General features: G+C 39.3%; 46 protein-coding genes, 1 tRNA gene, 1 pseudogene and 1 riboswitch (1 of these 49 running past the window's edge). Of the genes and pseudogenes, 27 read left to right on the top strand and 21 right to left on the bottom strand.

Translation table 11 applies throughout. The features are described from left to right. Together BN1609_RS06120 and BN1609_RS06115 are read left to right on the top strand one after the other, a co-directional pair. Positions 1–621, top strand: a 621-nt coding sequence (locus BN1609_RS06120; RefSeq protein WP_369821885.1) for an HNH endonuclease, incomplete at its 5' end; no start/stop codon positions are given. A 23-nt stretch (positions 622–644) separates the two neighbouring features. After that, positions 645–1,118 (top strand): SMI1/KNR4 family protein, encoded by a 474-nt coding sequence (locus BN1609_RS06115; protein ID WP_088816076.1) that lies wholly within the window; start codon positions 645–647, stop codon positions 1,116–1,118. Between the two features lie 256 nt (positions 1,119–1,374). Here the strand turns inward: BN1609_RS06115 and BN1609_RS14090 are convergent, their stop codons facing one another. Together BN1609_RS14090 and BN1609_RS14175 are read right to left on the bottom strand one after the other, a co-directional pair. Continuing rightward, the gene (locus tag BN1609_RS14090) at positions 1,375–1,590 is read right to left on the bottom strand and encodes a hypothetical protein (protein ID WP_240310373.1); all 216 of its coding nucleotides are present in this window, start codon (positions 1,588–1,590) and stop codon (positions 1,375–1,377) included. A gap of 21 nt (positions 1,591–1,611) precedes the next feature. Next, positions 1,612–1,728: pseudogene (locus tag BN1609_RS14175) on the bottom strand (helix-turn-helix transcriptional regulator); the annotation flags it as partial. 98 nt (positions 1,729–1,826) lie between these two features. Here BN1609_RS14175 and BN1609_RS14005 point away from each other — a divergent pair. The 4 genes from BN1609_RS14005 to BN1609_RS06095 all read left to right on the top strand — a co-directional run bounded on the left by BN1609_RS14005 (position 1,827) and on the right by BN1609_RS06095 (position 4,355). Then, positions 1,827–2,582: a polymorphic toxin type 28 domain-containing protein gene (locus tag BN1609_RS14005; RefSeq protein ID WP_220387159.1), complete on the top strand. Its 756-nt coding sequence runs from the start codon at positions 1,827–1,829 to the stop codon at positions 2,580–2,582. Further along, the gene (locus BN1609_RS06100; RefSeq protein WP_088816073.1) at positions 2,567–2,974 is read left to right on the top strand and encodes a contact-dependent growth inhibition system immunity protein; all 408 of its coding nucleotides are present in this window, start codon (positions 2,567–2,569) and stop codon (positions 2,972–2,974) included. The genes BN1609_RS14005 and BN1609_RS06100 overlap by 16 nt, the downstream gene beginning before the upstream one ends. 536 nt (positions 2,975–3,510) lie before the next feature. Next, the gene (locus BN1609_RS13930) at positions 3,511–3,672 is read left to right on the top strand and encodes a hypothetical protein (RefSeq protein ID WP_159458328.1); all 162 of its coding nucleotides are present in this window, start codon (positions 3,511–3,513) and stop codon (positions 3,670–3,672) included. Between the two features lie 383 nt (positions 3,673–4,055). Next, positions 4,056–4,355 carry a hypothetical protein gene (locus tag BN1609_RS06095; protein ID WP_255377325.1) on the top strand — a complete coding sequence of 100 codons (300 nt, stop codon included), beginning with the start codon at positions 4,056–4,058 and terminating at the stop codon, positions 4,353–4,355. A 216-nt stretch (positions 4,356–4,571) separates the two neighbouring features. Here the strand turns inward: BN1609_RS06095 and BN1609_RS06090 are convergent, their stop codons facing one another. Further along, positions 4,572–5,147, bottom strand: coding sequence for a PadR family transcriptional regulator (locus BN1609_RS06090; RefSeq protein ID WP_159458327.1), 576 nt, complete (start codon positions 5,145–5,147; stop codon positions 4,572–4,574). Between the two features lie 108 nt (positions 5,148–5,255). Here BN1609_RS06090 and BN1609_RS06085 point away from each other — a divergent pair, with 108 nt between their 5' ends. Beyond that, entirely contained in the window at positions 5,256–6,224 is a 969-nt protein-coding gene (locus BN1609_RS06085) for a Gfo/Idh/MocA family protein (RefSeq protein ID WP_088816070.1), read from the top strand. 59 nt (positions 6,225–6,283) lie between these two features. On the opposite strand, the gene BN1609_RS06080 is transcribed toward BN1609_RS06085, so the two are convergent. After that, entirely contained in the window at positions 6,284–7,384 is a 1,101-nt protein-coding gene (locus BN1609_RS06080; RefSeq protein WP_088810460.1) for an ABC transporter ATP-binding protein, read from the bottom strand. Positions 7,385–7,741: 357 nt separating this feature from the next. Between BN1609_RS06080 and nrdD the strand changes: the two genes are divergently transcribed. Together nrdD and nrdG are read left to right on the top strand one after the other, a co-directional pair. Beyond that, positions 7,742–9,892 carry an anaerobic ribonucleoside-triphosphate reductase gene (gene nrdD / locus BN1609_RS06075; RefSeq protein WP_088810459.1) on the top strand — a complete coding sequence of 717 codons (2,151 nt, stop codon included), beginning with the start codon at positions 7,742–7,744 and terminating at the stop codon, positions 9,890–9,892. Beyond that, on the top strand, positions 9,885–10,433 hold the full coding sequence (nrdG, locus tag BN1609_RS06070; protein WP_088810458.1) for an anaerobic ribonucleoside-triphosphate reductase activating protein: 549 nt from the start codon (positions 9,885–9,887) through the stop codon (positions 10,431–10,433). Before nrdD ends, nrdG begins: the two co-directional genes overlap by 8 nt. Positions 10,434–10,467: 34 nt before the next feature. On the opposite strand, the gene BN1609_RS06065 is transcribed toward nrdG, so the two are convergent. Further along, positions 10,468–10,941 (bottom strand): Crp/Fnr family transcriptional regulator, encoded by a 474-nt coding sequence (locus BN1609_RS06065; protein ID WP_244169960.1) that lies wholly within the window; start codon positions 10,939–10,941, stop codon positions 10,468–10,470. A 257-nt stretch (positions 10,942–11,198) separates the two neighbouring features. Further along, positions 11,199–11,828, bottom strand: a complete 630-nt coding sequence (locus tag BN1609_RS06060; RefSeq protein ID WP_088810457.1) for a Crp/Fnr family transcriptional regulator — start codon at positions 11,826–11,828, stop codon at positions 11,199–11,201. Positions 11,829–12,007: 179 nt separating this feature from the next. Between BN1609_RS06060 and BN1609_RS14085 the strand changes: the two genes are divergently transcribed. The 3 genes from BN1609_RS14085 to BN1609_RS06045 all read left to right on the top strand — a co-directional run bounded on the left by BN1609_RS14085 (position 12,008) and on the right by BN1609_RS06045 (position 15,610). Beyond that, positions 12,008–12,517: a hypothetical protein gene (locus BN1609_RS14085; protein ID WP_088810456.1), complete on the top strand. Its 510-nt coding sequence runs from the start codon at positions 12,008–12,010 to the stop codon at positions 12,515–12,517. Further along, on the top strand, positions 12,514–13,821 hold the full coding sequence (locus BN1609_RS06050; RefSeq protein ID WP_088810455.1) for a glycosyltransferase: 1,308 nt from the start codon (positions 12,514–12,516) through the stop codon (positions 13,819–13,821). The genes BN1609_RS14085 and BN1609_RS06050 overlap by 4 nt, the downstream gene beginning before the upstream one ends. A 379-nt stretch (positions 13,822–14,200) precedes the next feature. Beyond that, positions 14,201–15,610, top strand: coding sequence for a MucBP domain-containing protein (locus BN1609_RS06045; protein ID WP_088840643.1), 1,410 nt, complete (start codon positions 14,201–14,203; stop codon positions 15,608–15,610). Between the two features lie 51 nt (positions 15,611–15,661). Here the strand turns inward: BN1609_RS06045 and BN1609_RS06040 are convergent, their stop codons facing one another. The 9 genes from BN1609_RS06040 to BN1609_RS06000 form a co-directional block, all read right to left on the bottom strand. Beyond that, the gene (locus BN1609_RS06040; protein ID WP_088810454.1) at positions 15,662–16,156 is read right to left on the bottom strand and encodes a hypothetical protein; all 495 of its coding nucleotides are present in this window, start codon (positions 16,154–16,156) and stop codon (positions 15,662–15,664) included. After that, positions 16,146–16,946: a DUF3100 domain-containing protein gene (locus BN1609_RS06035; protein ID WP_088810453.1), complete on the bottom strand. Its 801-nt coding sequence runs from the start codon at positions 16,944–16,946 to the stop codon at positions 16,146–16,148. The genes BN1609_RS06040 and BN1609_RS06035 overlap by 11 nt, the downstream gene beginning before the upstream one ends. 10 nt (positions 16,947–16,956) lie before the next feature. Continuing rightward, entirely contained in the window at positions 16,957–18,216 is a 1,260-nt protein-coding gene (locus tag BN1609_RS06030; RefSeq protein WP_088840642.1) for a M20/M25/M40 family metallo-hydrolase, read from the bottom strand. A 178-nt stretch (positions 18,217–18,394) separates the two neighbouring features. Beyond that, positions 18,395–19,417, bottom strand: coding sequence for a DUF389 domain-containing protein (locus BN1609_RS06025; protein WP_088810451.1), 1,023 nt, complete (start codon positions 19,415–19,417; stop codon positions 18,395–18,397). A 70-nt stretch (positions 19,418–19,487) separates the two neighbouring features. Further along, positions 19,488–20,186, bottom strand: coding sequence for a hypothetical protein (locus BN1609_RS06020; protein WP_088840641.1), 699 nt, complete (start codon positions 20,184–20,186; stop codon positions 19,488–19,490). A 117-nt stretch (positions 20,187–20,303) separates the two neighbouring features. Continuing rightward, the gene (locus tag BN1609_RS06015; protein ID WP_088840640.1) at positions 20,304–21,491 is read right to left on the bottom strand and encodes a M20 family metallopeptidase; all 1,188 of its coding nucleotides are present in this window, start codon (positions 21,489–21,491) and stop codon (positions 20,304–20,306) included. Between the two features lie 12 nt (positions 21,492–21,503). Then, positions 21,504–22,904: an MFS transporter gene (locus BN1609_RS06010; RefSeq protein ID WP_088810448.1), complete on the bottom strand. Its 1,401-nt coding sequence runs from the start codon at positions 22,902–22,904 to the stop codon at positions 21,504–21,506. After that, positions 22,904–24,106, bottom strand: coding sequence for a M20 family metallopeptidase (locus BN1609_RS06005; RefSeq protein ID WP_088825801.1), 1,203 nt, complete (start codon positions 24,104–24,106; stop codon positions 22,904–22,906). The genes BN1609_RS06010 and BN1609_RS06005 overlap by 1 nt, the downstream gene beginning before the upstream one ends. Positions 24,107–24,297: 191 nt before the next feature. After that, positions 24,298–26,631, bottom strand: coding sequence for a helix-turn-helix domain-containing protein (locus tag BN1609_RS06000; protein WP_088810446.1), 2,334 nt, complete (start codon positions 26,629–26,631; stop codon positions 24,298–24,300). Positions 26,632–27,221: 590 nt separating this feature from the next. Here BN1609_RS06000 and BN1609_RS05995 point away from each other — a divergent pair. After that, positions 27,222–29,321: a glycosyl hydrolase family 28-related protein gene (locus BN1609_RS05995; protein WP_088840639.1), complete on the top strand. Its 2,100-nt coding sequence runs from the start codon at positions 27,222–27,224 to the stop codon at positions 29,319–29,321. A 44-nt stretch (positions 29,322–29,365) separates the two neighbouring features. Here the strand turns inward: BN1609_RS05995 and BN1609_RS05990 are convergent, their stop codons facing one another. Further along, positions 29,366–29,785 (bottom strand): effector binding domain-containing protein, encoded by a 420-nt coding sequence (locus BN1609_RS05990; RefSeq protein ID WP_088840638.1) that lies wholly within the window; start codon positions 29,783–29,785, stop codon positions 29,366–29,368. 100 nt (positions 29,786–29,885) lie between these two features. Here BN1609_RS05990 and BN1609_RS05985 point away from each other — a divergent pair, with 100 nt between their 5' ends. Next, the gene (locus BN1609_RS05985; RefSeq protein ID WP_088816067.1) at positions 29,886–30,806 is read left to right on the top strand and encodes a YafY family protein; all 921 of its coding nucleotides are present in this window, start codon (positions 29,886–29,888) and stop codon (positions 30,804–30,806) included. 262 nt (positions 30,807–31,068) lie between these two features. Here BN1609_RS05985 and BN1609_RS05980 read toward each other — a convergent pair whose 3' ends face one another. Genes BN1609_RS05980 through BN1609_RS05965 form a run of 4 tightly spaced genes read right to left on the bottom strand, consistent with a single transcriptional unit; the run spans position 31,069 to position 34,375 of the window. After that, positions 31,069–31,851 (bottom strand): carbon-nitrogen family hydrolase, encoded by a 783-nt coding sequence (locus BN1609_RS05980; protein WP_088810442.1) that lies wholly within the window; start codon positions 31,849–31,851, stop codon positions 31,069–31,071. 18 nt (positions 31,852–31,869) lie between these two features. Beyond that, complete coding sequence (locus BN1609_RS05975; RefSeq protein ID WP_088810441.1) at positions 31,870–32,532, bottom strand: methionine ABC transporter permease; 663 nt, start codon at positions 32,530–32,532, stop codon at positions 31,870–31,872. Then, the gene (locus BN1609_RS05970) at positions 32,525–33,544 is read right to left on the bottom strand and encodes a methionine ABC transporter ATP-binding protein (RefSeq protein ID WP_088810440.1); all 1,020 of its coding nucleotides are present in this window, start codon (positions 33,542–33,544) and stop codon (positions 32,525–32,527) included. Before BN1609_RS05970 ends, BN1609_RS05975 begins: the two co-directional genes overlap by 8 nt. A gap of 12 nt (positions 33,545–33,556) precedes the next feature. Continuing rightward, on the bottom strand, positions 33,557–34,375 hold the full coding sequence (locus BN1609_RS05965) for a MetQ/NlpA family ABC transporter substrate-binding protein (protein WP_088810439.1): 819 nt from the start codon (positions 34,373–34,375) through the stop codon (positions 33,557–33,559). Positions 34,376–34,546: 171 nt separating this feature from the next. Beyond that, a riboswitch (SAM riboswitch) is annotated at positions 34,547–34,657 on the bottom strand. A gap of 152 nt (positions 34,658–34,809) precedes the next feature. Between BN1609_RS05965 and BN1609_RS05960 the strand changes: the two genes are divergently transcribed. The 13 genes from BN1609_RS05960 to BN1609_RS05895 all read left to right on the top strand — a co-directional run bounded on the left by BN1609_RS05960 (position 34,810) and on the right by BN1609_RS05895 (position 47,708). Then, a complete protein-coding gene (locus tag BN1609_RS05960) occupies positions 34,810–35,991 on the top strand; it encodes a pyridoxal phosphate-dependent aminotransferase (protein WP_088810438.1) in 1,182 nt (393 codons plus the stop codon). Positions 35,992–36,057: 66 nt separating this feature from the next. Next, positions 36,058–36,130, top strand: a tRNA-Asp gene (locus BN1609_RS05955). A 112-nt stretch (positions 36,131–36,242) separates the two neighbouring features. Continuing rightward, positions 36,243–36,677, top strand: coding sequence for a GyrI-like domain-containing protein (locus BN1609_RS05950; protein WP_088810437.1), 435 nt, complete (start codon positions 36,243–36,245; stop codon positions 36,675–36,677). Positions 36,678–36,711: 34 nt separating this feature from the next. After that, positions 36,712–37,650 carry a YafY family protein gene (locus BN1609_RS05945; RefSeq protein ID WP_088839293.1) on the top strand — a complete coding sequence of 313 codons (939 nt, stop codon included), beginning with the start codon at positions 36,712–36,714 and terminating at the stop codon, positions 37,648–37,650. Then, positions 37,631–38,161 carry a ClbS/DfsB family four-helix bundle protein gene (locus BN1609_RS05940; protein ID WP_088840637.1) on the top strand — a complete coding sequence of 177 codons (531 nt, stop codon included), beginning with the start codon at positions 37,631–37,633 and terminating at the stop codon, positions 38,159–38,161. The genes BN1609_RS05945 and BN1609_RS05940 overlap by 20 nt, the downstream gene beginning before the upstream one ends. Before the next feature lie 265 nt (positions 38,162–38,426). Further along, positions 38,427–39,140 (top strand): response regulator YycF, encoded by a 714-nt coding sequence (gene yycF / locus BN1609_RS05930; RefSeq protein WP_088810433.1) that lies wholly within the window; start codon positions 38,427–38,429, stop codon positions 39,138–39,140. Between the two features lie 277 nt (positions 39,141–39,417). Further along, entirely contained in the window at positions 39,418–41,244 is a 1,827-nt protein-coding gene (gene walK, locus BN1609_RS05925; RefSeq protein ID WP_088810432.1) for a cell wall metabolism sensor histidine kinase WalK, read from the top strand. After that, positions 41,241–42,551, top strand: a complete 1,311-nt coding sequence (locus tag BN1609_RS05920; protein WP_088810431.1) for a YycH family regulatory protein — start codon at positions 41,241–41,243, stop codon at positions 42,549–42,551. The genes walK and BN1609_RS05920 overlap by 4 nt, the downstream gene beginning before the upstream one ends. A 2-nt stretch (positions 42,552–42,553) precedes the next feature. Next, positions 42,554–43,414 (top strand): two-component system regulatory protein YycI, encoded by an 861-nt coding sequence (locus BN1609_RS05915; RefSeq protein ID WP_088810430.1) that lies wholly within the window; start codon positions 42,554–42,556, stop codon positions 43,412–43,414. Positions 43,415–43,510: 96 nt separating this feature from the next. Next, positions 43,511–44,341 carry an MBL fold metallo-hydrolase gene (locus tag BN1609_RS05910; RefSeq protein ID WP_088810429.1) on the top strand — a complete coding sequence of 277 codons (831 nt, stop codon included), beginning with the start codon at positions 43,511–43,513 and terminating at the stop codon, positions 44,339–44,341. A 135-nt stretch (positions 44,342–44,476) separates the two neighbouring features. After that, positions 44,477–45,973, top strand: a complete 1,497-nt coding sequence (locus BN1609_RS05905) for a S1C family serine protease (protein ID WP_179946386.1) — start codon at positions 44,477–44,479, stop codon at positions 45,971–45,973. 619 nt (positions 45,974–46,592) lie between these two features. Continuing rightward, positions 46,593–47,072 (top strand): 23S rRNA (pseudouridine(1915)-N(3))-methyltransferase RlmH, encoded by a 480-nt coding sequence (gene rlmH, locus BN1609_RS05900; RefSeq protein ID WP_088810427.1) that lies wholly within the window; start codon positions 46,593–46,595, stop codon positions 47,070–47,072. An 18-nt stretch (positions 47,073–47,090) separates the two neighbouring features. Then, positions 47,091–47,708 carry a hypothetical protein gene (locus BN1609_RS05895; protein WP_088810426.1) on the top strand — a complete coding sequence of 206 codons (618 nt, stop codon included), beginning with the start codon at positions 47,091–47,093 and terminating at the stop codon, positions 47,706–47,708. A gap of 35 nt (positions 47,709–47,743) precedes the next feature. Here the strand turns inward: BN1609_RS05895 and BN1609_RS05890 are convergent, their stop codons facing one another. Beyond that, positions 47,744–48,291, bottom strand: partial view of a BCCT family transporter gene (locus tag BN1609_RS05890; protein WP_088810425.1) — the 3' portion only. 976 nt of this gene lie beyond the right edge of the window; the window shows 548 of its 1,524 coding nt (coding positions 977–1,524); its start codon lies beyond the right edge, outside the window; it ends in the stop codon at positions 47,744–47,746.

The raw sequence follows: 48,291 nt of genomic DNA, 5'->3' as shown, positions 1-48,291 counted from the left end.
GGCATCCCGAACCAAGCGCCTTCCAAAATCGCTCAAGGGACGGAGAATTTGAAAGATGTGCTGCAGAAGTTTGATGTGAATTTGGGTGGCGGAAGCAAACGAGCTGATGGTATAATAGAGAAAGCCAATGGGGCTAATGCTAATCTAATTGACGATTTTGTTAATGGAAAAGCATCGTTTGATGATGCTCTGCAAAGTTACTCTCAGAAATATGCTGAAATAGTATCTAAAAATGAAAAATGGTCATGGAATAAATCTATTTCTGGAGGAGAAAATTTATCAATTAAGCAGAAAAAATTGATAAAAGAAATGGCTGTAAATGAAGGGTTAATACCTGATGTAAAAGTGACTCCTGTAGAAAACATGAAATATGGATTTGCGGATTTTGAAGGCGCAGGAGTAGTTGAAGAAACTATTGACTTACCTAAAGATTTATGGCTTAAATCAGATAAGGAACAATTCAATTGGTTAAATGAACAAGTTGGTGGTGCTCGTCCTGGTAAAACATGGCACCATACTGAAATTCCTGGTAAAATGGAGCTTGTAGATTTTGGCATACACAACATTACAAGTCATAATGGTGGTAGAACTGCAGGAATGTGGGCAGATAGCGCAAGATAATAAAATAGTTTGGAGATGATTTTATGAAAATTGAAGAAACATCTATAATTTTACCTTTACCCACTCAAAAAGATATAGAAAAAGAAGAAAGTTATTGGAAAGTGACGTTGCCAATTGAATATGCGACATTTATTTCCAAATATAATGGTGCAGTGCCAATTACAAATGTTTTTACTGTTTCTTCACATGAGTATGTGATTGAAAGATTTTTATGCATTTTAAAGGATAGTGAGAACAATAAGCTTGGTATGTACGATATAGATGTTGTACTGTCCCAGATTGAAGATAGATTAACTGATAATGAGGATTTAGTCGGAGTTGAATTATTGCCTATTGCAAGCTTGTTTGGAGGAGATTTTCTTTGTTTAAGTTTTAAAGATAGAGAACATCCACCTACTGTTGGAGTATGGAAGCACGAAGAATCTTCTGAATTAGAGCCAGTATTTTTAAAAGGATTTTCTAGTTTTAAAGAGTTTTTGGCGAATTTAACTGAGTAGTGAAAATATAAAAAGAAATTTAAGTAGACATGCTATTTTGCTAGATTCTAAGAATGAAACAAGAGAATTTTTAAAGAACAAATTCAACTGCTAAAGCAAATGATGGGCATGTTATGCTAAAAACGCTCGAGGAGCAAGTCAAGGTGCTAGCTATTTTGTGAGTTCCTCGGGCACTGATAAACAGACATGCCCAATAAAGAAAGTCAATAGCGACGTTAGGAGAGTCTAGCGGTCTATTGACTTTCTTTATAGTGTCTCACGGATTAGAAGCGTCATTTTTCTCTTTTTCTTCTGCTTCTTTTAGAAATTGTTTTATGACAAGTACCTTCATAACTTCCATTTCATCATCAGTCATATCAAATTTCTTTTTTCCAATTTCTGTGATTGCTAGAAAATTCTTCAACAAGACATCTGTTAGCTTTTTTGCTTCTTCTTCAGATAAATTTTTAATACCATTTTCAGTGATATCCAAATGGTTAGTGTCTGAAGTTCCTAGTAAATAATCTAGCGTGCTATTTAGTTCTGCCGCAAGCTCTACAACTTTATCTAGTTCAGGTTCTCTTTTCCCATTTTCCCAATTAGTATAGGTTACTCTAGTTACTCCGACTAAATCAGCTAGTACTTGTTATGTCATTTTTTTCTCGGTTCGGAGTTGTTTAAAGCGTTCTGAAAACTTAGACATAATCACCTTTCATAAATTTAGCAAACGTGAGTGATGCCCTCTTACAAGGCGTGAAAAATGTCCCCACACAAGTGGGGGATATTGCCAAACTTGGTCAAACACAAATGAGAACGCGGATGGTCAGCCTAAAAACCGCCACTCAAGACGCATTACAGGTCGCCACACAAAAAGGCATCAAAGGATTGGACAAGGTCGGACAAACGGCAACCGCCATGAAAGGCTCTTTAAACTTGCCGCCACGAGCACATCTAGCTTTAGCCGGCATGGGAGGCATCCCGAACCAAGCGCCTTCCAAAATCGCCCAAGGGACCGCGAATCTGAAAGATGTGCTGCAGAAGTTTGATGTGAATCTGGGTGGCGGAGGCAAACGGGCTGATGGTATAATAGAGAAAGCCAATGGGACTGTGGATGATATTCCAAAAAATATTGAGGATATGCTAACCCCTGCTCAGAAAAAAAGTGTGAAGAAGATAAATAATAATATTAATGATCATTTAACTGACGGTGATTTTAGTGGAACAAGAAGAGATTTGGAAGGGAATCCAGTTCCTAAGAAAGGGGATTTTGGAAAATATTGGGATCATTTGGATGAAATGCTCAACACCCATAAATCTCTTATGGGTTCAAGGAGAAGTATTGAAAACTCACTAAAAAATCCTAATCTACCTAAAGATGTTAGAAATTTTCTTCAGAATGAATTACAAAAAGCAAATGATAGTCTTAAAAAGATCGATGACTTATTTAATGAATTTGGAGGTACAGATAAATGGCTGAAAAAATAAAGGATATTTATCATGAAAGTGATGATTTTCCTATTACGACTGAAAAATATGATATTTGGTTAAAAGAATTGTTAAATAAAACAGAAGATGAAATAGACGAAAATGATGTTTATACAATGTTTTCTCAGCATGTATTAGAAGATTTGGCAATAAAAAAAGCTATAGAATTTATTTTGGAAGATCCATTGGCTGGCGAAATGTGGGAGGGCCAATTTTTAGAGCAGTTAGCAAAAGAGCCTATTGAGAAATTGGAAATATATAGAAAGGAATTAAAAGAGTTACCTTCTCATATAGATCAAAATATAGATGATTCCTTGTGGGATTTTGATTTTGAAAGAGACGAGTTTATGGAAAAATATGAAGAATTTAAAAAAGTACTTTCTAAATTGTGAGCTGTAAAAAATGAGGCAAAAAAAGACACTTCATCAACTAACAAAAGCAAGCAATATGTATTGTACAAAAATTCAAAGGACTTAGGTGTACAATAATTTTAGTTAGAAAATAGTAAAGTTATTGAAACGGTATTAGTGAGGCACCAACTACTGATACCTTTTTTTGGTTTTGGCTCAACTGGTTTAGCCTTAGAGATCCTTACGGAAGTCTCGAAACGTGCCCAGCGCGGCGCTTTTGCCGTACTGGACGTTCATTGAAGACGTGAATAAGTATCATCGTTATCAAGTAACTGGCGATTTTAATGATATAAAGAGTTATGTAGATAATTGTACTAATAGTAACCTGAAAAATAAAAATTTATAATGATGTACAAATATATTATGGAAATAATTGGAGTAAAGTAAAAACTGGAGTTGGAGAAATTGCTCTTGGATTTGGTTCGGACGGTGGGGGAACTAAGTGGCAATTCCCTTTCTCTGTAGATATCTTAGAAAAAATAGGATTAGTAGAAGAAATATTATAGGAGGGTGTAGTAATGAAGGAACAAAAGAAGTTGCTAAATATTATTAGTTCTGAAAAATTACCTGTAAATCTATATAATGATTATGCTTTGCAACCATTTGAGGTGGTGTTACAAAAAGAAAATGGGTATACCATGTTTTTTCTACAAATGAGCGAGCGAGACTACAGGGAATAATAGTGAATTTTGATAAAGAGGAAGAAGCGCTTGAGGATTTGATTATGAAAGCCAGACTAATGAAGAAAAATTACCACTAAGATTTATTTTTAAATTGCTTATTAATAAACTTTTAAACTGATCTGAAAGTTATAAATGAAAAAGCAACAATCTAAAGCTTTTTCATAAGTAGAGTCAGTCATGAAGGACTCCTATAATGGGATTATGGACAAGTTGTTCGATATAAGTCAAGGTGCTAGCTATTTTGTGAGTCCCTTTTTCTTCCTTCCGACGGATATAAAATGACAGAGATATTTAAACGAGAAAGGTGATGTTTTGATGGAAGAGATAATACCAGGAAACGGTTTTGCAATAATCAAGAATGATGATAAGTATAAGATTGAATGGCCACAAGGTCTGTTCGATTAAGTAGTATAACTAAAGAACTTGCAGAAAAAGCATTCAAATCATCTGAAGAAGCTTATCAAGTAATGATATATGCAGAAACAGGAAAATGGCCATCTAGAAACATGGAAGAAAAAGTTAGAGAATTTATAAAAAAGTTTCCAAAGTTGCTAATTAAAGTACCTGACAACAGAGCGTTGTTTTCAGAAGAGGAATTGAAAGAATTGCTTCCTTTAGGGAAAAAGAATTTGTCTGAAGAAGCATCTGACTATCTGATTGGCGACAGGTCATTAAGTTAGCCTAGTCCTCTTGAATGTTTATTAAATGTAATAGTTTTTCTAGAAAATATGAGTTTATTGAAGTGGTATTTGTGAAGAAATAATCACTGATGCTATTTTCTGATTTTTCCTTCAACTACTTTACCCAAGAAATGTTACAGGTACCCACACAAAAAGGTTGCACTTTTCTCCAATTGAAAAGTGCAACCTTTATAGTCTATCTCTAAAAGTAGGTTTTTACCCAAAAAATTCAGCCATTTCCTCGCGAATATTCCCATTAAAAGTCCCGGTTTCTATGCGCGCTATCCAATTATCAAGCAAATCCACATCCGCTTTTAAATGTTGAATCGCGTTTTTAATAATTAGCGCAGTGGCAGCGTTTTCTGGATTGGCCGTTTTGTCCGCTGCCCGCTCGTGGCTCAATTCAAGCTCGCGGGACACCGCGTTTTTTCGTTCATTTAAATAGAACAAAAGCTTGTATTTATCGGCATAGTCGGAGAAAAGTAACGCCGGGTAAAGCGTTTTATACGACAAAATATCTTTTTTAAATAGTTTATAAAGCTCTTTTTCAATTTGGGCGCGCCCTTTTTCTGTAATCGCATACACCGTTTTTGTCGGCGTCTTTTCATTTTCAACCACTTTAGCGACTGAAATGTAGTCATTTTTTAAAAGTGAATCAAAAGCATAATAAATTTTAGCATCATTAATTTGGAATAAGTAATTCCAATCGTAGTGCTTTAAAAAGCGCTTTACGTCATAAGGATGCACATTTTGATAGTCAAGAACGCCTAGAATGACTAATTTTAAAGACATTTTCATTCCCCCCATTTTAAAATATTATACCAAAGTATAGACTTTTGACAAAGAAAAGCGAGCATGCCTATAATAAATTAGAATATGAATAGGGAAAGGATGATGGAAATGACCGAGCTAAACTGGGCAATCATTGGCCCAGGCGAAATCGCGCATCAATTTGCTGACGCGATGCAAAAGATGGGGCGCACTATTTATGCAGTTGGAGCGCGCAAAAAGGAAAAAGGCGAAGCGTTTGCTGCAGAATACGGGATTCAAACGGTTTATGACGACTTTGATGTGCTTTTTGCCGATGAAAATATTGATGTTGTGTACATTGCAACGCCAAATTCGCATCATTTTGAATTTATGATGCAAGCTGTGCAAGCCGGAAAACATATATTAGTCGAAAAGGCGATAACGATAAATACGGCGGAACTAGCTGCCGTTCAAACGGTTGCGGCGGAGAAAAATTTGATTGTTGCCGAGGCGATGACGATTTTTCACATGCCGCTTTATAAAAAACTAAGAGAAATTGCGAACTCGGGGAAACTTGGGGAGCTTAAAATGATTCAGGCATCGTTTGGTAGTGCGAAGCCGAATGATCCTACTAATCGCTTTTTTAATTTAGACCTTGGCGGCGGGGCGCTGCTTGACATTGGTACTTATGCTTTGTCGTTTGCGCGCTTTTTTATGAACGAAACGCCAACCGAAATTTTGACGACAGTGAAAAAATATGAGACGGGCGTAGACGAGCAATCAGGCATTATTTTACGTAATGAAAAAATGGAAATGGCGGTTGTAAGTTTAACATTCCGTTCCAAAATGCCAAAACGAGGCATCGTCGCCTACGAAAAAGGCTTTATCACAATTGATGAGTATCCGCGATCGAGCCAAGCAAGCATTACCTATTCAAATGGCAATCAGGAAATTGTGACTGCCGGCGATTCAAACAGAGCGCTCTCCTATGAAATCCTCGATATGGAAGAAAGCATTGCGAACGGGGCAAGCCAAACGATGGCACTCACTGAAGATGTGATTCAAATTATGACGAATGTGAGGGAGCAATGGGGAATTAAATTTCCTTTTGAGAAATAGAATAAGCGGTCGTCTATAATTAGACGACCGCTTATTTTTATTGAAGTGGGAGGATTAGCTTAGTCAATTAATGCAATTTCAGATTCTTTGTCGAAGAAGTGTGCTTTGGACATTTCGAAAGCAAGTGTTAGTGTTTCGCCGTTTACGTGATCTGTACGGGAATCAACACGTGCTACGAATTCGTGTGAGCCAACTTGATTGTGGAGCATGAATTCAGCACCAGTAAGTTCAGCCACAATTGTTTTCGCTTCAAAGGCATAATCAGGATTAGCTTCAATCATTAGAGGTTCATCGTGAATATCTTCAGGACGAATGCCGAAAACGATTTCTTTATTGTCATAGCCTTTTTCTTTTAAGACTTTCAATTGGCCTTCTGGAATCGAGATGGTGAAGTCATCACCAATGAAATGGCCATTTTCTATCCGACCGCTAAAGAAGTTCATCGCAGGGCTACCAATAAAGCCAGCTACGAACATGTTAACAGGGTGATCATACACTTCTTTTGGCGAACCAACTTGTTGGATAACACCATCTTTCATAATAACGATACGAGTCGCCATAGTCATCGCTTCGGTTTGGTCATGGGTAACGTAAATCATCGTTGTATCAAGTTTTTGATGTAGTTTTGTAATTTCCGCACGCATTTGCACACGAAGTTTAGCATCTAAGTTTGATAGCGGTTCATCCATTAGGAAGACTTTTGCATCACGTACAATCGCACGACCTAAGGCAACACGTTGTCTTTGTCCACCAGAAAGCGCGCTTGGCTTACGTTTTAAATACTCGGTTAGGCCTAAAATTTTGGCCGCATCTTCAACACGAGTTTGAATTTCGGCTTTTGGCATTTTACGAAGCTTAAGACCAAACGCCATGTTATCGTAAACGGTCATATGTGGATATAAAGCGTAGTTTTGGAAAACCATTGCGATGTCGCGGTCTTTTGGTGCCACGTTATTCATCATTTTTCCATCAATATAAAAGTCACCTTTTGAAATTTCTTCAAGACCAGCAATCATTCGAAGTGTTGTGGATTTACCGCAACCAGACGGACCAACGAAAACGATAAATTCTTTGTCCGCAATTTCCAAATTGAAGTCTGATACAGCCGTTACTTTATTATCATAAATTTTATACACATGTTGTAAAGATAATTGAGCCATTCTATTCGCCTCTTTCTTTTTAACTTACTTGTATTGTAAATGAAAACGCTTTACAAAAACTATGGCAACATGCACAAAAGCCGAATGAATTTTTTGGGCATGTTGACAAAAGTTAGCTGAGCAGAAAAGGGTGTTTTTGAAAAGGGACGAATGTCTTGTTTTAGAAAAGCATGGTGCCATGCACTTATATTTGTGAAATTAAGAACTAAAGGCCTATTTTTTTCGAATATCTAGGAAATCACTTTAAATGATACTTTATATTGTGTTATGATTATTTTGCTGATACAAGATATAGTTTTTATAACGGTGGGGAAATACTGTTTAAAAACAGACTGAAGATAATCGGGGGAATGAGTTATGTACATGGAGCAAGCTGTAGAACAAGTTGTTATCAAACGAGATGGACGAAAATCGAGTTTCGATTTGATAAAAATTAGGAGTGCAGTGCTGGCATCAATGAAAAGTATTCATGTGGAGGATGAAGCTTTTTTAGATGATATTGTGGTTGAAATTGTGAATTCTTTACCAAGTGAAGGGGAATTAACGATTGATGAAATTCAGCATACGGTTGAAAATGCGCTGATGAAATCCGCTTATCCAGATGTTGCACGAAGCTACATAGAATACCGCCATGACCGCGATGCTGTACGTGAAAATGTGACCGACATGACGAAAAGTGTTCAAAAATTACTTGAAAAAGACAAGACGGTTGTCAATGAAAATGCGAATAAAGACGCGACTGTATTTAATACGCAACGCGATTTAACGGCTGGAGCGGTTGCTAAAAGCTATGCGCTGAAATATATGCTGCCTAAACACGTATCAAACGCGCATTTAAAAGGAGATATTCATTTTCACGATTTGGATTACAGCCCGTACCACGCGATGACGAACTGCTGTTTAATTGACATTAAAGGAATGCTTGAAAAAGGGTTTACAATTGGGAATGCGAATGTGGAAAGTCCGAAGTCGATTCAAACTGCGACCGCGCAGATCGCGCAAATTATCGCGAATGTGGCGAGCTCACAATACGGCGGTTGCTCCGTCGACCGCATCGATGAAATTTTAGCGGGTTATGCTAAGCGCAACTATGCGAAACATGAAAAGGAAGCGGGCGAGTGGGTTGTTGCTTCCAAGCAAAAGGAATATGTTGAAGAAAAAACGCGCAAGGACATTTATGATGCCATGCAAAGTTTGGAATATGAAATCAACACGTTATATACAAGCAATGGTCAAACGCCATTTGTCACGCTCGGTTTTGGTCTTGGGGAAGATTGGTTCGCACGCGAAATCCAAAAAGCGATCCTCACTGTTCGCCTTGGCGGAGTCGGCAAAGATAAGCACACGGCGATTTTTCCAAAACTTGTCTTTTCGTTAAAAAGAGGAACGAATTTGGAGGAAAACGACCCTAATTATGATATTAAACAACTGGCGTTACAATGTTCTGCCAAGCGTATGTATCCCGACGTTTTAAGTTTCGACACGCTAACGAAATTGACGGGGGACTTCAAAGTTCCGATGGGCTGTCGCTCGTTTTTGCCAGCGTGGAAGAACGAAAACGGCGAGTTTGTGAATGCCGGCCGAAATAATCTTGGCGTTGTCACGCTTAATGTTCCGCGAATCGCGATTCAAAGCGGCGGCGACCAGACGAAGTTTTGGGATATTTTCCATGCGCGCATGCAAACTGTAAAAGATGCCCTTTTATTCCGTTTAAATCGCGTCAGAGAGGCACGCCCAGAAAACGCGCCGATTTTATATAAATACGGGGCTTTCGGGAAGCGACTACAAGACGGCGATGCAGTTGACGAACTCTTTAACAAAGAGCGTTCCACCATTTCAATCGGCTACATTGGTCTTTATGAGGCGGCGACCGTTTTTTATGGTGGCGAGTGGGAAACGAATTCCGAAGCGAAAAACTTTACGCTCGACATCGTGAAAAGTTTGAAAGAATACGCGGACGAGTGGAAAGCAGAATACGGTTACTGGTTTAGCGTCTACTCTACACCAAGTGAAAGCTTGACCGACCGTTTCAATCGCCTAGACCGCGAAAAATATGGCGTTATTAAAGACATAACCGATAAGGAATACTATCAAAATTCATTCCATTTCGACGTGCGCAAAAAAATTACGCCGTTTGAAAAAATTGATTTCGAAAAAGAATATCCAGAGTTTTGTTCAGGTGGCTTCATTCATTACTGTGAGTATCCAAAAATTGTACACAACACCAAAGCGTTAGAGGCTGTTTGGGACTATGCCTACGACCGAGTCGCTTATCTCGGAACAAATACGCCAATTGATAAATGTTATGAATGCGAATTTGAAGGTGAGTTTTCCCCAACAGAAGAAGGATTTAAGTGCCCAGAGTGCGGAAACACAGATCCTGAAAAGGCGGACGTTGTGAAGCGAACTTGTGGCTATTTGGGCAATCCGATGAAGCGTCCGATGGTTCACGGGCGTCACGTGGAAATTTCGAAGCGTGTGAAACATATGGAGCTACGTGATGAATAATCCAGCGCCAAAAGAATGGCAATCTGAAAAACTAAGTCGCGGTTTTATCGCGGACTATAAAGCGTTTAATTTTGTGGACGGGGAGGGCGTCAGATGCAGTCTTTATGTATCTGGTTGCCCTTTTCATTGTGAAGGTTGCTATAATAAAGCCGCGCAGTCGTTTCAATACGGCGTGCCGTTTACAGAGGAACTTTTAGAAAAAATTGTCCGCGACGTTCGGCATGAGTCCGTGCAAGGCTTAACACTTCTCGGCGGAGAACCATTTCTAAACACGGAAACTTGTTTAACGGTTTGTAAAAAAATTCGCGAGGAGTTCGGCGACTCAAAAGATATTTGGTCATGGACCGGCTACACGTGGGAAGAAATGATGCAGGAATCAGAAGATAAACTCGAGCTACTTTCTTATGTCGATGTGCTCGTTGATGGCCGTTTCGAGCAAAAGCTTTTTGACCCCAATTTAGCTTTCCGCGGTTCGAGCAATCAACGAATTATCAATGTAAAAAAATCAATGGCAAGTGGTAAAGTTGTTTTATATAAGTAAAAGCTTGGTCGCTATGACCAAGCTTTTTTCATGGTTAAAGATGACTTTTTACAAAAGTATTGCCATCTTCTCTTTTTAATAAATTCTGATTGACTAAGTTTATAAGAATTTTGTCCAAAGTTTTGCGCGAAACGCCACCATATTTGGACAACATTGTTTTTGTAATAAAACTAGGGATTTCAAAATAACCGTTTATTTCGGGAGCTTCCACTTTTTGACAGAAAGTTTGTAACGTATAAATGATGCGCTTATCAGTGGGAAGATCAAATTTCATGAGTTCAAAACAAAATGCCGAAGAATTTTCCGTAACTGCATTTAGCAGCCATTCCATATATTCGATTTTATTTGAAGCAAAGTTTAGAAAGAATTCTCGGTTTACAAAAGCAACTTGTGTTTCGCTATCACTAATAAGACGTAATTGATCATGCACGCCCATTTTATAGGGAGATTGGTGGATAACATTACCTGGAACAAAAAATTGTAAAATTTGAAAGGTCTTATTTTCCAAATGGAAACAACCCTCCAAAATAATGACTATATGTGTATCCATTTTTTGAATCTCAAGCGTCTGATTTCTCTGTATTGTCTCGAATGCTACATGTGAAGGATACACCTTGCTTTGATTCAAATCCTCAACCATACTGAGCAGCTCGCTATGATTCATAATATCGTCATCTCCCAACAATTTATACTATCATAATAGCAGAAAAAAGTGAAGAATGACTGTTTATTGCATTATAATTAATAAAATTTTAAATGAAATCTTTATGAAGGGACTTTTACAAAAAACCTTTTATTTTCGATTCGTACAAGCTCTTTTTGCATTAACGACTCTAAAATTTTATCAAGTTGTTTACGTGAAATATTCCCATATTTCGCGAGTTTAACCTTATTTATAAAAGAAGGTACAGCGAAATAGTCATTTTTTCGAGTCGTGTTTAACTTTTCACATAAATATTGTAATGTATAAACAACCCTACCTTCTGTAGAAAAGTCATATTTAATAAGCTCATTGTACAAGTTCATATTGTTAAGTAAAGTCATCTCAAGTAGCCATTCCATATAAGAAGGTTTATTCGTTGCGAAGTTTAGAAAATATTCCCGGTTAACAAAAGTAATCTCAACATCTGTATCGCAGACTAAAAATAGATTTTTTTCTAAATTTAAACCTGCCACTTGTTGGTTAATGACGTCACCTTTTGAGAAAAAATGAAGAATCTGTGCATTTTTATTTTCCATATGCACAGTCCCTTCATGAACCACAATGAATTCATTTAAAAAGCGTTTCCCATCAATGATTGAGTTTTTAACTAATTTTTCAAAATTTATCCATGAGTTATCAAGTTTATTAGAGTTTAAGTCTTCTAAAATCTCTTTAGTTCTGTCGGTAAACAATTCAATCAGCTCCTTTTTTTTATTATCATAACAAGAATGAAACGAATGAATATGTGGAATTTACACATTTTTTTGCTGTTTTTTGTTTAAATTTAGTCAAATGTTTTATGAAATCATGCTTACAAAATAATGATTAAGGGAATGGAGAGAAGAATAACTTTTTAGAGGAGTTGACACATATGAAAGAGAACGCGACAAGAGAAGAAATGAACGAGCAGTTTATCGAAGATCAATTTTTTGAATCGGGGCACACGGGCTTAAAAGTTCGCCAAATACTCATCACGATTTTAGCATGGCTAGTCTTTTTTCTGCCATTCGGCTTAGTGTTGTTTCCCATTTTATTTTTAAAGGAACGCGTCATTATTTTTGCCGCTTTTGAAACAGCCATTCGGATTTTTCGAATACTTGACATCTTTTTATTAGTAGCCATTATTTTTATTGTCATTTATTTCTTATTTCTCACACACAAAACGAATAAAAATTTCGAAGAACGCTTGCAAAAAGAAATTACATACGATGAATTTGAATCAAATACACGAGAAGCTACATTAGAAGCATTTTTTACAGAGCGATTTGGGGATAAAGCAGAACGGGAGGCCGCAAAATTTGTGTCCATACCTGAAGAAAAAAATATCGATGAAACTACAATCCGTGATTTATACAAAGAAAAAGGGGTAGAACTCAAATGAATTTAAGTCTTTTTCATACAGGAAATACCGTTTTAGATATGACAATGACCATCTTTTTTGTTATTTTGCTTACTTATCCTATTTTAGGAGGACTTGCTTGGTTTTTCGGAGCGTTTTGTTATTCTTATTTGTTCAAATATAGGCAAGAAACCTGGACAAATATTCCGCCAGAAGTAGAACCATTTATAACCATTATGGTTCCAGCACATAATGAAGAAATCGTTATCGAGGATACAATCGAATATTTAATGAACAAAATAAACTACGAAAATTATGAAGTGCTTGTAACAGACGACGGTTCCACAGACACAACGCCAGAAATTTTAGCACGGCTAATGGCTAAGTACCCCAACTTACGCGTCGTCAGAATCGAAAAAAACAAAGGGAAGGCACACGCATTTAACATTGGCACAAGCTTTGCGAAAGGCGAACTCATTTTAAGCAATGACGCTGACACAGTTCCTGAACCGGATGCTTTATGGAAATACGTCAATTATTTTATCCGTGAAGACGGAAGAAACATCGCCGCCGTGACCTCCAATATGGACGTACAAAATCGTTCAACACTCGTTGGGAAGTCTCAAACCGTCGAATTTTCAAGCATCGTCGGCATTATTAAACGGACCCAAAGCAGCGTTTTTGGTGTTATCTATGCCTATAGCGGGGCAAACACAATGTACCGAAAAGCCGCTCTAATGGACGTTGGCATGTTTCGCCAAGACCGCGCTACAGAAGACATTAGCATCGCTTGGGATCACCAAATGAATGGCTGGCTATCGATTTTCGCCGCCGATATTATCTTTTTCATGGAAGTGCCCGAAACCTTAAACATGCTTTACAAACAACGCAAACGCTGGGCAAAAGGTGGGACAGAAGTGTGGCTGACAAACTTCAAAAAGGTAGTGTCCCACCCGTTTCAAAATCTCGGCCGAACATCCCTATTCATTGACCAAACGCTAAGCATCTTGTGGACCTTCTTCTTTTGGATTTCGAGTATCATTTTTGTCGCTCGCTTCATCTATTTACTGTACATCTGGGACATCCCGCAAATCTGGCTCATGCTCGCTGTCGCTTTCGTCTTTGTTTGCTTCGAAATGATAGCCGGCGCCCTCCAATTGTTCGCCGCCCTACTAATTGATGACCGCGGGAAGAAAATGAAATACTTTATGTTTGCACCGCTTTATCTACTGTTCTACTGGATTATGAACGCTGTGACCATTTTAATGACATTCGTTCCAGCAGTGAAGACTATTTTAGGATTTGGCACAGGCGTCTGGACTAGCCCGGAAAGACGTCAAAAATAATAAAAAAGCAATAGCTCTTCATTGGGCTATTGTTTTTTTGTGTGAACATATACAGTTCACTAAAATTCCATATTTTTAAATTGGAAGTGTGTAGATTACACAACGCCATATGAAAAAACGGTGTTATACTTTTTGAGTAAGAAAAAGCACATGGTATCCAATTCAAGAATTACCTTCATTAATTTAGGATAATGACTATGAGTGATAGTTGTATAAATTCAGTTCGGAAAATTGTTGAAATTCAAAATGTTTTCTGTGGACTTTACACATCATCATTCATTCATGTGTTGTTATACTATTTTAGAAAATCATGTAAAGAAAATTTTTGGAAAAAGGCATACTATGATTTTTCAATTAAAAAGTAGAAGGAGTTTGAAAAATGAAATTAGGTAAACTCGGTATTTTAACATTAGCAACAGCTTTAGTTGTACAAGTACCTTTACAGGTGCATGCAGCAGGTGTAAGCAAAAGTGAAGCAAAAGTAGCTGCAAGCAGTCAAGTAGGAGCAACTGCTGAAACAGCGGCACCAATTACAGTGAACCACGTATATAACGGCACCGTTTTCAAAACAGAAACATTAACAGGGAACGTAGGAGATACGTATACAGCGCAAGACTTAATGACTCAAGGTATTGGGCGAAGCCAATGGAAGTTAATAAATACAACAGGTAGTGAAACAGGAACATTTTCTACGGAAGCACAAACTGTCACATATGAGTATCAACCTCGCCTTAATAGTATGAGTATTCAGGTTCTTTTCAAAGACATTGATACAGACGAAGGAATCTATGTACACAACCCATTTGATCCTACTCAAACACAACAAGGTAAAAAAGCATTTGAAGTCATTACTGGAACTCCGGGCGATACGATTGATTTTACCTATCAACAAACATACGTAGGAATGGATGAAGGTTATGAGTATGCTGACGGTACTGTAGGAACTGGCGGTTCTTATGAATTCGTAAAAGAAAGCCCAGCTATTCCAGATGTGATACCTGTTATCTATCCAGGTGATCCAATGCCAACGTTTACACTTTACTACAAAAAAGTAAGTGATACGAACCCAGTTGTAGCAGGTCAAGATGTAACGGTTAACTATGTGGATACAGACGGCAACCAAATTGCTGATCCTGCAACATTAAGTGGGAATGTGGGTGATGATTATACATCTGAAGAAAAAACTATTGCGGGCTACACATTAACTGAAACACCAGCTAATGCAACAGGTACTTTTAGTGACACAGCTCAAACAGTCACTTATGTGTATGAAAAAGACGCTGTAGCAGGTCAAGACGTGACAGTTAAATTTGTAGATGTAGATGGTAATGAATTAGCAACAGCTGATGTATTAAAAGGAAATATTGGTGAAGCATTTACAGCAGTAGCGAAAACAATTGATGGTTATACACTAAAAGAAACACCAGCAAATGCAGTAGGTACTTTCAATGATGCAGCTCAAACGGTAACGTATGTATATGAAAAAACAGCTCCAGTTGATCCAACAGACAACAATGACAATGGAACAACTGATGATACTAATACGAACCCAACAGACAATACTAACAATGACACAATTGTTCCAACCGATGCAAAAACTCCTAGCACAAACATGAACGTACACGAGCAAAGTAACATGAAGAAAGATTCAACTTCAACAAAAGCATCTACACCAGCATTACCTAAAACAGGTGATTCAGCATTAGACAGCGCAATTTTAGTTGGACTAGGCGCATTGTTATTAGGTGCTCTAGCGTTATTTACTCGCAGACAAAGAAATGCAAAATAATTGAAATAAGAAAAATCCCCACCGAGTGAATTTCACTTGGTGGGGATTTTTTTATAGTGAGCCTGTAATCCAAAGGCCGAATTGTGATAGAATGGCGCTGCCTAAGTAGGTTCCGATGAAAACAAAAACCGCAACGATGCCAATTTTCCAAGAAGTTTTGGAGAGGTCAACGAGATGGTCGGCAACGGAAATGCCTGCAAATGCTAAAATTGGCGTTGTAATGGATAGGAAATCAACGGCTGAAATAGCAGTTACAAAGAAGTCTGAGATTAGGCAGAAAATGAGTGATACTAGCGATACCCAACCGAGGACGGGGAAGTTACGCAAGAAGCCAACTGGCACTCTTTTCATTACATCAGATATGATAATACCTAGGAAAGCAAATAACCATAAAACGGCTAGCCCAATTAGGGTGTTTGTTACGATTGGCGTACCGTCAGGGTTTTTCCATAATTTAATTCCTTGCGTAAATAAAATAAGTGCTACGCTAAGTAAAAGGATTAAGCCCATTTTGATATATTTTTTACCAAGAGTTTCATTTTGCATGTTGTTTGCCTCCTCGAGTTAAGGTGCGGTACATAAATCTTTGAAGCGGAACAGCGAGGAAGACCATGGTATATGTTCCTAAGAAACTGGTCAAGAGCTGGCTGGCTGCTGCATAAGATAGTATGGTTGAGCTTTGTTCAGGAACTTGGGCTGCGAGCGTGGAGGACGCGGCTGTCATCATGCTAGCGGATCCAACGCCTGAACTCATGGCTAGTGCTCGAACGTCAAAGCCTAGAGAAAGCAAGAATGGTGCGAAAATACTAAAGAAGATAGCGCCGAATAAGGTTCCAATTAAATAGATGGATAATACGCCGCGTCCTTCTGCTGAATTTAGCGTGTATTTTTCCGAGATGTAGGCCAGTTCGCCTTCGCGACCGAGTCCTAGTGTTGCTCCGATTGCTTCGCGGCGCAACCCGAGCATGATGGCTACTGGGAGACCGAGCAGAACGGTACCTAGGTTCCCTAATTCTTGCAAGAGGAATACCCAGCCGATGCTTAGGATTTCTTTAATGTGCGGGGCTACATCGGCGCCGTATCGCGCCATTAGTGGTAACATAATAATGATTAAATATTGACCGGAAAAGCCAACATTTTCTTTGCTATAAATTTTCTTCAAGATGCCTTTTCGGAAAAATGGAATACCGAAAATCATTCCGATGGCAACGGCAAAAACAAGTGGCAAGACAGTGACAGTTACTGTGCCGAATTGGAGTGTCTTAATTCCAATCATTTCTGCGATTGTAATAATGATGAGCACAGTTGCGATTAAATAAATAAACCCTTTTTTCATGTTTTCCTCCCTAGTCTGTGATTGATTGGATTAGTTTTTCATATTCATTGTAGCTACGTTTATAAAGTTTCGTCGTGTCTAATTGCCCGTTCATTTCCTCGAACACTTGGCTCACAAAACGCGGGAATTGTTCCAACACAAAGCGGTCGTCTATCATGCGGAAATCATCGCCGTGAATGGCACCTGTGAAGCCACCATAGCTGATTTGAATGCACGGGAACATAAAGGCTAAATCGCCAATGTCACCAGCAGCTGCAATTCCGCCGCGGTCATCAATTAGGCCCGTGATTTCTTCATTTTTATCAAAAGCGTGTTTGACAAATGAATTTAAATAAGTGTCTTGAACGAAAGGCAAGTAGCCCATTTGTGTTTCTGTTTTGACATTTCCTGATAAGGCTGCCGCACTATGTTCTGCAGCGAGGTCAAGCTTTTTAGCAGTTTCCTGCATGTATTCAATAGACTTGGTACGTAAATCGGTTCCCACAGTAACGCGGTTTGGAATCACGTTTGTCGACATGTTGCTATTCATCAAAATTGGATTAAAACGGACAAGCTGATCATCGCGAACTTGCTGTCTGAGTAGCCCGAGTGCGACGTTGAACATTGTGGACATGCTATAGGCATTTACGCCGCTGAACGGGTCGAAACCAGCATGTGTTGCTTTTCCTTCAAAGTGATAACGTTTATAAAGAAAGCCGGCTAAATCGCAACCAATTTCGATGGTCGGCTCATCAAATGTTTCCCCAATTGAATGCACGCAAACACCAAAATCAATATCGTCAAACACGCCAAGTTTCATCGCTTCCGGCTTGCCGCCGTAGTAGGTAATCGTTCCTTCTTGTCGTAAAGTTTCGCGGTAGTCAAGATCTAAATATTCTTCTGCTGGAATAAAAACAAAGGCGATGTTGAAATCATAGTTTTTATAGGCAGCTGTTTCAATGAAATAGGTATACAGCGAAAGAGCTGTCGTTATCTGTGTGAAATGCCCACAATTATGCGCGGCGCCAGTCTCTTTGTCGGCACAAAAGTGAGTAGGTGCGTACACAGCGTCTAGTTCAGCGATAAAAGCCATTGTAATAGGCTTATCTTTTGAAAGGTATGTTTTGATACCCGTAGTGCTAAAATAATCCAATTCAATTTGATTATTCTTACTTTTCAGAAATTCTTTAACCAATTGTTTCGTTTTCCACTCTTTGTATCCTAATTCGGGGTTGTTGAAAATCTGATTAGCAATTTTCTGCATTTCGTCAAACTGCTCTTTGAAAAACATCTTTATCCTCCTAACCTTTTTAATCTACTTCTTATGATAAAGACAATAAAAAGTGAAGTCAACCCTATTTTAAAGAAAAATACGAATGATTTGTTTAGATTTTCATTTTTTATACGTATATAAGCCTGTAATAACACTGAAAAACCACCCCCGTGACTGGAGGTGGCTTCATAAATGATTATTTTGCTTGTTCTTCGACGCTTTTGTTAGTATCGTAGTTTTTCTTAATATACTGGTCGATGAATTTCGTTACCTGACTACCTTTCAGTTCAGTGAGGTCAGGAATTTGATCCACATCAAGTTTAACATCGTCTAAACCATAATCCGGTAAGTCTTGCTCAATACTTTGAACGGTGCTTTTAGGCATCGGGGATCCGGATATTGTAACCGTAAGAACATGTTTATCCTCGTTATAACTTTGATCCAAAACAACATAATCCGAAAATTCATTCGTAACAAATTGGTTAATAGACGATTTTTCCATACTATCTTGGACAAGTATAGAAGCAGAAAAAATACTTGGAATAATAATGAAAAGCGATAAAATAATTAAAAAGATATTGATGCGCCGTGTGTGTTTGCTATTCTTCGCTGTATGTAAGGGAAAGCGCATAAATCTAATGCCGATAAATGTGGCTATCATAATGAAAGCACAATTAATAATAAAGAGGTAAGAGGCACCTAAGAAATACGAAAAATTCAGCGTAGCGATGGCGTACCCAATTGTACAAACTGGCGGCATTAACGCCGTTGCAATGGCTACCCCGGGAACGATATTTGTACTCGTCTTTTTAGAAGCCCCGATAATTCCAGCAACGCCACCTGCAAAAGCGATAATTACATCCCAAATCGTTGGGGCAGTTCTTGCGATTAGTTCATCACTGGCATAGGTTATCGGCGAAATCGTGAAGTAAAGAGTGGCCACTACTAGGCTCACTAATACCTCAACGAGTAGTAACAGTGCTGCTTTTTTGACGATATAAAAATCAAGGACGGAAAGTCCGTACCCTACACCTAAAATAGGCGTCATAAGCGGGGAGATTAGCATCGCCCCAATGATAACGGGAATAGAGTTCATATTTAATCCGATGGAAGCAATTAAGATAGCGCACATTAAGATGACAGAGTCGCTAATTTTAATTGTTAAGTCAGAATTAATTTTTTCCCTAAATTCTTGTGCATTATAACTTGTACTGGCCATAATTTCTCCTTATGAATAAAATGAGTTTGGTGACTTAATTTTAACCCGTAATAAAAAAAGCGGCAAATTTTTATTCCTGTGGTTTCTGCCATAAGCGGTATAGCTCAACGATATGAGCAACGATAACCAAAAGAAAAGATATAACCGTCCCAATGATAAGCATGCTCTCGTAGCTTTTCACTTTAGTCAGCCATTCCGAAAGCATCGTGAAAACACTTGTATGTTTGTCAATTTTCTTAGAAACTTCCTTGATTTTCTGAATGGACTTTTGCGGGTCATCCATGATGCGGGTAAGCGCGTCCTCAATTTCCTGTGAGTTGTGCGATAAAATCGTTTTTTTAGCGTTAACGACATTTGTATGTATATCTTGATACGTATGCAGCGATTGCACGGTAAATAAAATCATAAATGAAAACAGGGAAACTAACAATAAGCTGTAACCACTCGTAATGGCAACGCTCGTACGCGTCCAGCCTTCCTTTTTCTTCGCTTTAAACATCACAATAATGATTAAAATTGGAACGGCGATAATCAAAAGTAATTCGATAACGATGAAAATAATGGTGCTCTTTAAAGCCGCCACCACTTGATGTAAGAAAAAGCTAAGCAAATCCCTCCCTGCCAGCAGGTTAATAACATTCGATACTGAAAAATCAAAATGCCCCGAAACCATATTCCAAATTATCTCTCTTTGAAAAAGCAAGGCTAAAAAAGTGAGCGCAATAAAAAACAAACTGGTGATTAACACAATTTTTCTTTCCTTAATCATCTAAAATTCCCCCTTTTTCTCTATCATATACTTTCTTTCCCCGATTTGTATATGTATAATCACCTAGTATGTAAAAAGAACATAATCAGAGACTGATTATGTTCTTTTTGACGATTATTAATCCAATGAATAGTAGCTTAAAACAACTTCCGCAACAGATTTTGCGGCAACTAGAAGCGCATCTTCATCAATATCAAATTTCGGATGGTGATTGAAATAAGCGTGCTCTGTATTTTTAGGTTTAGCACCAATGTAGAAAAATACGCCGGGAATTTTTTCCAAATAGTAAGCAAAATCTTCTGAACCAGAAAGCATGTCATATTCGGAAACAGCCGTTAAATACTCACCAATGCCTTTTTGTAAACTTGCAACAACTTGATCAGTAACTTTTGGGTCATTGTAAAGAGGTGGGTAGTCATTGGTATAAGTTAATTCTACTGTAACGCCAAACATCGCTTCGATGCCGGAGACAATGCGGTGGATTTCAGTATCGATTTTTTCACGTGTTTCGTTGTTCATGTAGCGGACGTCGCCTTCCAATTCGACGGAGTCTTTGATGACATTAAAGCTTCCTTTCCCGTCGAAAGAGCCAATTGTAACGACGCCTGTATCAAAAGGATTAAGACGTCTGCTAATTACGGTTTGTATGGCTGTTACAAAGTGCGCGCCTGCTACGATGGCATCATTTGCCATATGCGGCGAGGAGCCGTGTCCGCCAGTACCTTGGATGCGCAACTTAAAGTAAGTGCGACCAGCCATTGAATAGCCGCTATGATAGTAAACTTCGCCAGATTCGCCGAATGGGAATACGTGAATGCCGTAAATTTGGTCCACATCATCTAGGATACCTGACTCAACGACGCTTTTAGCTCCGCCTGGCGGTGTTTCTTCCGCATGTTGATGGACAATTTTAATCGTTCCGGGAATGTTTTCTTTAAGCTCAATCAGGCAGTCTGCAAGAATGAGCAAATAGGCGGTATGACCATCATGACCGCAGGCGTGCATGACACCCGGGTTTTTGGATTTAAATGGCAGGTTTGTTTCTTCTTCAACGGGAAGGGCATCAAAATCGGCACGTAGCGCAATGGTTTTACCAGGTTTGCCACCTTTAATTGTGACGACGACAGCATGACCATTGCCGACCTCAGTTGCGACTTCTACATCTTTCCCTTTATAAAAATTTTGAATGAATTTTGCGGTTTCTACTTCGTGAAAAGATAGTTCTGGATGCTCATGTAAATGACGTCTAATTTGAATCATTTCGTCTTTTCGTTCTTCGAGCATTTGCATTAATTGATTACGCATTTTAAAGCCTCCTTATTCGTTTGTAGCGCTTACTACTTTAGATTTTTCCGCTTTTGGTGTAGTGACGACAACAGAAATGAGTGAAATCAAACAAAATGCGACATTCGCGATTAAACCAACCATTGCTGCTAAATCAACATTTCCAGATGCTGCAATCACACCATAAATAGTAGCTGAAATGGCTACGCCGAATGAACCACCGAGGGAGCTTGCCATTTTGTAAATTCCAGATGCTACACCAACTTTATCTTCGGGTGCATTTGAAACGGCTGTATCAGTGGACGGTGTTGCATACATACCAAGTCCTATTCCGAACAAAGCGAATCCGATGAATACAAGGATTGTATAAAGCGCACCAGGAATAAATGTAAGTGCCATTAACGCGATTCCAACGGCTGTAATAGCTGAACCCATAATCATTGGTTTTCGGGCACCAATTCGTTGAAGGATTTTTTCACCGATGCGAATCATTCCGAGAACGCAAACGAGGTAACCGATGGAAAGCAAACCAGATTGGAAGGCTGTAAAGCCGCGTCCGACTTGCACATAAGTGTTTGCGACAACGAGCGTTCCAGCCGCTGCATTTAACAAGAAATTAGAAAGAGTTGCGCCAGTGTAAGCCTTATTTTTAAACAAAGAAAAGTCAATAAAGCCATTTGCTTGGCGAAGCTCTGTGCGGAAAAATAGTCCAGCAGAAAGAAGGAAAACAACGAGCATAATGATTGTTGTTGGGCTTGTCCAGCCGAATGTTGCGCCGCGTGTAATAATAAGGTTTAAACAAACCATTGCGATGACGAAAAGAATTAGTCCAAATGTATCAAATTTTGCTTTCGTTGTTTGCACAACTTTGCTTTCAGGTGTTCCTTTAATTAATAACATGCCTAAAAGTGCGAATGCGATTGAGAAAACGAAGATCCAGCGCCAGCCCATATAAGTGGCGATAAGTCCGCCAGCAAATGAACAAATACCTGATCCACCCCAAGAGCCGATTGACCAGTAGCTAAGCGCTCTTTGTCTTTCTGTTCCTTCAAAATAAGTTTTCATCAAGGCAAGTGTTGCAGGCATAATACATGCAGCAGAAAGTCCTTGGATAATCCGACCAATAATGAGTAATGTCGCTCCTTGAGTAACGATAAGTAGAAGCGAGCCAATAATGCTTAAAATAAGTCCAATATAAGTTAATTTCATGCGGCCAAACTTATCCGCCATGCCACCAGCGACTACGATGAAAATACCAGAAAATAGTGCAGTTAAGCTGATTGCGACGCTAAGTAAGTCTGACGAAATACCGAGGTCATCTTGCACAGCTGGTACGATGTTAACCATCGATTGTGCAAAAAGCCAAAATGTGATAACACCAAATACGATGCCGACGATAAGTTTATTTGTTCCTTTATATGCGTTTGTTGCCATTAGTTATTCTCTCCTTTTAAATAATCCAGTACACAAGCGCCCATCGCTTTTGAAGCAATAAGTAAGGCGTCTTCATTAATATCAAATTTAGGGTGGTGATGCGGATAAAAATGTCCATCCGCCGGCATCGCGCCAACATAGAAAAATACGCTAGGCCGTTCTTTCGCATAATAAGCGAAGTCTTCAGAAGGTGGTTGCGGTTCACAACGCACCACATCTGTGATTTCAGGGATGTCTGAGCTGTGAAGTGAGTTGACAACAAATTCGGTCAAAGCTTCATCGTTGTTTAAAACGGGATAATCATTTTTGTAATCTAGTTCACAAGTCACGCCGAACATCGCTTCAATTCCGCGCACAATGCGTTTGATTTCCTTTTCGATCGTTTGGCGTGTGTCCTCCGACATCGAGCGCACATCACCTTCAAGAGTAACCGCGTCTTTAATCACGTTGAAGCTTCCTTTTCCGTCGAATGAACCAATTGTGATGGAACCAACATCGAACGGATTTAAGCGACGACTAATGACCGTTTGAACAGCCACAACGAATTCGCTTGCCGCCACAATCGCATCATTTGCGAGGTGAGGTGAGGAACCATGTCCGCCTTGACCTTGCACTTTCAATTTGAAATAAGAACGTCCAGTTTGAATCGCACCTTCGCGGTAGAAGACTTCGCCAGTTTTCATCGTTGACATGACGTGAATACCAAGAACATTATCAACACCATCTAAAGCACCATCTTGAATCATTTGAATCGCACCGCCAGGAGGTGTTTCTTCTGCGTGTTGATGTAAAATGACGATTTTGCCTGTTAGTTGTTCCTTCATTTCAATCAATGTTTCAGCTAGGACTAACATATATGCAGTATGACCATCATGGCCACAAGCGTGCATAACACCAGGGTTTTTAGATGCAAACGGTAACCCAGTTTCTTCTTGAATAGGTAACGCGTCAAAGTCTGCACGAATCGCAAGCGTTTTACCCGGCTTTCCAGTGTCAATCGTTACAACAACACCGTTTCCGCCAACATGAGTCCGCACGTCACAGTCCATATCTTTATAAAAATCCGCAACGTATTTTGCTGTGTTTTCTTCTTGAAAAGAAAGTTCAGGATTTTCATGCAAGTAGCGGCGGATTTCAATCATACGAGATTGTTTTTCGTTTAATTTTTTGAATAACTCTTCTTTCACCGTAAAAACCTCCAATTTATTGTACTGATACTGGCCAGAACATCAGTAATTGTCGATGCATCTTTATTATAAAAAAATAAAAATCAAAAGAAGGGTGTTTTTTTGCTTATTTTTAGCTTGAAAATTTCCTTTTTTAAAAAGTGATTTTATTGATGTCAAAAATTCGACGTTGAACGCAAGAAAAAAGCTTAACGTTTCCGTTAAGCTTAAATCGTATGCCGAAATTCATAAAAATGAATCGCATTAATATCTAAATAGGCGTAAAATGACCAATCATCTGTAATCGTCTCATCACTAACCGTTAACGTAGGCTGCGAGGCATCCACAATGTAATCTAAAATTTCTTCATCTAAACCGTGCTTACTATTTAACTGCCAGTATTTAGAATATAAAGCGCCATTATCGCGATCAAATTGCCATTTGCAAACTTGATATTCTCCCGGTTCAAGCCCCAACATGCGAACATGAACTTCTTTTCGCTCTTCTTTTAAAAATTTTTCTTCTACTGAAAAGCGCGGATTCATCGTCGCACAGTTCATCAAAATAAGCTGATAGCCGTCCACATGCCGCGTCATAATAAAATCTTTTCCCTCCGCAACAACAACACCTTTAAGCCGCTTCAGAAATTTCACTGCATAAAACGCTGGTCGCTTCCCGTTGAAAAAATGAAACATTTCGAGCCCGTCAAGACTAATATTTAGCTGACTGCCATCCTCCTCGTGAAGCTCCGTATTAATCCAAAAACCAAGAGCATCCACTTCTGGGGCTAAATCAAGCATGGTTTTTAGGACGAGCGCACCACGGAAAAAAGTACCATTCGTGTACCGCGTATTTCCCGTGAGTGTATTCCAATTAACGAGCATAAGCGGCTTATGAATTTGGTGATGCTTCAAATAAGCTTTCAGTTTTAGCGTTTTAGTCAAACAATAATCTTCCGTAATCAAAAAATCTTCTTTTGAAAAATCAACCGCTTCATTTTGATTCGCGTTATAGGTAATGAAATCAATTTGATCCGCCGCCTCTAAAAACCAAGTATGGCGCACAGGAACCGCATTTTGCGAAAGCGAAAACGGAACAAAAGTGCCCACTTGAATGGCGGATAGGCGCGACTTAATGATTTGCTGGAGCTTCAAATATACACGCTTCAATTCATTTTTATCCGCAAAGGTCAGTTTAGGGTTGAAAAACATAAAGTGCCACTGCGAAACAAATTCTCGGCCGAAAACTTGGATAGAGTGTCGCAAAAAGTGATCAAGACGTTCAAAAACATCATGTTCATTTTCGGAGATATCTTGATACTCAAGCCGAATAAAAAGTTGCAAACGATGCTGTTTTAAAAATGAAATCGCCACATCTGCATTTGCATAAGGAGAAGATGTAGGAACTAATTCGTCCGTTTCAGCCTCAGGCAGAAAAGTGCTTCCTTTAAATAAATGGCGAATGCCGATATAATTGACGCCGAGCTCATCGCGTGACGTTAAAATTTGTTTTTGCACATTTTCCTTCAAAACTTCCTTTAACTCTCCAATGGTTAGGATATGCATATTTTGGGTTAAAGCTCGTGCTGCCTTGTCCGCAATTGCTATTTTCTTCTTTTCAAACGGTGCTTCATTTAATTCATTGCCAGATTCAATGTTGTGATATAGACGAGCAAGTTTAATGAGAATATCGGATGTTGGCACAATTTGCTCAATCGCACGATTTTGCTGGCTTTCTTGTTTTTGCTCGAGGGGACTCAATTCGCGGTGGTGCTGCGTTCTGTACTCACTAGGCGGCGAATGGAAGTACTGTTTAAATGCTTCTGAGAAATGTTTTTGACTCGAGAAGCCATTTTTAAGCGCAATTTCGGTAATACTCTCTGTCGAATAGAGCAAGTTTTCACGCGCATGCTTCAATCTAACTTCCGTCAAGTATTGCAAAAAGCCGACGCCAGTTGTTTTCTTGAAATAACGAGATAAATAAGCCTCACTTAAATATTCCTTTTGAGCAAAATCATGAAGGGACAAGGCCTCATCAAAATGTTCTTCTACCTCTCTAATGATTCGCGAGATGCGCTTATCATTCATTTCCTTTTTAGCAAAAGAAGGGTTTTCCTTTTTTAAAAAACGAGTTAAAACGAGCAAGATTTGAAGTAATGCAGTTTGCGCGTCTAGCTTGTTGGCTTGTCTTTGATTCGTTGAGGCGATTAAAAGTTCACTGATAGACTTTCGGAGGGAACTGACAATTTGTTCTCTCCCGGGATCGATTTCCTTAGTGAAAAAGTTAAATGAATGCCGGAAATAATCGGCATAATATTGTGTGAAAAAAGTATCGGAAATCGTCAAATAAATAATTAAATGCTGATTTTCTCCTTGAATCGTGTAAAATGTATGGCGATCAAGGACTAATATATCGCCTTCTTCCAAATGAAAGTGCCGCTCTGAAATTTTGACTGTGACTTTTCCTGAAATTGCGAAAATTAATGTGGTCCCATGTGAAATTTCCGAAGTAGGTTGCTTAATGTGTTGGATTGCAATTTCGTACTCTTTTATGCGTGCCATCCTTCTTCACTCCTTTTCGATACTTTCATCTTAGCATCATATTTACTAAAATGTGTAGTTTATACAAAAAAATAAAAAAGTATTTAGCGCTCATTGTTAGGAATAGCAATGATTTCCTAGTTTTTATGAAATGAAATGGCTACAAAATATCCACAGATTTACGCAAGGCATAATAGTATACTTAGAATATCATGCTGTAGTATTCTCGTTCACAAATGAAGAAGCGATAACAAACTTAGCCATATAGCATGAGTGGCACGCGAAATTAGCGGAAACTAATTTTGCGCAGATAACCTTTAGTGAATTCACTAAAGGTTATTTTAGTATATAGAAACAGCCACTTAAAAAATAAGTGGCTGTTTCTACATGGTTCTATACAAGCTAAAGAGATTACTATTAGTATAGTGGAATTTTCTTTATTTGTCTGTGGACAAAATGAGGCGAATAACTGATTTTTTTAACTTTAAATGGGCATTTTACACATTTTATTGCGAGGGATACCAAAATTTTACAGAAAACCAATTTGTACTATGATAAAGAAATAGTAAAGAAATAAAGCTTTACTTGTAAACATAAAGGAGAGATCATAAGTGGAAACAACCATTATACCCGAAATAAAAGTACACAACGTTAAAGATTTTGGCGCAGTTGGAAATGGCCTAGCAGATGATACAAAAGCAATCCAAGACGCGATTGATGCGCTGTATGAATATCCTGTAAAGAAAGCCGATAAAACAGTTTTATCCAGAGCTGAAACAGAGGAAATGACAAAAGAAGGCGGGATAGTTTATTTTCCGGCTGGTAGTTATAAAATCTCAAAGACTATTTTTGTAGATAAAGCGGGAGTTAACTTACAAGGGGATTCTTCGCTATCAAGTCAAATCATCCCTTCTGGTGAGATGGTGAATAATGAACTGATTTTTGACAAAGAAAAAGAGGACCAACCGATTTTTGATTTTGCTTATTTTAATGGCGAGAAGCGAACTGGGGAACGTTCTTTTATTCGAAATATTGGCATGTCTCATTTAACTTTTGACTTGAGATACGTAAATAACGTCACAACAATCCGAATTATTCGCCCGTATGATTTATGCAAATTTAAAAACCTGTTTTTCTTTAATATTCGCGGGACTGCCATTCAGGCAATTAGTGATACATCAGCAAAGCTATTTAATGGCAAACGAGTTGTTGGGCAGGGATTGATTCTTGAAGACATTCATATTGATAATAGTGGCTCAACACAAGATTATTTGAAACTCAAAAGGGACAAAGGGAGAGTGGAGGATGCGACGGGGACCTTCATTCATTTAGAAAATATTAACGAAAGTAGCTTAACAAACGTAAAGATTTTGGCTTGTGGAGTGCAGGCAGACGCAAATACAGGTCTTGCCATTAAAACAGCAGACAATAAAACGATCCAGGCGTTTGCTAATCGAATCGGAATCCTTTTGGAAGGGTGCCATGGTGTTACAATCAAAGAAAGTTCATTGGGCTTTTTCGATAATGCAGCGATTAAACTCCAAAGAGGCACAAACGGCGCGCAAATTGAAAATGCCTACACATTTATTCAACATAATACTTTTGAAGAAAACAAGAAAGCGCACATTCAAATTGATGGCGGCGCTGAACCCTTAGCCGTAAAAGGGGTTGGAAAAACATTTATTTCAGACAATCGCTTTTTAGGAAAAGTAAGTCCCGAATATGCATATGAAATCGATAATTGTAATCTTGTAACGATTCGTGATCGTGCTAATGTTAAGGTGGGACAACTAGCGTTCAATACAATTATTGAAGCTGGCGAAGTAAATGCAATTGAAGTAGCTGGAACTAGCTTTCAATCAAAACCAAGAATAACAGATAATGGCTACAGAACAGTAATCATGGGAAAAGAGAATGTTTTGAGCGAGCAAAAAACGAGCTATTCAGATGCCTATTCCTTTAAAACACGATTGCTGGCAGAACGACTCACAATTCCAGTTGTTAAAAAACAAGATTTGTATCGTTATAATGAAGTTGTAGTAGAAGGGGATATTGCACTTTTAAAAGAAGATGGTAAACCGGAAACGAAGTTAATTGTCCTTAGAACCATTCAAAATGGACAATTAGTGTGGGTGGATATGAAGGATAATGTGATTGATGTGAGTCAAATAACGGAAGCGACTGTATCGGGAACAGAAGTTAAGGGGAAATTCATAGGGGGCATTACGCAACTTAGAATAACAGAAATATTATCTGATGGAGCGGAACGACCACAAGAAACAGGCGGTACAATTGAGTCAAGCGGACGATTTTCATTGCAATACACCGAAATCACAGCTAATTGTACGCACTTGAAAATTGAAGGTTTTGATGAAAGAGGGTTTAGCGTAGCCGAATTTATGCTTCATTTACCGCCGCAATTAGCAACGCAACTAATTGTGTCGCCGCTATATAATCGAGATGCAGCCTCATTTATTACAGGAACATATTGGAATATTGCGTCACTTCGTTTTGTTGCTCGTAATATAACGACGGGAGAAGAGCAAATCTATGCTGGCGGGGATTTAAAAGCAGATGGCACATTTACGTATTATGCGCGTGATAAAGTGAGAGAAAATCTTGAAACAATGAAATACATCCTAAACGGTTTAGATTCAGAAAATAGAGTCGTCGTAAGCGTCAATGTTATGACAGGCGAAAATTTATTGTAAGCATAAAAAGAAGCAGAAAATTAATTCTGCTTCTTTTTCAATGTTTATTTTGCGTTCACTGGAATATAGATTGTAAATTTGTCTTCGCGTAAATCTTCCAAGTTAAAGTTTCCGGCAAGGTCGTATTTACCGCCTTGCATCACTTCGCCGTAAGTTTGACCGATAAAATTGTCAATGGCAGTGCGTTCAGTTTCTTCGGATACGAATTTTGCATAGTCGCCTTCAGGAATTTCAAAGGAAATCAAACCATTACCTTCACCAGATTTTGCAACGATGTAATTTTGTTTGCCATCGATGGACGCATTAATACCAACATAATTTTTTGCATCGTCCGCGTACTTTTCATAGGCAGCAGTCTTAATTTCGCTCATTTTTCCAAAACCTTCTTGTGGATTAAAATTAGGAATTTCAACTTTTTCTCCGGAAAATACTTCTTTTTCTAAGTGTACAATTTCAAATGACATAACTTTTTCCCTCCAAAAATAAATTTAATTTTGTTATGATGTAACTATAACACGCTAATGTTGACAACTGTATGTCATCATTTGAAAAAGGAGTAAAAAAATGAAAATTGAGCGGCTAATTGGCATTATTATGTTGCTTTTACAACGTGAAATTGTTAGCGCAAATGAAATGGCAAAAATGTTCGAAGTATCAAAACGTACGATTTACCGCGACATGGAAACACTTTCGATGGCGAAAATTCCGATTTATACGATGCCAGGCGTGAACGGTGGAATTGGAATTATGCCAACTTATAAAGTAGACAAACGTTTACTTACTACGGAAGATTTAACGACAATTGTCACAAGTTTGAATGGATTTGAACAATTATTTTCTTCAACAGATATTAAGCGAACGCTTTTGAAAATGAAAAATATGTTGCGGTCTGATGATGAAATTAGTGATCATCTTATTTCGCTGGATTTTTCAAATGTAACAACGAAAAAAGAAATAAATGAACACGTTGAGGAGCTACATTTGGCGATAAAAAAACATCAATATGTTGCCGTGACATATAGCGACCGAGATGGGAATGAAACGAAGCGAAAAATAGAACCATACCATTTGCTTTTCCGAAATCGTTATTGGTATTTACAAGGCTATAGCACAGAGCGGGAAGACTTTCGGACGTTTAAATTATCGCGAATGATTCACTTAGAAACCCTTGCGGATACTTTTACGCCGCGCGAATTTGTGGTCAGACCATTTAACCCAAAACCGCAATTTTCACCTTTTGAAATGGAAGAAGTAGACTTGCTCCTTGACCGTACTGGACGGGAACAAATTGTGGAGCGCGCAAATGTTCTGGAAATAAAAGCACTCGATGAAACGTATTTTCAAGCCAAGGTTATTCTACCTGATCATGAAGTTGGCTACCGCTTTCTTTTAAACCTAGGAACACATGCAACGATAAAAAGTCAAAATGAATTTTACGATAACTTTATAGCCTATTTGGAAGCCATTCAACTAAAATACCAATAAAAACCAAAGCCCCTATCATGGATTTGATAGGGGCTTTGGCGGTTTTAAGGAAGAATATATAAAATAGGTGTAAAACCTATGATTTAGATGATGCATTTATTGTATCGTCTTAAAATGAAAAAATAATGAAAATAAATGAAGAAATTATATAAAAAAAGGCTGAGACATAAATAAAAAAACAAGTGAAAATCCAGTAAATCCATTTTGAAAAATGGTATAGTTACTGGATCTTTACTTGCCTATTTTCTCTTTTTGTGTGAGCTTAGAAATATAATTCTGGGCGGCGGTCTTCGAAAATGGACATCGATTGACGCGCCGCACTGATTTCAGCCAAATCAATTGTGCTGTAGAAATTTTCTTCAGTTTCTCCCGCTAAAAGGAGGATTTCGCCGTGCGGATTGATGACCATAGAATGGCCGTTAAATTGGTTGTTTGGATCTTTGCCGACACGGTTTACGGCCACGACGAACGCTTGATTTTCGATTGCCCGTGCGACGAGCAATTTTTCCCACTGGGAAATGCGCACATCTGGCCACTGGGCAACAACAAAAATAACTTCTGCGCCTCTTGCGGTATGGTGCCGCATCCATTCGGGGAAGCGAATATCATAACAGATGAAGCCGGCTGTTTTTGTGCCGTTTAGCATGAAGAGGTTGGCATCATTCCCAGGTTCCAAATAGAGATGTTCGTCCATTAGCTTGAAAGGGTGGACCTTTTTATAAGAAGAAAGAAAATCACCTTGATTATCAAAAGCGTACATAATATTTGTGAATTTCCCGTCCGTTTTGATGGCAACGGAACCGCCAATAATCGTAATATTTTGCTCTCTCGCAAGCTCAGATAAAAACTTTTTCGTCCGCTCGCCGTGACGGTCTGCGTATATCTCAAGCTCGCTCAAACAATAGCCCGTATTCCACATTTCGGGTAAAACGGCAATCTCAGCACCGCTTCTTGCCGCCTCGGTTACTGCTTGCCGGACCCGTTTGAAATTCGCATCTGGATCCTTAAACGTAACGTCAATTTGGCAAAGCGCAAGCTTCCACATATTTTATTCCCCCAGTTTTCAGTCTTTCTTTAATCGTCTTGCTAGGAAATTTCCAAGTGATTGCAAGGTTTGTACGATGATAATTAAAATAATAATGGTCGCGTACATAATGGTTGGTTCAAAGCGCTGGAATCCGTATTGATAGGCAATGGTTCCAAGTCCGCCGGCGCCAACTAGTCCTGCCATCGCGGTGGCTCCAATTAGACCAATTGTAGCGATTGTCAGGCCAAGCACGATGCCTGAACGCGCCTCGCGAAGCACAACATTTAAAATGATTTTTGACGTAGAAATTCCCATCGCCTGATACGCTTCAATGACACCGCGGTCGACTTCAAGTAAAGCAGATTCCATCAGCCGAGCGATATATGGCGCTGTGAAAACGACAAGCGGCAAAATAACGCCCTTTACGCCAATTGTAGTGCCCACGATAATTTTTGTAAATGGCAAAATTAAAAAAAGTAAAATAATAAATGGCAGCGAACGTAAAATATTAATAATCCAGTTTAAAATCGTGTAAGCCGTTTTATTCTCAGCTTGCCCATCTTTTCGTGTTAAAACAAGTAAAATACCAAGTGGTAGACCGACCAAAATGGAGATGACGAGCGTGATGCTTGTCATTGTAAGGGTTTCTAGAAATCCAGTCCAAAGGGTGTCGCCCCATTCGTTAAAAAAATCAACCATTTTGTTGCACCTCCGAAACGACTACGCCTTGTTCGCGCAAGTACTCAATTGCTTTGTTATATTCGGCCTCATCACCTTTTAAATGGACTAAAAGTTTGCCAAGGGTATCATTTTTCAGGTGATCAATTCCCCCCGCCAAAATGCTCGGCAGGCAATCAAATTTCCGGGATACAAGCGCAAGGGCAGGCTCATCAGAACCTTCGCCAATGAAATGGAGTGAAACCAATTTACCTGTTTGCTTATATTTTTCTAACACATCGGCTGGAATTTCAAAACTAGCCTCTGAGCCAACAAAACGTTTGGTAGTCGGGTGTTTTGGCTTCGTGAATACATCTAAAACAGTGCCTTCTTCAACAATTTGCCCGTTTTCCATCACAGCAACGCGGTCACAAATGCGCTGAATGACATCGAGTTCATGCGTAATAAGGAAAATCGTAATGCCGAGTTCGCGGTTGATTTTAAGTAGCAAATTTAAAATGGCTTCGGTCGTTTCAGGATCAAGCGCACTCGTCGCCTCATCACTAAGTAAAATTTCAGGTTCATGAGCAAGCGCTCTCGCAATGGCAACACGCTGCTTTTGACCGCCAGAAAGTTGGGCTGGGAAATTTTCTTTTTTATCCGTAAGCCCGACAATTTCTAAGTATTTTTCAACACGTGCTGTAATTTCATCGCTTTTTAAACCTTCAAGTTTAAGCGGTAGCGCGATATTTTCATATACAGTGGCCGTTTTAAGTAGATTGTAGCCTTGAAAAATCATTCCGATTTTACGTCTCGCGAAACGCAAGTTTTTCGCCGAAAGTTGTGCGAGATTGTCGTTTGCAATATGCACAGTACCTTCAGTTGGCTGTTCTAAAAAATTAATACAACGAACAAGCGTACTTTTTCCAGCGCCGCTATAACCCACAACACCGTAAATCTCACCTTTTTGGACGGAAAGCGAAACGTCCTTCACCGCCTGAACGCTTCGCCCGTTAACATTAAAAGTCTTGCTGACATGTTCTAGTTTAATCATGGTTACATCTCCCTAAAATGCAGGTACAACAGACCCATTAAATTCTTTTTCAATGAAGCTTTTAATTTCATCAGAATGGTAATATTTTTTAAGTGTATCGACAACTTCATCATCTTTATTTTCAGTTCTTACGACAAAAACATTTGGATACGGATTGTCTTTCGTTGGTTCATGGAAAATCGCATCATCATTAATGGTGAGTCCAGCGCCCATCGCAAAATTGGTGTTGATGGCAGCTGCTTTTACTTCACCAAGTTGCGCTGGAATTTGCGAAGCTTCAAGTTCGATGATTTCTAAATCGAGCGGGTTTTCCGCGATATCTTTTTTCGTTGCTTTTTCTTCCACGCCGTCTTTCAACTTAATGACACCAGCGTCTTCAAAAAGTTTTAAGCCACGATATTCGTTCGAAGGATCATTTGGAACCGCAATTTTATCCCCCTTCTTAAGCTCTTTGATGTCTTTAATATCTTTGGAATAAATGCCCATTGGGAAAGCAACTGTCTTAAAGACTTGGTCGATTTTGTAGCCTTTATCTTTTTTCTGTGCATCTAAAAACGGAATCGTTTGGTAGTTATTCGCGTCTAAATCCCCATCGTTTAGCGCAGTGTTTGGCGTGTTATAATCGTCAAACGTTTTAATTGTGATGTCCAGCCCGTCTTTTTTAGCTAACTTTTTCACTTCCTCCGCAATTTGTTGGTGAGGTCCACCCGTTACGCCAATTGTAATCTTTTCCGTGCTTAACGTTTCGGATTTCCCGCCACCACATGCAGAAAGTGCAAGTAGTGCCGCGCCAGTAAATGCAATCAAAATTCCTTTAGTTCTCTTTTTCATTAAAAATTCCTCCCTAAATGTGTCTAAATTTAAATTTTTATAAACATTCTAGTTTGAGAGTGTGGACACAGCGTTTCGCCTTGTATTTATGTACTAAAAAAGTTTTTAGCACATAAATAAACCCCTCTACCATCAGAATAGAGAAGTTGAATGTGTTGCCTATTCGAACTCCTCTCATCTACCAAAATGGCTATACCATTTTGCTGGAATTAGCACCTTCACTTCAAAAAGTTAGGTTGCCGGGCGTCATCGGGCCAGTCCCTCAGCCTCTCTCGATAAGAGAACTACATTATAAAAACTTGTTACGTAAAAATATACCGATTTTTAAGGTGATTGTCAATGCTTTTTTAATGTTTTTTATTTCTAGACTAGACAAAATTGCTAGAAAACTTTAAGATATTTAACAATGAAACATAAAACGGGAGGCGTACGAAATGAGATTTTCTAAAAAGCTCGAAAATTTGCCAGAGCAATTTTTTTCAAAATTAGTACAAAATGTAAATCGCAAAATTGCAGAAGGGCATGATGTCATCAATTTGGGACAAGGAAATCCAGATCAGCCTACGCCGCAAAACATCGTAGAAGCACTAAAAAATGCCGCAGATGATGTGCAAAACCACAAGTATTCTTTGTTTCGCGGCAAGGCAGAACTGAAAGAGGCGGCTGCCAATTTTTACAAAGAAGAGTACGGGGTGACTTTGGATCCTGAAAAGGAAGTGGCGATTTTGTTTGGGACGAAGACGGGGCTTGTGGAGCTGCCGATGTGTCTGCTTGACCCCGGCGAAAAAATGCTCTTGCCTGACCCTGGCTACCCAGATTACTTGTCTGGCGCGGTTTTAGCGGACGCCGAGTATACATTAATGCCTCTTTTGGAGGAAAATCAATTTCTACCGGATTATGCTCTGATAGATGAGGCGACGCGGTCAGATGCGAAGTTGATGTATTTAAATTATCCGAACAATCCAACGGGCGCCATCGCTACAGAGAAGTTTTTCGAAGACACCGTCTCGTTTGCTAAGGAAAATGAGATTGCCGTCGTGCATGATTTCGCTTACGGGGCTATCGGTTTCGGCGCCAAACCAATTAGTTTCCTCCAAACAGAAGGGGCGAAGGATGTCGGAATTGAGCTATACACACTATCCAAAACATACAATATGGCCGGCTGGCGAATTGGTTTCGCTGTCGGGAATGAAACGATGATTGAAGCCATCAATTTAATCCAAGACCATCTGTATGTGAGTCTTTTCCCTGCCATTCAGGATGCGGGGATTGAAGCGCTTAGAGGCTCCCAGGAAGCTGTCAGAAAGCAAAATGAGCGTTACGAAAGTCGAAAAAATGCCTTTTTAGACGCGTGTTCGGAAATCGGCTGGGAAGCAGTCATTCCAAGGGGCTCGTTTTTTGCTTGGATGAAAGTGCCCGAAAACTTCACGAGCACAAGCTTTACAGAGCATTTGCTCGAAAAAGCTAATGTGGCGGTGGCCGATGGAAGTGGCTTCGGCGAGTGCGGAGAAGGTTACGTCCGAGTGGGCCTTCTAATGGACGAGGAGCGACTTAGGGAAGCAGTAAGCCGCATTGGGAAATTAGATTTATTTAAAGCAACGACTTATAGCCTCTAAAAAATAGTTGACGATTTTTGGCAAGCATGGTTTAATGGTGAAGTGCCCTTTTTAAGGTGCTCACTTGGTTCCGTGGTGTAGGGGTTAACATGCCTGCCTGTCACGCAGGAGATCGCGGGTTCAAATCCCGTCGGGACCGTTTGAATTTTAAAAAGTTTGTAGACTTTGTCGTCTGCAAACTTTTTTTATTACCCTGACAAACTGTTGTCAGAGCCCGGTGCTATACTGGAGCTGAAAGGGAGGTAATAAAAATGAATTATCAAGTTAGTCATTTTGAAGAAATAAAAGTGACTGGAGAACACGTGCACATTAGTAATGATGACCCGAATATGAGTGAGAAATTTACGGAACTTTGGCAAGGGTTTTATCAAAATCATGCTACAATGGATATGGAAACAAAAGTATACGGTGTGTATTTTAATTTTGAAGGTGATTATGAAAAACCGACTTCCTTATCGTATGACGTGCTGGCAGGTGTAGCTACGGCAGACGGGGAGGTCACAATTCAAAATGGCAAATATGCCCGCTTTACAGTGGTTGGAAATCCAATGACGGCGCCAGCAGCACTTTGGCAGGAAATTTGGCAGACGCAATTGGAGCGCACTTGCGTGACGGATTTTGAATTATATTATCCCAATCCAGATATTGAAAAAACGCGGATTGAAATTTATATTGGAATAAAATAAACACGCTATTTTAAACGAGAGGGGAAAGCCGTTCATGCGTTTTAATCGAATGTTAGCCATTGTGTTGCTGTTAGTCAGCAAACGGAAAGTGACAGTTCAAACTTTGGCCGATTTTTTTGAAGTATCAGAACGAACTATTTATCGCGATTTGGAAGCACTAGATTATGCTGGTATACCGATAATTTCGACACCGGGGTTTAATGGTGGGATTAGCATTATGGAGAACTACTATTTGGATAAACAATTGTTTTCCTCGCTCGATTTTAAATACGTGCTGCTTTCGCTTTATCGGTTGAATATTGAAAATGACCCAAATAAAACGGCAATTATTGAAAAGCTACAATTGCTGTTCGATGCCGAAGAATTACAACAAATTGAACAGCATGCACATCAAGTTGTGGTGGATTTTTCGTCTTGGCAAGGCACCAAAACGGATGACGCGAAATTTATGCGCATCCAAGAAGCCATAAAAAGCAATCACCAACTAATGTTCACATACACCAAATTAGATGGGCATAAGAAGCAACGCATGATTGAACCCTATCAATTGCTTTTCAAAAGTGGCCGCTGGTATTTAAGTGGTACAGAAGAAGGCGCTCCAAAATTGTTTTTGCTAGACCGAATCAAACACATCGAACTAGGTCAACCATTTAATCCTAATCTAGCGTATTATGAACGCGATTTCATTTGGCGAAAGCAGAATATGCTTGAATTTGTGTTGCGAATTGATCGCTCGATTTTTCATATTTTTGAAAGCTGGCATCAAGTGGAAATTATAGAAGAAGCGGAGCCATTTTTACGGCTGAAAATTATTGCCGAACATAATGCTTGGCTGGAAACATTTATTTTAGGCCTCGGCAGCGCCTGCATCGTGGAAAGCCCAGCTTCACTACGCGCCCTAGTAAGCGCGCAAATTTCGGACATGTATAAAAATTATAAAGGAGATGATAATAGTGGCGAGACCAACAACTAAAGCAGATTTTATACAAGCCTCAAACGAAAAGTATCAACAACTCATACATATGTTAGAGGAAATGCCAAATGAAGTGAAGTTAGCCGCGTTTCAGTTGGCCGACATAAATAAAAAAGAAGCACACTGGAATAGGGATAAAAATATCCGCGATGTCCTCATTCACTTGTATGAATGGCAAAAATTACTTTTAGATTGGGTAGAGCCCAATTTAAAGGGGGAGAAAAAGCAATTTTTGCTGGAAGGCTATAACTGGAAAACTTACGGCGCAATGAACATCGTTTTTTTGGAAAAGCATCAGCAAACAGCATACCCGGCAGCGCTACGCTTATTGCAGGAAAGTCATGGCCAAGTTATGCAACTTGTTGAGCAATTTTCTAACGATGATTTGTTTAAAAAAGGGGTTTTTACTTGGAGCGGTGGAAGCACGCTTGGCAGCTATTTCGTTTCGGCGACGTCAAGCCATTATGAGTGGGCACTTAAAAAAATAGCTTATTTCAAGAAGCGACTGTAAACGATATGTTTGCAGTTGTTTTTTTGTTACGGGAAAAATCTTCATATTTAAAATGGACTATGCTAGCTGTAATAATTCAGATAATTTTCGAACTGTGCTATAATAAAATTATGGTCTTCTATTTGTATAGAAGTGAACAAGCTAAAGACGCCGTCGGAAGCGTCCAGGGAGAAGGACTTCCGCACCACAGTCTTAATGATAAACAATTTTTAGGAGAATGCCGGCAGAACCGGAAAAATCCAATTATGGGAGGACTGTTTGAAAAATGGCAGAAAAGAAAATTTTAGTAGTAGATGACGAAAAACCAATTGCAGACATTGTTAAATTTAATTTAAATAAAGAAGGTTTCGATGTATATTGTGCCTATGACGGAGACGAAGCTATTGAGCTTGTTGAGGAAGTACAACCAGATTTAATTTTGCTCGACATCATGCTTCCGGGCCGCGATGGCATTGAAGTTTGTCGTGAAGTGCGCAAAAAATACGATATGCCCATCATCATGGTTACCGCAAAAGATTCCGAAATCGATAAAGTGCTCGGCCTCGAGCTAGGCGCCGACGACTACGTGACGAAACCGTTTAGTAATCGTGAACTTATCGCACGGGTTAAAGCGAATTTGCGCCGTCATAGCCAAATTAGCTCGCAATCCGCTGAAGAAGAAGAAAATAGCGAAATCGAAATTGGCTCCCTCGTCATTCATCCAGACGCATACGTGGCATCTAAACGCGGCGAAACCATCGAGTTAACGCACCGCGAATTTGAACTTCTTCACTATTTAGCGAAACATATGGGCCAAGTTATGACGCGCGAACATTTGCTTCAAACTGTTTGGGGCTATGATTATTTCGGCGATGTCCGTACAGTTGACGTAACCGTAAGACGTCTGCGTGAAAAAATCGAAGACAATCCAAGCCACCCAGCATGGCTCGTTACTCGCCGCGGCGTGGGCTATTATTTGCGAAACCCAGAGCAGGAGTAGCAGCAGAGGCATTTTAAATGAATCTTGTAGGTATAGTGATGGCGCTATTTGAATGGCTACTGCAATATTTTACGGGATTTACAAACTTATAAAGAAATTGATATGGGAATCAAAATATAGATAATTGTACGAAGCACGTCATTTATTTTACTAATAAATGATGTGTTTTTTTGTAAGCGTGAATTATGGTATAATACAAGAATTAAGAAGAAACTAAATTGCGATTTGCCATAGATAGAAACATCAATTTAACCCTGAACAGGAGTAGACGTGTTTTATGCATAAAATGAAGTTTTTCCAGTCGGTGCAATTCCGGTTGGTGATGATTTACTTGTTGCTTATTTTAGTTGCTATGCAAGTCATTGGCGCTTATTTCGTGCGCGAACTAGAGGGGCAGCTTGAAAAGAACTTTCAAGATTCTATCAAAAATAGTATGACATTACTGGATTATAACGTGCGGGAGGAGATTTTAAAGAACGGCGATAATAGTGCGCAGATGCAGACGGATATTCGTGAACTTTTGGTCGATTATGCGCGCAACAATTCGAGTTTGCTCGAGGTGCGCATTGTTGATGAGCGTGGCAAAATTCTCGGGACGTCCAACATGGACAATCAGGGGATTGTAGGCCAAAAATCAACCACGCCTTTAGTCAAAAGAGCTCTGTCGCTTGGCACTTCAGAAGAAAAAATTTATATGGACGAGTCAAACGACAATAAACGTGTTTGGGTCACGGTTTCTCCAATCAAAAATAAAAATACGGTGATTGGGGCTATTTATCTTGTCGCGAATATTGAGTCCGTCTACTCGCAGGTGGACTCGATTACGAACATTTTTATTACCGGTACGCTGATTGCGATGGTCATAACGGCTGTTCTCGGGGTGCTCTTGTCGCGGACGATAACGAAGCCGATTATTGATATGAAACGACAAGCTTACGCTATGGCGAGAGGGAATTATACTCGGAAAGTAAAAGTATACGGACTTGATGAAATTGGTGAGCTTGCGCAAAGCTTTAACTCGCTGACAAAACGGGTTCAGGAAGCCCAAGCCATGACCGAAGGGGAAAGACGCAAATTGTCTTCCGTACTTTCGTATATGACAGACGGGGTTATCGCAACTGATCGCCGCGGCAAAGTCATTTTAATTAACTCACCAGCGGAAAAAATGCTTCGCGTTGCCCATGAAACCGCAAATGGACAGCCACTTACAGAAGTCCTCGGCATTCAAGATGAGTATGCTTTTGAAGATTTGATGGATATGACCGAGCCGCTTACGATGGACCGTAGTACAGCAGAACGCTATGTTCTCCGCGCCAATTTATCAGTCATTCAACGTGAAACAGGATTTGTAAATGGTGTAATTGCGGTTTTACATGACATTACAGATCAAGAGAAAGTTGACCAAGAACGTCGCGACTTCGTATCAAACGTGTCACACGAACTTCGCACGCCTTTAACCAGTATGCATAGTTATCTCGAAGCACTTAGTGACGGGGCGTGGGAGGATAAGGAGGTCGCGCCGCATTTCCTTGAAGTGACGCAAAATGAAACAGAGCGAATGATTCGCCTTGTCAATGACCTTTTGAAATTGTCGCGTATGGACGGCGGCAGAGAACATCTGGATAAAAGTTTTGTGAATTTTACGGACTTCTTTAATCATATTATCGATCGTTTTGAAATGATGAAAAAAGAATCGATTAAATTTAAACGCTATATTCCGCGCGTGCCAGTTATCATTGAAATTGATGAAGATAAAGTGATGCAAGTGCTGGACAATATTATTTCCAATGCGAATAAATATTCACCGGACGGCGGTCAAATCTCCTTTTTCTTGAAAAAAATGGACGATAAAATCGAAGTAAGTATTAGCGATGAGGGACTTGGAATTCCGGAAGCTGATTTAGACAAAGTGTTTGATAGGTTCTTCCGGGTGGATAAAGCGAGATCGAGAGAAATGGGAGGAACAGGGCTAGGACTGGCTATTGCGCGCGAAGTAATTGAGGCGCATGGTGGTCGTATTTGGGCTGAAAGTAATAAGCGCAAAGGTACGACAGTCAAGTTCACCTTGCCATATAGCGATTTGCCGGAGGATGATTGGGAATGAAGACAAATGCATATTTAAGAGGCGCTATCCTCACCGTACTCGTTATTTTTAGTATCGTGCTCAGCTATTTTATTTGGAAAGGCCAGCCAGATTACGAAACGATTGATGTGAAAGAAGTGGAAAAAACAACAATTGATAAGCAGAAAACCGCTGCCCAAGTTTTTAAACCGATGATGATTCAAGTCAATAAAAACGACACACATTTTCAAACGAACAATGGCACTTATGTGAACGAGCTAGCCGCAGATGGGCGCAACTTTAGTTTTTCAGAAGTCGTTCTTTCGGGGAAAAAACGGAGTGAGGAGTACGACCGTATTATTCACCAAAACGGAGCGATTGAGCTTATTTACCCAAATAACATTCCATTTTCGATTTTTGCGCAAGTCTTCCAAGTTGAAGGTAAGAAGCTTGATAATGCTTCTTTCAATCGGATTATTTTTGACACAAATAAAACGGACACCGGCTTATATACCGTTTATTTTACAAATGATTATGAAGATACGATTTACCAAAGTTCTCTTCAAGAAAAGGATATCGAGAGCGTTCGAAATATTGTTGAAGAAGCAAACAAGGAAGACGTATTTAATGAAGTCCCAGAAGTAAGACCGAGCAAGCATTCCATCTTCCTTTCAAACGAACGAATAAAAATGAGCAGTGAAAAATATATTATCGATTCAATGGATATCAATTTGTTTACGAAGGCGCTGTTCCAAGATGTTGGTTCTGTTAAAAATGAAGATAATTCTTATACAAATGGCTCAAGCAAAATCGTGCTGGATACAACGAATAAGGTGTTGGAATATATTAATCCAGCACAAGAAGTAACAACAAATACTGAAACAATTTCGAAACGAGATAGCCGCATTCAAGATAGTTTTAACTTTATTAATGAACATGCAGGCTGGACGGACAACTATTATTATACTGGCTACTATGCCCAGTCTGGAACGGTAAACTTCGGTTTATTCGTGAACAATTTGCAAGTTTTAAATTCAGCAGGTATGTCGCAAATTTATGTCACGGAAGGACAAGAGGCAGTATATAAATATAGCCGACCATTCTTTAAATTAGACTATCCAATTCCGCGCGAAAGCGAAGAAGTGACGCTACCATCTTCACTATCTGTCTACAAGAATTTGGAAAGCAATCCTAATATTGATATTCGCTCATTGCAAATGATTACACTCGGTTATGAAATGTCATGGGTAGAAGATAAAGGACTTAACCGAATTGTAGAACTAAGACCGACATGGATATTCAAATACAACGGGCAATGGTTCGTTTCTGATATGAAGGAGAGTGAGTAAAGTTGGATTGGAGAAAAACAGAAATTATTTTTATTATCGCCTTCCTATTACTCGATATTTTCCTTGTGGTGATGTTTTTAAATAAACAAGCAACCAATGATCCTGATAAACTTGGAAACGACACGCTTCAAGACCATTTAAAAACAGATAACATCAGCTATCCAAAACTGTCTTCAAAACCGGTTATGGGGGAAATTTTCACAGCTACCCAAGACGCGTTTTCTGCGAAGGACGTTGCGAGCTTAAAAGATCAAAATGTTTTTCTTGTGAATAATGCCAGTGAAATTTCGTCTACATTAAAAACACCGATTCCTGCTGATAAGGACAAAGAAACACCTGAACTTGCCAGTTTTGTCAAAGAAAAGGTGTACAAAGGTTCGTCCTATAAATTTTGGAAATATGATAAAGAGGAAAATAAGCTAATCTACAATCAAGTGATAAAAGGAGATATGGTCCTCTTTGATAGCGGCGGGCAAATTACTTTTAAATTGAATAATGCCGACGAGGCAGTATCATACACGCAAACGTATCTTGGAAAACAAGATGATTTGCAAGAAAAAACCAATTTAATGTCTTCGATGGATGCCTTAGAAGCGATTTATCAACATGGCGACTTAAAAACGGATAGCGACATTGTGAAAGCAACGTTTGGCTACTATACAACGGTCCAATTATCGAGCGGCGATGTTTATTTCCCAGTCTGGTGTTTTGAGGTAAAACATAAAGATACGACGACGTACTTTTTAATCAATGCCAAAGATGAACAAGTTATCAATTTAAATGAATCGCGCGCGCAAAACCCAGAAGAAACATCCATGAGCGAATCAATCCAAATGTCGCCAGAAACAATGATGGGCAACTAGGCGTAAAACAAAAATCAATCCACATTCGGGTTGATTTTTGTTTTCTTTTGTAAAAAATAAGGTTAAAATAAGGATATGTCAGGGGGTACGAATGTAATGATGAAGAGTCAACTTTTAGCAGGAACTGGTGCGGCGCAATTAAAGTTTAGTATTCTCGCAAGTGGGAGTTCTGGCAATGCCACACTTATTGAAACAGACGACCAAAAAATATTAGTCGATTGTGGTTTAAGCGGTAAGAAAATGGAAGGTCTTTTTAAACAAATTGACCGGGATATTAGCGAAGTGGACGCAATTTTAATTACGCATGAGCACTCGGACCATATTAAAGGTTTAGGTGTTTTGGCGAGAAAATATAAACTCCCTATTTACGCAAATGAGAAAACTTGGCGTGCAATGGATAATATGATTGGCGAGGTAAGCTCGGATCAAAAATTTCAATTTGATATGGAAACTGTAAAAAGTTTTGGGCACTTGCAAGTAGAATCATTTGGAGTCTCGCATGATGCGGCTGAGCCCATGTTTTACATATTTCATAACGGGAATAAAAAGTTTGTTATGATTACGGACACGGGCTATGTGAGCGACCGAATGAAGGGGCATATCAAAAATGCTGATGCCTATTTATTTGAAAGTAATCATGATGTCGAAATGCTTCGTATGGGGCGTTATCCGTGGAATGTGAAGCGTCGAATTTTAGGCGATGAAGGGCACGTTTCAAACGAAGATGCAGGAATCGCGATGAGTGAAGTCATTGGCGATCAAACAAAGCGAATTTATCTTGGACATTTAAGCAAGGATAACAATATGAAAGATTTAGCTAGAATGAGTGTGACACAAACGCTTGCAAGTGAAGGCATTGTGGTCGGAAATCAGATAGAATTATTTGACACAGATCCAGAAATTCCGACGAGCATTTTCACATTGTAAAGCTGAGAAGGGACGTAAAGCGAATGAGTACGTCTCTTTTTTCTTAAAAATTTAAAGTAATTTCATGAATTTTTCATAATTCTCTTGTAAGATAAGTCTATAGATGAATTTTTATGCGGAAAGGGATGGTTAATTTTGGAAAACGAGAAAAATGAGTTTGACAAAACAGTAAGCGATGATGCGAATCAATCGCCAGAAACAACAAAGGAACAAAAAACAGAAGAAACGTTACATAGTCCGCACAGACAAGAACCAGTTTCTGAGCCGATTTCGGAAGGTGTAACAGACGAAGGGCAAGTTTTCGCGGGGGCGACGCGTGAACAAGCCGAAGCAAGCATGACGAACGCTTTTTTTGAAGAAGCCTCCGATACTTCTGAAAAAAACAACACAGTTCCCCCAGTACCACCTGTTCCCCCAACACGTTCAAGTGGCGATGACGGCGGCGGTAGTGAGCCACCAAAGAAAAACGGTGGTAAGCACTTTTTAGGTTATTTCCTAACAGGCCTAATTGGCGTTCTAGTAGGCGGTCTGATTATCTTTTTCGCCGTTAGCGGCTTAGGTGATTCCTCAAACGATTCGTCATCTGGATCAAGTTCAAACACGGGAAAAGTAGAAAAAGTTTCGTATGAAAATACAACCAACATTACAAAAGCAGTCGAGAAAGTACAAGACGCTGTTGTAAGTGTTTTAAACTATCAAGCAACAAGTTCACTTGACGGTTCCACAACTTCTGAGGAGGAAGCCTCTTCTGGCTCAGGCGTTGTTTACAAAAAATCAAACGGCAAAGCATATGTTGTGACGAATAATCATGTAGTCGAAGGCGCCAATAAACTTGAAGTGACTTTCTCTAGTGGGAAAAAATCATCCGCCAAGTTAATCGGAACTGACGAATGGAACGACCTTGCAGTACTAGAAATCAGCGATGAAAATGTGAGCACCATAGCTGAATTCGGCAATTCAGATTCCCTTAAAGTCGGAGAAACTGCCATCGCAATTGGTAGCCCACTAGGTACTGAATTCTCCGGTTCCGTTACAGAAGGGATTATTTCCGGCTTAAATCGTGCTGTTCCAGTGGATACAAATGGTGATGGTCAAGAAGACTGGGAAGCAGAAGTTATTCAAACTGATGCAGCTATCAACCCAGGTAACAGTGGTGGAGCTTTAATTAACTTAGAAGGCCAAGTGATTGGTATTAATTCCATGAAGATTTCCACAGAAAATGTAGAGGGAATTGGATTTGCGATTCCGATTAACACAGTTGAACCTATTATCGAACAACTTGAAACAAAAGGTGAAGTAACTCGTCCTTCGCTAGGCGTAACACTCCGCGACGTGGATACAATTCCAGAACAGCAACAACAAAACATTCTGAAATTGCCTGAAGGTGTCGATTACGGCGCAATGGTTCAACAAGTCGTTAGCGGCTCTGCTGCGGATAAAGCTGGTTTGAAACAATACGATGTAATTGTAGAAATGAACGGTAAGAAAGTAACCAACTCAATGACGTTGCGTCAAATTCTTTACAGCAATGATGTTGAAATAGGTCAAAAGATGAACGTGAAGTATTACCGTGACGGTAAGAAAGAATCCACAAACGTTACGTTAGAATCAGCTACATCATCCAAACAATAAATATAAAATGCGACTCCTCGGAGTCGTATTTTTTTTGTGGATAAGTTGTGGATTTCCAAAAGTCAAGCAATCAATATTTAGGAGAGAACATATTTTCTTGCACTAAATATAGAAGGAGGTTGTGGATATGTGGATAATTTTTGTGGATAACCTGTTAGTAAACCGTGAATAAGCTGTGGGAAATCGAAAATACTGACAATTTAAGTATAAAAAGTTGCTTTTCGAACAAAAAATTGAATCAAATTTCATTTTTGCCCAACTTTCATAGTAAGATATACCTTTTTGTGAAAAACAACTATAAAAACGCTCATTTATCCACAGTTTCATTTGCTAACAAATTCCAAATTGCTTCTGCCACAAGGTTTTTGCGAGTATTATGACCATGTGGATAACCTGTGGATAGTGAATTTCACTAAAAGTATATCTTGTAGGGAATGTTTGTTCTTATACAAAATATAGATGCGTCTGTGGATATGTGGATACTTTCTGTGGATAAAACTTGTGTATAAGTGCCATTTTCTTGTGGAAAAGAAATTTGTGTGCGAATTTAGGTCAAAAGCACGTATCAGTTAATTTTATGGTATGATAAACGGAGAAAATGCAATTTTGAGGTGGATACATGAAAATCCAAATTATTACAGTAGGAAAATTAAAAGAGAAGTATTTAGTGCAAGGCATTCAAGAATACTTAAAGCGTTTAGGTCCATATGCGAATGTAAGTGTTGTAGAAGTCCCAGATGAAAAGGCGCCAGAAATGTTAAGTGAAGCTGAAATGTTACAAGTAAAGGAAAAAGAAGCAGAACGAATTTTAACAAAAATTTCTGCGGATACATACGTTTTTGCGCTGGCAATTGCTGGCAAACAAAAATCGAGCGAGGATTTTGCTGACGGACTTCATCACCTCATGACATATGGGAAAAGTAAAATTGCGTTTATCATTGGCGGCTCACTTGGCTTAAGCGATAGTGTTTTAAAACGCGCCGATGAACAAATTTCGTTTGGCAAATTGACACTACCGCATCAACTCATGCGTCTAGTTTTAGTCGAGCAAATTTATCGTGCATTTAAAATTATGCGCGGGGAGCCGTACCATAAATAACAAATGAAGGAGTGCATCATGAAAAAAATTAGCATCATGATTGTTGTTGGCGTGTTACTTATTGGCGGGGGTTTAGGCGTGCTGGCGTATTGGAATCTTTGGCCGTTTCAAGGTGATAAAATTGCGGGGGTGCCAAACGGAGCTTTAATCAAAAAAGATAAGGAATCGATTGATACGCTAGATCTTCTTTTGGCGGCTAGCGGAAAGGTTGCTTTTAATACGGAGGGCGAGCGGGTTCAAGTGTACCTCGATGTGTATGAAAAAGCGGAGCGCGTGAGCCATCAAAAAGTTGTAGAAATTGCGCGCGAAGAAAAAAGTCCGATAAACGGGGAACTTGTTTGGGGCGCAGTTGGTTTTGATATGATGAAACCAGAAGAGCTTCGCGTTAAAATCCTCGCGAACGGGGCGGAATCACAAAAAAAAGTGCCGTTATCTGCAGAGTTGTTCCATAAATTTGAACACGCAGGAAGTGCTACAGAGCCTTTTGAGGGTGGAAAAATAGAGCCCGGCAAACGTTATGTTCTTCAGTACTGGGGTTTCTCAGAAAAAGGCCTACGAATTGTTGATGACTTATTTGCGGAAGAGGCGCTTAGCGAGATGGATCAGTCGATTATTTTGTATGTGATGTTCAAATAACAAAAAAACAGGGCAATCGGCCCTGTTTTTTTGTGCTATAAATTATCCCGCTGTGATTTTTTCGGACGGATAAATAGACCGAGTCGCTCTTGTTCTTTTGAAAGGGAAATGTAGAGCGAGATCATCATGAGAATAATGATGACCGAAAACGGGAATGCGACAATAATTGCTGCGTTTTGTAAGCCTTGCAGTCCACCAGAGAATAAAAGCGTGCTTGCGATGCCGGCTTGTAAAATGCCCCATACTAATTTAATTTGGAAACTTGGATTTAGTGAGCCATTTGTCGTTTGAATCCCGAGTACAAACGTTGCTGAATCCGCCGAAGTCACAAAGAAAACAGCAATGAGGATAATCGCGATAATCGATAAAATGGAGCCTAGTGGCAGCTCATTTAATACGCCGAATAAAACTTGTTCCGTTGGTAATTTTTGCAAGCTTGGCACAACCGTGCGCTGAATGTTAATGGCTGTACCGCCAAATACCGCGAACCAGAGTGCGCTCACAATTGTTGGTAACAAGATGACGCCCATTAGAAATTCGCGAATTGTACGCCCTTTGGAAATACGGGCGATGAAAAAGCCGA

The organism is Listeria sp. ILCC797 (assembly GCF_900186185.1).
GTDB classification, from domain to species: Bacteria; Bacillota; Bacilli; order Lactobacillales; family Listeriaceae; genus Listeria; species Listeria goaensis.
The sequence above is the reverse complement of the archived record's forward strand: the minus strand, read 5'-3'. Positions and strand labels throughout refer to the sequence as shown.

Bases quoted from the DNA above. Each gene is read 5' to 3' on its own strand.
- BN1609_RS06115 (WP_088816076.1), top strand. From the start codon at position 645: ATGAAAATTGAAGAAACATCTATAATTTTACCTTTACCCACTCAAAAA.
- BN1609_RS06100 (WP_088816073.1), top strand. From the start codon at position 2,567: ATGGCTGAAAAAATAAAGGATATTTATCATGAAAGTGATGATTTTCCT.
- BN1609_RS13930 (WP_159458328.1), top strand. From the start codon at position 3,511: ATGAAGGAACAAAAGAAGTTGCTAAATATTATTAGTTCTGAAAAATTA.
- BN1609_RS06095 (WP_255377325.1), top strand. From the start codon at position 4,056: ATGGCCACAAGGTCTGTTCGATTAAGTAGTATAACTAAAGAACTTGCA.
- BN1609_RS06090 (WP_159458327.1), bottom strand. From the start codon at position 5,147: ATGTCTTTAAAATTAGTCATTCTAGGCGTTCTTGACTATCAAAATGTG.
- BN1609_RS06085 (WP_088816070.1), top strand. From the start codon at position 5,256: ATGACCGAGCTAAACTGGGCAATCATTGGCCCAGGCGAAATCGCGCAT.
- BN1609_RS06080 (WP_088810460.1), bottom strand. From the start codon at position 7,384: ATGGCTCAATTATCTTTACAACATGTGTATAAAATTTATGATAATAAA.
- nrdD (WP_088810459.1), top strand. From the start codon at position 7,742: ATGTACATGGAGCAAGCTGTAGAACAAGTTGTTATCAAACGAGATGGA.
- nrdG (WP_088810458.1), top strand. From the start codon at position 9,885: ATGAATAATCCAGCGCCAAAAGAATGGCAATCTGAAAAACTAAGTCGC.
- BN1609_RS14085 (WP_088810456.1), top strand. From the start codon at position 12,008: ATGAAAGAGAACGCGACAAGAGAAGAAATGAACGAGCAGTTTATCGAA.
- BN1609_RS06050 (WP_088810455.1), top strand. From the start codon at position 12,514: ATGAATTTAAGTCTTTTTCATACAGGAAATACCGTTTTAGATATGACA.
- BN1609_RS06045 (WP_088840643.1), top strand. From the start codon at position 14,201: ATGAAATTAGGTAAACTCGGTATTTTAACATTAGCAACAGCTTTAGTT.
- BN1609_RS06040 (WP_088810454.1), bottom strand. From the start codon at position 16,156: ATGCAAAATGAAACTCTTGGTAAAAAATATATCAAAATGGGCTTAATC.
- BN1609_RS06035 (WP_088810453.1), bottom strand. From the start codon at position 16,946: ATGAAAAAAGGGTTTATTTATTTAATCGCAACTGTGCTCATCATTATT.
- BN1609_RS06030 (WP_088840642.1), bottom strand. From the start codon at position 18,216: ATGTTTTTCAAAGAGCAGTTTGACGAAATGCAGAAAATTGCTAATCAG.
- BN1609_RS06025 (WP_088810451.1), bottom strand. From the start codon at position 19,417: ATGGCCAGTACAAGTTATAATGCACAAGAATTTAGGGAAAAAATTAAT.
- BN1609_RS06020 (WP_088840641.1), bottom strand. From the start codon at position 20,186: ATGATTAAGGAAAGAAAAATTGTGTTAATCACCAGTTTGTTTTTTATT.
- BN1609_RS06015 (WP_088840640.1), bottom strand. From the start codon at position 21,491: ATGCGTAATCAATTAATGCAAATGCTCGAAGAACGAAAAGACGAAATG.
- BN1609_RS06010 (WP_088810448.1), bottom strand. From the start codon at position 22,904: ATGGCAACAAACGCATATAAAGGAACAAATAAACTTATCGTCGGCATC.
- BN1609_RS06000 (WP_088810446.1), bottom strand. From the start codon at position 26,631: ATGGCACGCATAAAAGAGTACGAAATTGCAATCCAACACATTAAGCAA.
- BN1609_RS05990 (WP_088840638.1), bottom strand. From the start codon at position 29,785: ATGTCATTTGAAATTGTACACTTAGAAAAAGAAGTATTTTCCGGAGAA.
- BN1609_RS05985 (WP_088816067.1), top strand. From the start codon at position 29,886: ATGAAAATTGAGCGGCTAATTGGCATTATTATGTTGCTTTTACAACGT.
- BN1609_RS05980 (WP_088810442.1), bottom strand. From the start codon at position 31,851: ATGTGGAAGCTTGCGCTTTGCCAAATTGACGTTACGTTTAAGGATCCA.
- BN1609_RS05975 (WP_088810441.1), bottom strand. From the start codon at position 32,532: ATGGTTGATTTTTTTAACGAATGGGGCGACACCCTTTGGACTGGATTT.
- BN1609_RS05970 (WP_088810440.1), bottom strand. From the start codon at position 33,544: ATGATTAAACTAGAACATGTCAGCAAGACTTTTAATGTTAACGGGCGA.
- BN1609_RS05965 (WP_088810439.1), bottom strand. From the start codon at position 34,375: ATGAAAAAGAGAACTAAAGGAATTTTGATTGCATTTACTGGCGCGGCA.
- BN1609_RS05960 (WP_088810438.1), top strand. From the start codon at position 34,810: ATGAGATTTTCTAAAAAGCTCGAAAATTTGCCAGAGCAATTTTTTTCA.
- BN1609_RS05950 (WP_088810437.1), top strand. From the start codon at position 36,243: ATGAATTATCAAGTTAGTCATTTTGAAGAAATAAAAGTGACTGGAGAA.
- BN1609_RS05945 (WP_088839293.1), top strand. From the start codon at position 36,712: ATGCGTTTTAATCGAATGTTAGCCATTGTGTTGCTGTTAGTCAGCAAA.
- yycF (WP_088810433.1), top strand. From the start codon at position 38,427: ATGGCAGAAAAGAAAATTTTAGTAGTAGATGACGAAAAACCAATTGCA.
- walK (WP_088810432.1), top strand. From the start codon at position 39,418: ATGCATAAAATGAAGTTTTTCCAGTCGGTGCAATTCCGGTTGGTGATG.
- BN1609_RS05920 (WP_088810431.1), top strand. From the start codon at position 41,241: ATGAAGACAAATGCATATTTAAGAGGCGCTATCCTCACCGTACTCGTT.
- BN1609_RS05910 (WP_088810429.1), top strand. From the start codon at position 43,511: ATGATGAAGAGTCAACTTTTAGCAGGAACTGGTGCGGCGCAATTAAAG.
- rlmH (WP_088810427.1), top strand. From the start codon at position 46,593: ATGAAAATCCAAATTATTACAGTAGGAAAATTAAAAGAGAAGTATTTA.
- BN1609_RS05895 (WP_088810426.1), top strand. From the start codon at position 47,091: ATGAAAAAAATTAGCATCATGATTGTTGTTGGCGTGTTACTTATTGGC.